The following is a 55,526-nucleotide window of genomic DNA, read 5'->3' on the forward strand; positions in this document are numbered from 1 at the left end:
GCCAACTCGCTGGTCCAGACGCTGGCGCAGCCGGCGGAGCGCGCCTCCATCGACCGGCTGATCGCAGAGCTGGACGTGCAACCTGTGACACGACCGGATACCGATGGCAGCCCGGTTGCCGGCAAGACCGTTGTGTTTACCGGAACGCTAGAGAAGATGACGCGCGCGGAGGCCAAGGCGCGCGCCGAGCGGTTGGGGGCCAAGGTCTCGGGCTCAGTCTCGGCCAAGACGGACATTGTTGTTGCAGGCCCGGGCGCGGGCTCAAAGGCGAAGAAGGCCGCGGACCTCGGGATCGAGACACTGGACGAAGACGGCTGGCTGTCGCTGATCGCGGGCGCATGAGCGGACGGCCTGAACAGCTTTTCCCCCTGTTCTCCGAGCTTCAGACGCTGGCGGGCGTTGGCCCCAAGACAGCCACGCATTTGGAGGGCCTGGGCATCCGGGCCCCACGGGATTTGCTCTTCACGCTGCCCTATGCCGGCATTGACCGGAGGCGTCGCGAGACGATCCAGGGTGCGGTGCTGCCGACGACGTTGACTGTCACGGTTCAGGTGGGCGCACACACGCCTGCGCGCACCAAGGGTGGTGCTTATCGCATCCATGTCGAAGATGCGCAGACCTCCTTTCAGCTCGTATTCTTCCATGCGCGCGGGGACTATTGGAAAAAGGTACTGCCCGAAGGCAGCCGCCGCGTGGTTTCGGGCAAGGTCGAGAGCTTTGATGGCATTGCACAGATGGTGCATCCCGATCATATCGTGGCTGAGGAGGAGGCCGACCGCATTCCCCCGTTCGAGCCGGTCTATCCGCTCACCGCTGGCGTGACCCAGAAGATCATGTTCAAGGCCACGCGGGGCGTGCTGGGGCGGGTGCCGAAGATGCCGGAATGGATCGATGCGGCGCAATGTGCACAGGCGGGCTGGCCCGACTTCGTGGCGGCGACGGTGACGGCGCATAGCCCGACGGCACAGGATGATCTGACACCAACGGCCCCCGCGCGAGAACGGCTGGCCTATGATGAGCTGCTTGCGCATCAACTGACCCTTGCTCTGGCGCGGGCCATGGACCGGCGCAAGCCCGGGCGTGTAACCACAGGCGACGGGCAGCTGCAAGCGATGGTCTTGGCGGCGTTGCCCTACCGCCCGACGCAGGCACAGACCCGCGCGATCAACGAGATCAACACCGATATGGCCGCGCCGACGCGGATGAATCGGCTGCTGCAGGGGGACGTCGGCGCGGGAAAGACGCTGGTGGCATTCATGGGATTGCTGCGCGCGGTCGAGGCTGGCGGGCAGGGGGTGCTGATGGCGCCCACTGAAATCCTTGCGCGGCAGCATATGGAATCGCTGCAGCCCCTCGCGGAGGACGCGGGCGTTGCCTTGGAGGTCCTGACCGGCCGTGACAAGGGAGCGGAGCGCCAGCGCAAGCTCGACGCCCTTGCACGGGGGGACATCAAGATCCTGGTCGGCACCCACGCGGTCTTTCAAGCCGACGTACAATTCAGCGACCTGCGCCTTGCGGTGATCGATGAGCAGCACCGCTTCGGCGTCCGCCAGCGGCTGGAGCTGGGTCGCAAGGGCGAGGGCGCAGATGTTCTGGTGATGACGGCGACACCGATCCCGCGTTCCCTGTCGCTGGCGCAATACGGCGACATGGACGTCTCTGTGCTGGATGAAAAACCACCCGGGCGCAAACCGATCAAGACCGCGATGATCAGCACTGCGCGCATGGATGAGGTGATTGCGCGGTTGCAATCCGTGATCGCGGAGGGGCGGCAATGCTATTGGGTGTGCCCGCTCGTGGAAGAGAGCGAGGTGGTTGATCTGACCGCGGCTGATGCGCGATTCAAGCATCTGCGGGCGGCCCTGGGCGAGGGGGTTGTCGGTCTCGTGCATGGGCAAATGCCGTCTGCTGAAAAAGACGCGGCCATGGCGCAGTTCGTGGCCGGGCAAACCAAGGTTCTCGTGGCCACCACGGTGATCGAGGTTGGCGTAAATGTGCCGAACGCAACAATCATGGTGATCGAGCGCGCCGAGACCTTCGGCCTGGCCCAGTTGCATCAGATGCGCGGACGGGTCGGGCGCGGGGAGGCGGCGTCCACCTGCCTGCTGCTCTATCAGGCGCCGCTTTCCGATGGCGGGCGCCAGCGTCTGGAGGTGCTGCGGGAGACAGAAGACGGCTTCGTGATCGCGGAGACGGACCTTAAGATGCGGGGCGCCGGAGACCTGATCGGCACGGCACAATCCGGCGTGCCAAGGTTCCGAGTTGCTGATCTGGAGCGGCAGGCGGGTTTGATGGCGATCGCACAGACCGATGCCCGCCGCTTGCTGGCCGATGATCCAAAACTTGAAAGTCCGCGCGGCCAGGCTGCACGCCTGCTTCTCTGGCTGATGCGGCAGGAGGAGGCGATCCGTTTGATCTCAGTGGGTTAGCGTGCTGGCGCAAATTTGTTCGCGAATGTTCTTATTAAGTTCTTTACACATGGTTAAAAATATGAGAACAAATAAGCAACAAACGGAGAGATGACATGCTCACACAGATCAAATCCATCGCATCACGGTCTCAGGCGACACTTTTGCAGGATATGGTTGGAGCCATGGCACTCGTCGTCATGCTTGTGGTGGGCCTGCACCTGCCGTCCTTTATCTGATTTCTGCCTGCGATCTCGCGCCGCGCATAGGCCAGTGCTTTCCCCGACTGGTTCTTGAGACGAACACTGCCTGTTCCCCGTCTCAGCAGGGTCTGCCCCCTGCGACATATGCCCGGGTCCCACGTGAGAGACGCTTAACCTGACGCCGCCGTCCTGCTCGGGACGTGCGGCGTTTTTTTCAGAACGTGTAGGCGAGGCGCAGCCCGCCCCAATGTTTGCCCTTTACGAAGATCGGGGCCGAGAGGTCTTTCATCATCGTGAACGCACCGCCACCCATGTCGCGGCGGTAGACCTGCAGCAAGAAGGGCTCGGTGTTGCGCCCGGCTTTCAGGCCAACGCGGTCATCAAAGATGCGACGGTTGCGGCAGTTCGCCATGTTCCAGACCGGGTCGTCAGTGGGCGGCTGCGAGAATTTGCGATTGTGCGTAGGCAGGTAGCCGTTGATATCGACGGCGGCGCAGAACACGACCTTGCTGTCCATGTCGAGCACCGGTTCCTGCAGAGGCGGCAACACCTCGTCCATGATGGAGGTACACTCGGCCATGACCTGCTCGGGGTCCGTACCCGGGATTGGCCGGTAGCTGCGATCAAAGAGCCGCGACATGGAGGTAGCGCCGCGATCAACGGCCGCTTCAAGCTGCTGCGAGAGCTCGCGGGCGAGGCTTTGCACCCTTTGAATGAAAGGCGTGTCGACGGAATTACCGCCAATCAGGGCCGTCGACTGCACGATGGTTTCAGAGGTGTCGATCAGGCTCAGGATCCGCTCATGCGTTTGCTCGATACCGGTGGAGGTGCTGTTGACCGAGGCATCAATGCTGCTGAGCGCTGGCGCGAAATCGGCCATGGCAGTTTCCATGCGCTCGGCCTGCTGTGCGATCCGTTGGGCCTGCTCATGTGCGGAGGAGATCGAGGTTTCCATCCGGCTCAGAGCCGTGTCGGTGCCGCCCGCGTTCTCGAGGACATCCGCGGCCTGCGTGGCGATCCCGGAGGCTTCCTGGCCCAATTCGCTGATCCATTTGGTCAGCGTCTCGATATTGTCCGAGATTTGAACCGCGGCATCGCGGGTCTTTTGCGACAGATCGTTGATCGCCTCGGCCACGACGGCAAAGCCACGCCCGGCGTCCCCTGCACGGGCGGCTTCGATCTTGGCATTGATCGCCAGCGTGTTGACTTGCGTCGCGATGCTCGCGATCTGCTGATTGTTCGTCTTCACCGCCGAGAGCGTGTCACTGACCGTTTCGGTGCGTTGTGACAAATCCTGTACCCAACTCGCGACGGTTCGCGTCTTTTCACCGGTTGTGCGCATCAGCGCGGCTGAAGACTTCACGTCCTGTGCGGTCTCATCGGTGTTCTGCGCCATGGTCTGCACGGCGTCACGCACATAGGAATTCGCCTGGCCCATCTCGTCGGCCTGGGCGCCGAGCACGGCCAGCCCCTTGCGTTGCGCGCGTGCATGTTCTTCGACCAGATCAAGGAAACCGGCAATATCGACGATCTCGTACCCCAAGGCGGCAGCAGCCTCGGTCAGCCGGTCGGTATACACACTCTCGGAAGGCTGCGGTTGAACAGTCATGGCGCCCCACGGTTAAATCCGGGGCCGATGATCGCAGCATTTTACTTAAAAACTGCTAATTCTGCTGAAGTCTCACGCGCAGTCGGCGCGCAACGCCTGTGCCATCGCTTCGCAAGCGGCTTCGATGCTGAGCAGGATCGAAGCGTGGCGGTTGCGATAGTCGCGTGCGGGCTCCAACACTTCGAAGCCGTCGAAGGGCGTAGCGGGAACCGGGCCTGCGTCCTTCAGCATCGCGCGCAATGCGTCGCGGGCGGTTTCGATCTCGTCAAGCGTGCGCCCGATGATCGCGCCCCCGGTGACGGCTGCCGCTGCTTGCCCCAAGGCGCAGGCCTTCACATCCTGGCCGAAGGCGCTGACCTGACCATTCTCGACATTCAGATCGACAGTGACGGCTGAGCCGCAGAGCGGTGAGCGTTTCTTGACCGTGGCCATGGGCGCGTCGAGCCGCTCCAGATGCGGGATATCCGAAGCCAAGGCGAGGATCTTGCCCGAATACAGCTTGATCAGATCGTTTTCACCCGACATGGCACCCTGTGGTCTTCCGTTGCTCCCGGCTTTCATACATAAGTCCTCGCGCAGCAGATGCAAAAAGGTTTTTGTCATGTCCGTCGAGCCGGTGCCTTTCGATCCCGCCACACTGCGCTTCAATGAAGCCGGGTTGATCCCAGCGATTGCGCAGGATGCGACGAGCGGCGAGGTGCTGATGATGGCCTGGATGAACCGTGCGGCCGTTGCCCGCACGCTGGAGACCGGCAAAGTGACCTACTGGAGCCGCTCGCGACAGGCGTTCTGGATCAAGGGCGAGACCAGCGGACACCACCAGGCGCTGGTGGATATGCGGGTGGACTGCGACCGGGATTGTCTGCTGTTGCAGGTGAACCAGACCGGGCCCGCCTGTCACACCGGGCGGCGCAACTGCTTTTACACCGATGTGACCGACGGCACGGAAGTCGAGCTTCTGCAGCCGATGTAGGGTCTAGGCGCGCGGCAGGCCCACCATCTCGCGGATGTCGGCGGGTGTGGCGCCCTGATCGCGGAAGAGACGGATCGCGCGCGCATCATCCCGCTTGGCCAGGCGCTTGCCCGCCTCGTCGCGGATCAGGCGGTGGTGGTGATACTCGGGGATCGGCAACCGCAGCAGATGCGCGAGCAGGACGTGAATGCGGGTTGCCTCAAAGAGGTCCTCGCCTCGAATCACATGGGTAATGTCCTGCGCATGGTCATCGACGACAACGCAGAGGTGATAGGCCGCGGCCATGCCACGTCGGGCCACGGCGACGTCACCCACGGTGGTCAGCAGATATTCGGCGGTGAGGCGATGGGTGCCCTCGAAGCGCGCACCCGTTTCGGTGAATGAGGGCAGGGGTCCGGCAGCAACGATCGCTTTGGCCATATCGAGGCGTATGGCATCGCCCTCGGCGTAGCTCGCCATACTGCCACCACGACAGGTGCCGGGATAGATGCGCCCGTCCGGCCCGTGCGTCGGCACGCCTTCCTGTGGTGCGCCGGCGGCGGCATCGATGTCAGCGCGACTGCACGCGCACGGGTAAACAAGATCGAGCGCGGTGAGTTCATCAAGGGCGGCGCGAAAGCGCGCCTCGGAGCGCGATTGTTGCATCACCGGCTCTGGCCAGCAGATGCCAAGCCAGTGCAGGTCCTCCTTGGCCTGGTCTTCATATTCCGGCTTGGAGCGGACGCGGTCGATGTCGTCCATCCGCAGCAGAAAGGTACCATCCGCCGCCTGCGCCATTTCATAGGCGGTGAGCGCCGAAAAGGCATGGCCCAGATGCAGCGGACCTGTCGGCGATGGCGCAAACCGGGTCCGGAAGGTCAATTCTTTTCAAGCACGTAGACGTTGGACTTCAAGTCAATGCCCGGCAGATGCGGCCCGCTCTCGCGAAAGAGCAGCCGAGCTGCTGCGCAATCGACCCATTCACAGATGCGCGCCTCGTTGGCGCGATCCTGCAAGGCGTGATCATTCAGGGAGAGCACCAGCAAGCCGCCCGGTTTCATGCCCGTCATCAGATCATCAAAGACCGAGATGGGCGCAGCGCCCGCACCGATGACGCCAATGGCCGCGACAGCCGCATAGTCTGCGAGATCGACGGGCAGCGGCGCGTCGGCTTCGATCACCGTTAGGCTGCGATAGAGACGTTTTGCCTTGGCCTGCGCAATCATCTCGGGCGAGAGGTCAACGCCATCGATGGTTTCAAACCCTGCCATTTTCAGCGCCAGGCCGGAGAGGCCTGTGCCGCAGCCGAAATCGAGGATGGGCTGCGCCTGATCCGAGGTGAACTTGGCGAGTGCGGCGGCGCAGCGGTCCGGCGTCACGTAGCCGTTTTTCTGGACCTCGGCCTCGTAGCTGGCGGACCAATCATCGTACAAAGTGCGCGTCTCGTCCGCGTCACGTGCGTCGTAGACTTTGTTCAAATACTCTTGCGTCATGCGAGCAGGATAGCCGCCTTGGCTAAGCGGCGTCCAGTGCGGCCCCGCCAAGCCACTCCTGCCATGCGATTTTCGCGCGATCCGTGTAGGCTTTGTAGCGGTCCTTGCGGCCGCGCCGCCCGCCTTTCAGACCTTCGACCGGCGGGAACAGCCCGAAGTTCACGTTCATCGGCTGGAAGGTCTTCGCCTCCGCACCGCCGGCGATGTGCGTGATCAGAGCGCCGGTGGCTGTGCAGTCGGGCGGTGTGTCGACCGGCTGCCCGAGGATCTCGCCCGCGGCGAGGCGACCGGCCAGAAGGCCCATGGCCGCGGATTCGACATAGCCTTCGACCCCGGTGATCTGCCCAGCGAACCGAATACTCGGACGCGAGCGCAGGCGCATCTGACCATCGAGCAGGGTGGGTGAGTTGAGAAACGTGTTACGGTGAATGCCGCCGAGGCGGGCAAAGCTGGCATTCTCCAACCCAGGGATGCGTTTGAACACCTCTGTCTGCGCGCCGTACTTCATCTTGGTCTGGAAACCGACGATGTTGTAGAGCGTGCCGAGCTTGTTGTCGCGGCGCAGCTGCACGACCGCATAGGGCTTCACGTCGGGCTGATGCGGATTGGTGAGGCCTACGGGTTTCATCGGCCCGAAGCGCAGCGTTTCGCGCCCGCGTTCGGCCATGACCTCAATGGGCAGACAGCCGTCGAAATAGCCTGCCGTCTCGCCCTCGTGGAACTCCGTCTTGTCTGCCGCCATCAGCGCGTCGATGAAACCCTCGTATTGGTGGCGGTCCATCGGGCAGTTGAGGTAAGCGGTGCGCTCTTCCTCCGTCTCGCCCTTGTCATAGCGCGACTGCATCCAGGCTTTGGACATGTCGATGCTGTCAAAATAGACGATCGGGGCGATGGCATCGAAGAAGGCCAGCGCTTCAGCGCCGGTTTCTGCCGCAATTGCCTGGCCAAGGGCCGAGGAGGTCAGAGGCCCGGTCGCAATGATCCATTGCCCATCGGCGGGCAGCTCGGTGATTTCGCCGTAGTCCACCCGTATATTCGGGTGCGTCATCAGGGCATCGGTGACTGATTGCGCGAAGGGGTCCCGATCAACCGCCAAGGCGCCGCCCGCGGGCAGGCGATGCTGATCGGCGGTCTGCATGATCAGCCCGTTTGCGGCCCGCATTTCCCAGTGAAGAAGCCCCACCGCATTCTGCTCATCATCATCCGAGCGGAAGGAGTTGGAACAGACCATTTCGCCGAGCAGGCCGGTCTGATGCGCGAAGGTGCCGACCGCAGGCCGCATCTCGTGCAGCACGACGGAAACGCCCATGTTCGCGGCCTGCCATGCGGCCTCGGACCCGGCCATGCCACCGCCGACGATATGTAACTCTTCTGCCATGGGGGTCATTTAGGGCAGGGCGCGTGGTGACGCAACCGGCCCGACCGGGGCCGGTGAACGGATGTGGGCTGTCGAGAGAGTTTTGGGGTCGCCGCTGCGGGAATGTCAGGCCAGTGAGAGAACTGGCTTGGAGGGACCTTCCGCCCACGGCGACCCAAAAGCATCTTGGCGCGCTGGCCGTGCCGCAGTCTTGCCATGTTCCTGCCTGAATTGAAATACCGCAGGTAGAAACTCTGCTGCGCGGATTTGGAAACAATGCCCTGACGCTGCGTCAAATGTTCCCGCCCTCACCACCGGCTTGCGCTCTGGGCCTGTTTCGAACACGGTCCCCGGAGGTGAAGGGGGGAGCGATAGATGGACATCAAGATGGACGCCGCGGCGCTGAACGCCTTTCTCGATCAGGTGTTTGAGCAGGTTGCGGATGACTTCATCGTCGAAGAGGTCACGTCCGAGACGCTGACCGTACGGCTCAAGGTGGGTGACAAGCACCTGCGCCCCGGTGGAACCGTGTCAGGGCCAAGCATGTTCTCTCTGGCCGATGTGGCGGCCTATCTCATCACGCTTTCACGGATCGGCCCCGAGGCGCTTACGGTCACGACGAATTGCGCAATCGACTTCATGCGCAAACCCGCCGCGCGCACCGATCTGGTGGGCAAGGTGCGTCTTCTGAAGCTGGGCAAGCAGTTTTCGGTGAGCGATGTGCTAATCTATTCCGACGGTATGGCCGAACCCGTGGCGCGCGCCAGCCTGACCTATGCCATTCCGCCGCGCTGACAAAAAAAGGCCGGGACAAGCCCGGCCTTGAGGAAGAGGTCTGGTCGCGTACCGGGGAGGTTACGCGCGCCAGAACACCTTGGCAGCCTCATAGCGAGCCTGCTCGGGTGTCAGCCCCACATCATCCAACTGCCACACCGTGAGCTGTTTCAGCGCGCGGCGCGTGCGGCGGCGTGTGGTCCACTTGGACACGCAGACAGCAAACTCTACCGCGATGATGGCCACTGTGGGCATCTCTTTGACTTCATTGAGGTAAGCCAAGGTCCGGGGTGAAGGTGTCAGTGCGTGTGCCATGGGAAACTCCTGAAATTGTATTGACACAATATAGCTGTATCGCTATGTCGTATTGATACGATACTTGATACACCCAAGCTAGGAAAACATTGTAATGGGTACAATTTGGGAGCCGGAACTCGCCACGGGGCAGGGACCCAAGTATCAGGCCGTTGTGTCAAGCATCAGACAAGGTATCGACGCCGGCGCGCTCAAGCCTGGTGACAAGCTGCCGCCCGTGCGCGATCTGGCCTGGACGCTCAGCATAACGCCCGGCACCGTTGCGCGGGCCTATACGATCCTGACGGACGAAGGCACTCTGAAGGCCGAAGTGGGCCGTGGCACCTTCATCGCGCCAGACCGCGCCCAGCAGCCAAACGACGCGCCCATCGAGATTGATGTGGTTCCCCATAGCGAGGAGGAAGATACCGATCAGTATAATGTGAACCTCTTCTCTCCACATCTGCCCTGCGTCGGGCAGGATGCGCTCGTGCGGGCGCTCATGGCGCAGGTGGCCCAACTGCCGCCGTCGGGTGTCATGCATTACCCAAGCCGCAGTGGCGCGCGCCCGGCGCGTGAGGCGGTGGTGCATTGGTTGAAAGGCACGCCTCTGGGGCCGCTGCACGAGCGCGATGTCGTTCTCTGCCATGGCGGGCAGAACGGCATCATGCTGATTTTGCAAGCCATTCTGGACGGGCGGAAGCCCGTTGTGCTGATCGAGGAACTCGCCTACCCAGGGTTTCGGCGCGCGGCAGAGCTGTTGCGTGCCGAGGTGGTGCCGGTGGCGATGGACGCAGACGGGATTATCCCCGAAGCGCTGGAGGCTGCGGCCCGAGCGCATGACGCGCAGGTTTTGTGCACATCGCCAGAGGTTCACAACCCGACCTGTGGCTTCACGCCGGTTGCGCGCCGCGAAGCGATTGCAAAGATCGCCCGCAAGCATGATTTCCAAATTGTCGAGGACGACTGCTACCGGATGGGGGTTAATCGGGCGCCCGCTTACCGGATGCTCGCGCCTGGGCGCGGCTGGTATGTCTCGTCGATTGCAAAGACCATCACGCCCGCGTTGCGGTTCGGCTATGCCATTGCACCGGAGGGGAAATCGCCGGTCCTGCGGCGGTCTGCCGAGCACGGGTTTTTCGGCCTCGCCACGCCGCTTACCGATATCTGTGCCGCACTGCTGACCCACCCGGATGTCGACCGCTTGGCTGAAGCGACTTACAAGGCGTTCAATAAATATGTGCAAAGTGCAGTGAACATACTGGGCGCCTATGATGTGGTCTGGCGCCCCGGCGTGCCGTTTCTGTGGCTTCGGCTGCCCGTGGGGTGGCGGGCCAGCGCCTTCTGCCAGGCCGCCGAGGCGCAGGGAATCCAGATCCGGACTGCAGAGGAATTCGTCTGCCGTGATGCGCGCGCGCCCCATGCCGTACGCATGGCCGTGAATGCGGGTGTATCGCTGAAGAGTTTCGAGGCCGCGATGATGCGGCTGCGTGATCTGCTCGACAGCCCGCCGGAACAGCTGGGCGTTTAATCGGGCCAGAGATAGATCTGACGCGCCCCGGAAGGTTTTCGACGCCGTGGCTGCCTTCGGGCGAAATCCTGGATGGTCGTGCAAGGCACATCTGTATGCACAGGCTGTTTGAATAAGATTTCTGTGTATCTGGATGGGGTAAAATAGTACCTATTTTACAACCCTTTGTTTTACATGAAATAATCCCGGACTTGCGTGCTTGACGCGCGTTTTCTGTCGACTATAACCCAGCAATCGAATTTAGGTCACCGCCACCGGGCGTGGGCCTTCACCTCAAACGGGGAACCGTCCATGAAAACCTTTTCTGCAACACCCGCAGATATCGACAAGAAATGGATCCTGATCGACGCTGAGGGCGTTGTTCTGGGCCGTCTTGCCTCGATCGTGGCCATGCGTCTGCGTGGCAAGCACAAGCCGTCGTTCACACCCCATATGGATATGGGCGACAACGTGATCATCATCAACGCTGACAAGGTCCAACTGACCGGCAAGAAGCGGGAAGAGAACCACTATTGGCATACCGGCCATCCGGGCGGGATCAAATCGCGCACCAAGGCGCAGATCCTCGAAGGCGCGCATCCCGAGCGCGTTGTCACACTCGCCGTCAAACGTATGCTGCCGGGCAACCGCCTGAGCCGCAAACAGATGACCAACCTGCGCGTCTATGCAGGCGGTGAACATCCTCACGAGGCGCAAAGCCCCGAAGTTCTGGACGTGAAGTCCATGAACAGCAAAAACACCCGGAGTGCATGAGCATGGCTGAAGAAATCAACACACTCGAAGAGCTGGGCCAGGCTGCTGGCCTCGAAGCCGCCCCCGAAGTGGTCGAAACACCCCGTGAGCCCGTGCGCGACGATCTGGGCCGCTCCTACGCCACCGGCAAGCGGAAAGACGCGGTGGCCCGTGTCTGGATCAAGCCCGGTTCCGGCAAGGTGACCGTGAACGGCAAGCCGCAGAATGATTATTTCGCGCGCCCCGTGCTGCAGATGATCCTGGCACAGCCCTTCTCCGTCTCCGGCACCGAAGGTCAGTTCGACGTGGTGGCGACCGTCAAGGGCGGTGGCCTCTCCGGTCAGGCCGGTGCGGTCAAGCACGGCATTTCCAAAGCGCTGCAGCTTTACGATCCGTCGCTGCGCGGCGCGCTGAAGGCGGCAGGCTTCCTGACCCGCGACAGCCGTGTGGTCGAGCGGAAGAAATACGGTAAGGCAAAGGCGCGTAAGAGCTTCCAGTTCTCCAAGCGCTAAATCGACCCCGTTTTTTGCGAAAGGCCGTCCACTCTGGGCGGCCCTTTTGCATGTTGAGGGAGAGTTTTCGCAGCTTGTTCCCGCAGCGCTCGAGATATCGCTCAAAGCGTGCTGAATTCGAAACACTCCGCGGAATTATATCGGGACGGGGTCTCATTATGCCCATATTTCCCCTTACACTGTCGATGAGCCGCAAATAGGTCCTTGTGATATGGTCATTCGAACGTTCATCGCCTTTGACAACGAAAGCCTCGTTGTGACGTCCAGCCCGTCATCGGGGATTGTGGGCAATCCGATCATCAACAACTCATCCACGCCTGATGGAACCGTGTTCGCGTACAACAACGGCGGTGCAAGCCGTATCTCCCTGGATGATCAGGGCAGCGGCGCATCCCGCTTCAACGATGACCGCCCCGGGCAGCATACGATCACGGATGGCGGTGGCCTCGTGGCCAATGGCACTGCGGTGGAATCAGAATCGATCATAAATATCCGGGCGCTGGACAGTTCCGGCAACCCGACGGGCCCCACGATCAATGTCTACGTCTTCTCGCAGAATGGTAACTTCGGCGATATCTGGGGCTTCGCGACCAGCGCACCTCTGGACGATGGCACATCGTACATCAAGGTCGGTGGCACAAACGCGGGGACCTCGCGCTACAACGATTACATCACCTGCTTCGGCGATGGCACGCGCATTGCGACACCGGATGGTGAGATCGCTGTCGAGGAGATCGAGGTCGGCCAGCCGGTGTGGACGCTGGGCGCTGGCATACAGAAGGTCCGCTGGGTGTCGAGCACGGTGGTGCCAGGGCAGGGTGCGTACGCGCCCGTCGTCTTTGACACAGGCGTGATTGGCAACAGCGCCCCGCTGGTCGTCTCGCAGCAGCACCGCATCTGGGTCGAGAACGCGATGGCGGAACTGCTCTTCGGCAAGCCCGAGGTTCTGATCGCCGCCAAGCACCTCGTGGGCGTTCCAGGTGTCCGTCTGCAGCCTCAGACGCAACTGCGTTACACGCACTTCATGTTTGACGCACACCAGATCGTGCGGACGAACGGTGCGCTGAGTGAAAGCTTTTTCTATGCAAAACAGTCGGTTGGCGCGCTCGAGACAGCGCAGCGGGCCGAACTGGAGACGCTTTTCCCGATGATCGACACCGCGTTCGAGCAGTTCGGCGTGGCCGCCACGATGACATTGACAGGCCGCGAAGCCGCGGCCTTGCGGCCCTATCTCGCTGCCTGAGCTTAGTCGTCCGGGCTGATCAGCCCCAGGCCACGCAGGTAGATCCCGATCCCTGTTTCCAGCAGATCGTCCGCCGGGAAGGGCGATGCGCGCCCCGGTGAATTCCGTGCAAAGAGTTCCACCACGCCGTGGCTCAACGCCCAGATATGGGCCGAGAACATGGACGCGGGGGGGCGCTTGTCCTCCGGGATGTGCTGGCTGAGGTCGGTCGCGGCCTTCTCCAATACATCGTTCGCACGGGTCGCCGCCGCTGCCAGTTCGGGCGTGCGGTTGACCGAGATGCCGCTTTCGAACATCGCGATGTAGTGGCCGGGATATTTGCCCGCGAAGGCGAGATAGGCGCGCCCGGTCGCCGTGAAGGCCGAAAGCGCTGAGGGCTGGCCCTTGTCATAGGCGTATTGCATGAGATCGCCGAAGATTTCATAGCCCTGCAATGCAGCTTCGGCGATGAGATCTTCGCGGCCCTCGAAGTGACGGTAGACGGCCGCCGGGGTCACGCCCGCCTGTTTGGCCGCTTCCGAGAGCGTGAACCCCATGGGGCCGCGCGCCTCGATCAACTGCAGCGCTGCATCGATCAACGCCTGCCGCAGGTTGCCGTGGTGGTAGCCGCGCTTAGGCATCCCAGACGTCCGGTCCGCCACAAATGGTGCTGTCGATCTTGCCGATGGCCTTCACGTCCTTGCGCGCATAGTCGATCCCATGCAGCACGGTGCGAATGGCCGCCAGCCGGGCGCGGCGCTTGTCGTCCGAGCGGACGATGGTCCAGGGGGCCGTGTCCGTGTGGCTGACCGTGAGCGTTTCCGAAATCGCCTGGGTATAGGCGTCCCAGCGGCGCAGCCCCTCCACATCGATCCAGCTGAGCTTCCATTGCTTGAGCGGGTCACGCTCGCGGGCCAGAAGGCGGCGCAGTTGCTCGGCGCGGCCGACGTTCAGCCAGAACTTGAAAAGATGGATACCCTCATCGACCAGCATCTCTTCAAACGGGTTCACCTGTTGGAAGAAATGCTTCCGTTGCGTCGGGGTGCAGAAGTCGAAGACGTCCTCCACTACACCACGATTGTACCAGCTGCGATCATAGAAGACGATCTCGCTCGAGGTTGGCAGCTGCCGGGCGTAGCGCTGAAAGTACCACTCACCCGCCTCCTTTTCGGTCGGTTTGGCCAGCGCGACGATGCGCGCACCACGGGGGTTAAGATTGGCGCGGAACCGCTTGATTGTTCCACCTTTTCCAGCGCCATCTCGCCCCTCAAAGACGAGCACCACCCGCGCGCCGCTCTCCCGTACCCAGGCCTGCATCTTGACCAGCTCGATCTGCAAGGCGTCGAGGTCACCCTCGTAGGGTTTGCGCGCCAGCCGGTCGCTGTGGGGATAGGTTGGCGACAGGATATCGCCACGCTCACCCCGCCGGATCGCATCGCGAATGGGCTGCGGGGCTTCGGTCTCGAAAAAGGTGCTGATTGCGCCGTCGAATGGCAGGTCCATAGGCCCTCCAGGGCAGGTGTTCTGCTGTCAATATGGGATGTTAACAGGCTTAACGCAAACCCGCGCGGGCGGCGGCCCGGTCAATCGCGGCCTCCACTTCGTCGGGAGCGACATGCTGTGGCATATGCCCCACACCCTCCAGCCGGGTCAGTACCGCCCCCGGCACTTGGCGCGACAGCGGTTCGCTGTGGATCTGCATCGGCACGATCTCATCCGCCGTGCCATGCAGAATCTCGATGGGCATGGCGAGACCCTCATATCGCTTGGACATCTCGACCACATGCGGGCGCAAGCTATTGATCTGTTGCGCATTCGCGCGGAAGGTCTGGCGCCGCAGCGCAAGGCGCGGGCCGATGTGGTCCAAGTAGCCGTCAGGCATCGTCTGTGGGGCAAAGATGCTGTCGACATTGCTGCGGATCAGGCTGTCGGGCGTGAAGGCGGACACCAGCGGCGGGATCAGCAGATCGCCCAAAGCGGTGTCCATGATCCGGTATTGCCAATCGAGCTCGCCCGGCCAGGGTTGCGAGACGCCTGCGACCATGACCACCGCTGCTGTCTCTTCGGGACGGGAGAGCGCCCAGGCCATCGCAACGGCACCGCCGAAGGAATGGCCCAGCACGATCGGGTTCTGCACATCCAACGCATCGGCGGCGGCCTGCAGCATCGCGGCCTGCTCTGCTGGCGATTCCGCGGCGCGGTTCAACAGGCCCTCGACGCGGGAGGACGCGCGATCCGTCCAGCCCAGCCCAGGGCGGTCCAACAGGATCACCCGGTACCGGTCCTTGAGCCGATCCGCGAGCGCGAAGGTAAACTCACGCAGGCTGCCCGAAGCCCCATGGATCAGGACGAGATCCGGGCCTTCACCCATCACCTTGGCGTGGACCTCGCGGGTTTCGTCGGCGATCAGTTGGCCCGACGGCGGGAAAGCCTCCGCCGTTCGCGCCTCGCGCGCCGCTGCCCGCCACTGGACAGCCACGATGGCAACGAGGCAGATCAGCGTGGCGATGAGCATGGTCCTAACGCCCGATCGCATCGATATCGTAGGGTGTATCCTGATACACCTCTGTCAGCCAATTGCCGTAGAGCAAATGCGCATGGCTGCGCCACCGGTTCAGCGGCGCCCGGCTCGGGTCGTCCTTGGGGTAATAGTTCATCGGCACATTGATCGGCGTACCGTTGGCGATGTCGCGGTCATACTCCTGTTTGAGCGTGTCGCTGTCATATTCGAAGTGGTTGAAGATATAGAGCGCGCGGTGCGTCGCATCCTCGACAAGGCAGGGGCCCACGTCATCGCTCCCCAGCAAGGTCTTGAGACCGGGTGCCGCGTCGATCTCCTCCTGCCGCATTTCGGTCCAGCGCGAGACGGGGATCACACAGTCATCGGAGAAGCCGCGCAGATATTGCGAGGCAGGAGCGAGGTTGCGGTGGCGAAAACAGCCGAACGCCTTGGCGTCGAGCATGTGTTTCTGCACCCCGTGAAAGTGGTTGATCATCGCCATGCCGCCCCAGCACACGCCGAAGGTGGACTGCACGTTGGTCTGCGTCCAATCCATGACCTCGCGCAGCTCGTCCCAATAGGTGACATCCTCGAAAGCCAGATGCTCGATCGGCGCGCCTGTGATAATGAGACCGTCGAACTTCTCCGCCTTCACCTCTTGGAACGGACGATAGAAGCTCTCCATATGTGCGGCGGCGGTGTTCTTGGTCTGGTGCTCGGACATACGGATGAGGCTCAGCTCGATCTGCAGCGGCGTGGCACCGATCAGCCGGGCGAACTGGTTCTCCGTCTGGATCTTCTTGGGCATCAGGTTCAAGAGACCAATGCGGAGAGGGCGGATGTCCTGCCGCGCGGCCTGATCCTCGTCCATCACCATCACACCCTCGCGCGTCAGCACGTCATAGGCGGGGAGGTCGGAGGGAATCTTGATGGGCATAGGTGTCTTCCGGGGTCTGAACAGAGCAGTCAGATAGCCTCTCGGGTGCGGTGTCTCAAGGGGCGTACGCTCACAGCTCGGTGACGCATCTTACAAGTGGCTCGCGATGAGGTCGGTGAAGTCGTCCGGGCTCGTGAGCGCAGAGACCTCATCCGCCGTCACGGTTATGCCCCAGCGTGACATTGCCTCATAGCGGGGTTGCCTGTGAGCCAGCGCTCGCGCGTAGGTGAAACGCACGAAAGCATCCGGATCAACATCGACCTCGGCGCACTTGTTTTCACTCAGATATTCACCCCAGACCTGCTCCAGAAAGGCGGGCTGGTAAGCCATCGGCTTCGGAGCCCGATCAAAGCGACGGATCAACTCTTGCGTATGAGCTGCGTCGCCCTTGATCCAGATGAGCAGGCAGTGCTGCGCGAGTTCCCGCAGGATCGGGTCATCGTCATCGTCGGGATCAACCCATTCGCAGATCGACCCGCCGGTGTCGCAGATGAAATGGGGATAGCCATAGAGCGCGTCCGCCCGCTTGGCGAAATGCACGGTGTCATGCAAGGCCGAGATCTCCGCCTGCCGGAACTGTTCCTGCCGCCGCTTGTAATCTGCCATGGGGAGCCCACCCTTGGCCGGATCACCGGGCTTGCCGAGGTAGGTTGCCACGGGCGCGAGATTGTCGAAGGTGATGTTCGAGCCGATGTAGATGCTGTCGCTCATCAGCAACTCGCGCAGAAACGGCACCTTCATCGCCTCAGCCTTGGCATTGTCGGCGATGTATTCGCCCATGTAGCGGGTGCCGATGCGGTAATCGATCGAATAGTGAAACCAGTCGCCCGACCCGCGGAGCAGGTTCGACATATAGGTCTTGCCGAGCCCGGACATGCCATAGACAAGCACGGATTTGCGGGGAGCAGCGCGCCAATCGGCGGCAGAGGAATAGAGCATGAGGCGCGTCCTGACGGCAGTGATGCGCACCACTCCTAGGCACGTTTTGAGGTTGGGTCAATCAATCGGCGGGCGCGGCTTGCGTCTTCCGGAGATGGCGCCAGAGACGGCCATCCAACACGATGAGCCCCACCGCCAGGATGGCAAAGCCGAGGTATGCGTTGGGGTTCAACGTCTCATCCCGCACCAACGCGCCCAGCAGGATCGCAACCGGAGCGATGAGCAGGGTGACGAGCAGGAGGTTCCCGCTGCCCGCGCGCGCCAGCACGTAGTAGTAGAGCAGGTAGGCGCCAGCCGTGGCGATCACCGCATAGTATCCGATGGCGAGCAAGGTGACGGGGGCGAGATCGAAGCGCATTGGTCCTTCGAAGAGCAGCGCAAGCGGCAGTGTGATCGCGGTCGAGCCTGTGAGCATCCCCGCTGCCGCAACCTGTGGTGACAACCCGGCGAGCGTCTTGCGGCCCCAGACCCCGGCCAGCGCATAAGATACCGTGCCCGCAAGGATCGCCAACTGCGCCAGGGAGCGCAGATCGAAGTTGCGAAAATTTTCGAGCCCGATGGCCGTGGCGACGCCCAGAAAGCCCAGGCTGACACCGATGGTCTTTCGCAGGCTCAGGCGTTCGTCTGCAAAGAAGATCGCGGCGACGATCACCCCGAAGACGGCGGTGGCTGCGTTCAGGATCGAGGTCAGGCCTGTTTCGACGTAGATTTGCCCCCAGGCCATGAGGCCGAAGGGAATGGCATTGTTGAGAAGTCCCATGATGAGGAACGCGCCCCAGGTCGCGGCATCACGCGGCACGGGCAAGCGCATGATCCAAACCACGGCCCAGAGCACCAGCATCGCCCAGAGCGTGCGGTGCGCCACCACGGTGAGCGGCCCGATCTCGTCCAGCGCCACTCGAATCGACAGGAAAGACGCGCCCCAGATGAGGGCCAGAAGGAGAAGCGCGCTCCAGGCTTTGGGAGAGAGGGACATCTGATTGGTCATGGCCGGACCTTAGGTGGGCAGCAGGCTGTGAGCCACCCGGATCATGCGCGAAAGCCCCGCAGATCATGATCCACGGGGCTTTCGTGTGTGTTCGGAAGTCTAGAGATTAGAAGGTATAGCCGATCTTCACGCCCAAAGCGATAGCGTCGTTGTCGTTGAACTCCGCTGCCGGGTTGCCCGAAACGGCTGTCGTGGTATCTCCGATCTTCAGATAGCGAAGACCGGTGGTGATTTTCATATTTCCTTGCGTGTAGATCGCGGCAAGATTCAGGCTTTCGCCACCATCCGCCGGACCAAGGTTGGTGAACAGATTGCCTGTATTTTCCTCATAGCCGATCGAGGCTGCAACGGACCAGTTGTCTGTCAGGCGGCGCCCAATGCCGATCCTGTAGGTGATCGTATCATCGATGTAGCTCAGGAGAGGTTGATTGGTGGCGGCAACATAGCGCTCCGGCGACAGGTCAAAGTCAGACCAGTCGACCCAGCGCACGCCGCCGAACAGCAGTGTGTCTGCTGCGATCCCAGTTTGGAACTCAAGGTTGACAGATTGCGGTGTCTCAAACTCCGCAACGCTGCCTGGAAACGTCACTGCACCGTTTGCGAATGTTTCGGTGACGTCGTTGGAATGCGCAATTTCCGAACTGTAGGTAAGCGATACGCGCAAGGCGATTTCGGGTCTTTCATAGGCGATGCCCGCGACGGCGCCGACACCCCAATCGCCGTCTGCTACAACGTCATAATTGCTTACAAATCCGATCCGTGCACTTGCATCTGAGTTCTGGAACCGTGGACCACCGTAGATAGAGAACCCATTCGGCATATTGTACTGCAAAAGTGCCGTTACGGCGTAGGAATCAAACTGCGCGTTAGACCCTTGTGCGAAATAGCCGGTGCCCGCCGCATACTCGACCTCTGCCTTGAAGGGTTGGTCCAATATGACCGCATAGGACCAAGTGTCGTTCAGGTCGGCTTTATAGGCGGCACCGAAGTTGAAGTTGCTGATGCCAATGTCGCCCGAAGCTGTCCCGATGGGGCCAAGGCCAGCGTTAACATTCTCACCTCTCACGTCGGGCGAGATGTAACCAAGACTAAACTCGGCATAGCGACCCTTCTCAAAGAGCACCTCAACCGATTGCCCCGTCCGGTCCAGAGCACCTGCATGCGCGCCGCCCGCGACCAGACACATTGCCGTTACACTTGTAAGATATTTATTCATTATTATCTCCTCCCCAGAAGATGGGCCTGCGGTTGTTGACGCTTTCTTGAGCAGGCGTCGGCACCTAATCACGATTCCGCCACTGGTCAATTATTGACGCAGGGGCAAGTGTAGGTGTGACCTCACGTAAAATCAGGTTTTTGTCGGGTCTCGACCCAAATGTTCAAATAATTGCCTGCGAAAATGATCGCAGCACCGAGGAAGACAAAAACATCGAGCGGCTCGGAGTAGAGCAGCATGCCGACCACGGCGATGGCGGGCAGGCGGATAAAATCAATTGGAACGACAACGGTCGCCGGGGCGATGGCCAGGGCGTTTGTCATGCAGAAATGCGCGAGCAATCCAGCGACGCCAATCATGATCACGTAAGGAAGGCTCGCCAAATCGGGCAGCGCGATGTCGCCGTCGTATCCTGCCGCGACGAGCCCCATGACCAGTTGCATCGTCGTCAGGTAGAAGAGGATGCAGGTGATCGTCTGGCTGCGCGTGAGCCGCTTGGTGAACATGATCGTGAGTGCAAAGAAGATGGCGGACGACGCGGCGGTGATCACACCTGCGTTGATCCCGGCCATGTCCGGGCGCGCCACCACCAGGATGCCGATAAACCCCAGAATCGCTGCGAGCCCCCGTACGGCCGTGAGCCGTTCACCCAGGATGAGCGGCGACAGCACGATCACCCAGAGTGGTGAGGTGAATTCCAGCGCGAAGACCTGTGCGAGCGGGATCACGGTCACGGCGTAAAACCACAGGTTCTGGCCGGTGAAATGCGCGAGGTTGCGGACCACATGGGTCCCAAGGCTCTGGCGATTGATCTCGCGCCAGGTGCCGGTCAGCCCGGCCAGAAACACGACCACCACAACGCCGATCAGGCTGCGGTACATCATGATTTCGAAGGTGTCGAGCTGGGCCGCCGCCTCGCGGCCCGCAACGGCCATGGTGGAGAAAGACGCGATGGCACCGCTCATCCAGAGCGCGGCCTTGAGAATGGGGGACATGGGAGAAACCTTGATGCAGACGGTACACAACGGGCGAGGTCAGGGCTGGTGTTTGAGCCCCGGCAGTCGCCATAGTCGCAGACATGTCCGCATCATCGGATCATTCCCATTCAATCGTGCCCGGTGGCTTCGACGTGATGTCATAGGTGACGCGATTGATCCCCGGAACCTCGTTGATGATCCGCGTCGCCGTCTCACCGAGAAACTCGTGACTAAAGGGGTAGTAGTCTGCGGTCATCCCGTCAACCGATGTGACAGCGCGCAGGGCGCAGGCATAGTCATAGGTGCGATAGTCACCCATCACCCCCACGGTGCGCACGGGCAGGATGGCCACAAAGGCCTGCCAGATTTCATCATAGAGCCCGTGCTTGCGAATCTGGTCGATATAGACGGCGTCGGCTTCGCGAAGAATGTCGAGTTTTTCGCGGGTGATTTCGCCCGGGCAACGGATCGCGAGGCCGGGGCCGGGGAAGGGGTGCCGCCCGATGAAGCTCGGGGGTAGGCCAAGTTCGCGGCCTAACGCACGGACTTCATCCTTGAAGAGCTCGCGCAGCGGCTCGACCAGCTGCATGTTCATACGTTCGGGCAGGCCGCCCACATTGTGGTGCGATTTGATCGTGACAGACGGGCCGCCGGAGAAAGACACCGATTCGATCACATCCGGGTAGAGCGTGCCTTGGGCGAGGAAGTCCGCGCCGCCCATCTCCTTGGCGTGTTTCTCGAAGACGTCGATGAAGAGGCCGCCGATGATCTTGCGCTTGGTTTCCGGGTCGGAGACGCCTTCCAGCTTGCCGAGAAACAGCTCGGTTTCGTCGGCGTGGATCAGCGGCAGATTGTAGTGTTCGCGGAACATGCCCACGACCTGTTCGCTCTCATCTTTGCGCATCAACCCATGGTCCACATAGACGCAGGTGAGCTGGTCGCCGACGGCCTCGTGGATCAGCACAGCGGCCACCGAGCTGTCGACACCGCCCGAAAGCGCGCAAACCACCTTGCCGTCGCCCACCTGGTCGCGAATGCGCTTGATCGCTTCTTCACGGTAGGCGCCCATGGTCCAGTCGCCGGTAAAACCTGCAAGGCGGACGAAGTTTTCGTAGAGTTTCGCGCCGTTTGGCGTGTGATGCACTTCGGGGTGAAACTGCACCGCATAGAAGTCACGGTCCGTGTCGGCGGTGATGGCAAATGGTGCGTTGGGCGAGGTGCCATAGACCTCGAAGCCGGGCGCGATCTCACTCACATGATCGCCGTGGCTCATCCAAACCTGTTCGCGATCCGCCTCGAACCAGCCTTGCAGCAGCGCGAGCTTGCGTGCATCTGGCGTCACATAGGCGCGCCCGAATTCGGCGGTGCCATGCCCGCGTTCCACCTTGCCGCCCAGGCAGTGCATCATCACCTGCTGGCCATAGCAAATGCCCAGGATCGGCACGCCGAGGGCGAAGACGGATTTCGGTGGCATCGGCGCGCCATCTGCGAAAACCGACGCGGGACCGCCCGAGAAAATCACCGCTTTGGGTGCGAACTCCGCCAGAAACGCGTCATCGACCAGGTTGAACGGATGGATCTCGCAGTAGACGTTCAACTCGCGCAACCGCCGCGCAATCAATTGCGTCACCTGGCTACCGAAATCGATGATGAGGAGGCGGTCGTGGTCGGATGTGCTCATAAAGGCTGATTAGGCGCGTGCGGCGAAAGTGGCAAGGGGCCGAATGGCGCGCCGCATCGCACAGGCCTATTATAAAGGCGGTCGCGCCCGTCATGTCGCTTTTTTCCCTGCAAGGCCGCTATACGGAAGAGAGCATGGATCGGAATCCTGTAGCACCGTCGCAAGCGAGAGATCGGGAGTATGAGAATGGCCGAAGCAGCAGAGCGCAGACGGGGTCGGGGCGGCGGTGGCGCGGCCCGCAGGGCGGCGCGCAGCGCGGTGTCCTTCGAAACGGCGCGCTACATCGAGCGCAATATTCCCAATTTCGAAGTGCTGAACGACGAAGCGCTCGAAATCATCGAGACCAATGCCGAAACGGTGCTGGAAGAAATCGGTGTGAACTTCGTGGAAAATCCGGCAGCGCTGCAACGGTGGCGTGACGCTGGCGCGGAGGTGGACGGCGAGCGTGTGCGTATCCCCCGCGGGATGGCGCGCAAGCTCTGCGAAACCGCACCCTCCAGCTATATCCAGCACGCCCGCAACCCCCAGCGCAATGTGGAGGTCGGCGGCAAGAACCTCGTGCTTGCGCCGGTCTATGGTCCGCCCTTCGTGCGCGACGCCGTGGGTGGCCGCCGCTATGCCACGATGGAGGATTTCCGCAAGTTCGTGAAGCTGGGCTATATGTCGAAATGGCTACACCATTCCGGCGGTACGGTGTGTGAGCCAACAGACGTCCCGGTGAACAAGCGCCATCTGGACATGTTGCACGCGCATATGACGCTCAGCGACAAGCCCTTCATGGGCTCCGTGACCGAGCCAAGCCGGGCGCAGGACAGTGTGGACATGTGCGAGATCCTGTTTGGCAAGGAGTTCGTGCAGGACAACACGGTGATGACCTCGCTGATCAACATCAATTCGCCGATGACCTTCGACGATGTGATGATGGGTGCGCTGGAGGTTTACGCCAAGAACAACCAGGCCTGTATCATCTCGCCCTTCATCGTGGGTGGGGCCATGGCGCCCGTGTCGGTTGCGGGCACGCTCACCCAAGTTCTGGCCGAGGTTTTGGCGGGCATTGCCTACAGCCAGCTCATTCGGCCTGGGGCACCGGTCATCATGGGGGCTTTCGTCACGTCGATCGATATGAATTCTGGCGCGCCCACTTTCGGCACCCCGGAAGCCGCGCATATCACCTATGGGGCCGGGCAGTTGGCCCGTCGTTTGGGGTTGCCCTACCGATCCGCAGGCTCGTTCTGTGGCTCGAAGCTGCCGGATGCACAGGCGGCCTATGAGACCTCGAACAGCCTCAACATGGGTCTGCTTGCGGGCGTCAATTTCATGCTGCACGCCTGCGGCTGGCTGGAAGGCGGGCTGGTGTCGTCGTTCGAGAAGTTCGTGATGGATGCCGACCAGCTTGGCACATTGCATCATCTGGCTCAGGGCGTCTCGGTGGACGAGAACGCCCAGGCGATGGACGCGATCCGCGAAGTGGGTCCGGGCGGGCACTACCTGGGGTGCGCCCATACGCAGCAGAATTTCAAATCAGCCTTCTGGAAGTCCGATCTGCTTGATTACAAGCCCTGTGAGACCTGGGAGGACGAGGGCGCACGCGACACACAAACTCTTGCCAGTCTGCGTGTCGAAAAGATGCTTGGCGACTATCAGCAGCCGTCTCTTGATCCGGCGATCAATGAGGCCCTTGCCGACTTCATTGCGCAGAAGAAGGCGGAAGAGCCCGACAGCTTTATGTAAGCGGATCAGACGGCCTGCGACGCGCGCAGCACCCGCGCTTCGCCCAGCATGGCAATCAGAACATCCACGTGACGGATCAGGCTATAGCTTGTATCCCCGCTGGTCCGTTGCGTGTTCAGGTCGGCCTCGAGCTCGATCAGCTTGAAGAGTGCGGCGCCATGGCGGGGCAGAACGCCATATCCCAGCAGACGCGGCAGGTGGACCGCACGTCGGTAATCTTCCGCCCCTATCCGCGCCGCGCGCATCAGGAGTGGTGGCCGACGGATCGCGTGCAGCATCGAGATCAGGTCTTGCATTTTCTATTCCTTTGTACCGATTTCCCCGTGAGCTTTTGTGCCCAGCTAAGGCGATACTACACGGGGAAACCGGGCGTTGCGCTGGCCGGCCGTTTCACGCTCGGGGTGGTTAGGGAGTTGTTAAGACTCAGATGACACGCGACTTTCCCGGATCGGCTCGGAATTCTCTGGCACGTGGCGATCCCCAAGATTGCCCGTTGCGCAGCGCCGTACTGTGCCGTTCGGAGGTGTAAATACTGTTTATGATTTAGAGACAATAATCCTTAAATCAGAAACTGTTAACGAACGGGTAACCAATTCATCTTTAGGTTGTGCTATAAATTGTGGCACAACTAAGGCACGTCATGACACTGGACCAGACCCCATGAAAGAGCTCGAGTTATCGCCGTCCCGAGCCTGTGATGGCGCTGAATCCGGCCTTCCAGACTGGGTGCCCGCGGCGGCGCAGATGTATCTCGCGCATACCGAAGCGGGTCTGCCCATCCGGGCGCTCGCACGCGCCGCAGGATGCCATGCGTCGACCATATTGCGTCAGATCCGGCGGGTTGAGACGCGACGTGACGATCCACTTGTTGATGCGGCGCTCAAATCGCTGGGTGCCGCGCATTTTGTTCCCCGTTCGGAGGCAGGACATGCCAACCAGAAGGACCTATCGCGCATGAGCTTCCAAGACCGTATCTCGGCTCCGACATCCGCCGCAGACCAGCCGCCCAGCGAAGCCACCTTGATGGCGGAGGGCGCGCGCGTATTGCGCCGTCTTTGTGAAACCGGGGCCGTTCTGGCCGTTGCTGCAGAGATGGAGAAGGCTGTGATCGTCCGCGATGGGGCAGGCGGGCAGGCGACACGCACGGGTGTCGTGTCGCGCCAGATCGCGGAAGCCATGGCGCTGAAAGACTGGATCTCGGCGCAGACCACTGGAAAAATCACACGCTACACTATTACGCCCGCCGGGCGCACCGCGTTGGAATCGATGCTAGACGAAGAGGGCTGCACCACTGTGGGCGGCTTTGCCGACGCTCAGGCAGACTTTGCGGGCCAGCACCGTGTTTGGGGGGAGAAAACGCTGCCCGATACGGACACGGGTCGTCCGCGCCGCATGCGATACAACCTCGCGGAGAGCCCGCTCACCGCACTGGCGCGCCGTCGTGACAAGAATGGCGAGCCCTTCCTGACCGATGAGTTGGTGACTGTCGGCGAGCGGTTGCGCGAGGACTTTGAGCTTGCGCAGATGGGCCCGCGTGTTGCGCAGAACTGGGACCGCTTCCTGACATCTGGCGGGCGCGGCAGCTTCATACCGGACAGCGGCGTGGGTGACGGCCCGTCGAACGCGCGCAAGCGGGTGGCTGATGCGCTCTCCGATCTGGGGCCCGGGCTGTCAGATGTGGCCCTGCGGTGCTGCTGCTATCTCGAAGGGCTGGAAACGGCTGAGAAAAAACTCGGCTGGTCGGCGCGCTCGGGAAAGATCGTGCTGCGAATCGCGCTGATGCGGCTCAAGAGGCACTACGACGAAACGGTGGGCCCGGGCGGTCCGCTCATTGGCTGAAGAATAACAAGGCAGGCAATCGAGACCTCGGACGGGGCGTGTCATACTGGCGCGCCCCGTTTTGGTCTTGCATATCAGGGGGATCTGCCATGCGCGGGGCGACGAGCGGGCCGGTTGAACCTTAACCGCCGGATCGTCTACAAAGAGACAACCGGCGGTGTGCATCACAACCGCCCTGTGAAGGAGCATGGTTCATGGCCCCGCGCGATCTCAAGATACCTGCACAGCGGCACCCCGAGAAGGCGCGCCGCCCCGACAATCCGCAGCCGAAAAAGCCGGACTGGATTCGCGTGAAGGCACCGGGCGGGCAGGGCTATGCGGACACCGCGCGTATCATGCGCGACAATAATCTTGTCACGGTCTGCGAAGAGGCCGGCTGCCCGAACGTTGGCGAATGCTGGAGCCAGGGCCACGCCACGATGATGATCATGGGCGAGGTTTGCACGCGGGCCTGTACTTTCTGCAACATCGCCACAGGCAAGCCGCCTGAGGCGCTCGATGCCTTTGAGCCCGGGCGCGTGGCCCATGCAGTGGAAAAGCTCGGTCTCAACCACGTGGTGATCACATCCGTGGACCGTGATGATGTGGAAGATGGCGGTGCGGATCATTTCGCACAGACCATCCGCGCTATTCGACATCGCAGCCCGGAGACCACCATCGAAATCCTGACCCCGGACTTCATCAAATGCGGCCCGGAGGCGCTCGAAGTCGTGGTCGAGGCGCGACCCGACGTCTTCAACCATAACCTCGAAACCGTGCCCGGGCTTTACCCCGAAGTGCGGCCCGGCGCGCGTTACTTCCATTCGCTGCGACTGTTGCAGCGGGTCAAGGAACTGGATCCCGGCATGTTCACGAAGTCCGGCATCATGGTGGGCCTCGGCGAAGACAAGCAGGCGGTGATGCAGGTGATGGAAGACATGCGCGCCGCCGATATCGACTTTCTGACTATCGGCCAGTACCTGCAGCCCACACCCAAGCATCACCGGGTGGACCGCTTCGTGCACCCCGATGAGTTCGCCGCCTACGAGAAGGCGGCTTACGGCAAAGGCTTCCTGATGGTCTCTGCCACACCGCTAACCCGATCATCGTATCACGCGGGGGACGACTTCGCGCGGTTGCGCGCGGCCCGGAACCAGAAGCTCGGGATCGCCTGACACAACGTGACGTTGCGTAATCGGGGGAAATTGCCCGCAGCATTCCCGTGACAATTATTGTGATAATTGGGTAGGTCGTGCGGGTAATTCAAAGCACCACACATCCTCTCTTTCTAAGGCAGATCCGATGACCGATATTCACTGGGCCATTCTTGCCCTGCGCGACATCAATTGTGCGCTGGACCGCCAGCGGTATGATGTAGCGTCTCACCACATTGATGATGCGATTTTTGCGATTATGGCGCGCGATGCGCAGGACGCTGTCGGGCGCCCGCGCAGTGTAACTGCGAGCCGCGCGAAACCCTGAGACTTGGCGCTTAGCCCGCGCTGTCAGTGAACCGCACTTTGCCGATGAAGGGCAGGTTGCGGTTGCGCTGCGCAAAGTCAATTCCATAACCCACGACGAATTCGTCCGGAATCTCAAAGCCGGTCCAATCGGCCTTGAAGTCGACCTCGCGTCGGCTGGGCTTGTCGAGCAGGGCGATGGATTTCAATCGCGCGGGCAGGCGGCTGGTGAGCAGGTGCGTCACGTGGTTCAGCGTGTGTCCAGTATCGACGATGTCTTCGACGACGAGCACATCGCGGCCCTCGATGGCGCCCCGCAAATCCTTCAGAATCCGCACTTCGCGGGTGCTCTCCATGCCGTCGCCATAGCTTGAGGCCTCGAGGAAATCGACTTCGATGGGCAGGTCGAGCTCGCGCACCAGATCGGCGATGAACACGAAGCTGCCCCGCAGCAGCCCGACAACCACCAGTTTGTCGGTGTCCTCGAACTCGTCGTGAATGTCGCGGCACAGCGCCTCGATCCGCGCAGCAATGGCTTTAGCCGAGATTAACTCATCTATGACATAAGGACGCGCGGACATGAGTTAGACCTTGATCTTGGGTTGAGGAGACAGCACATGGATGGCTAACCTTCACAACCTGACAAATCAATGCCGACCCACGCCGAAACTCGAACGCTGCCTTACAGCGCCCAACAGATGTATGACCTCGTGGCCGATGTGGACAGTTATCCGAAGTTTCTTCCCTGGTGTTCTGCGGCGCGGATCAAGTCAGTGACACCACAAGGCAACACCGAGGTGATGGAGGCCGATTTGATCATCAGCTTCAAGGTCTTCCGCGAACGCTTCACCAGCCGCGTGGTACTGATGCCGGATGACAAGAAGATCGACAGCGAGTATTTGGATGGCCCGTTTCGCTACATGAAATCGAACTGGGGCTTTCGCGACATCGATGGTGGGTGCGAAGTGAGTTTCTTCGTGGATTTCGCCTTTCGCAACATGATCCTTCAGCGGCTGATCGGCGTTGTGTTCAATGATGCAATGCTGCGGATCGTGCGGGCTTTTGAAAGCCGGGCGGAAGAGCTCTACGGCGTTCCTCAGGCCTGACTTAGAGATTGGCCTTCAGCAAACGGAGCGCGTGATCCCGCGCCGCAGCGCGGACCTTTGCGCGGCCCAACGCGCCGAACTCGACCGTTTCCGTGCTTACCTGCGCACCGGTGCTGAGGCCAAAGCACACGCGACCTTCCGGCTTGAACTCCGACCCACCGGGCCCGGCGATACCGGTCACCGACACGGCGACATCCGCTGTGGCAGCCGACAGCGCGCCGCGCACCATCTCCTCGGCAACCCGCTCCGAGACAGCACCATGCGCCTCGAGCGTCGCCGCCTGCACACCCAGCATCTCGACCTTCGCCGCGTTGGAATAAGTCACGAAACCGCGTTCAAAGATGTCAGACGATCCCGCCACATCCGTGAGGGCGGCGGTGATCATCCCGCCTGTGCAGCTTTCCGCTGCCGTGACGGTCTTGCCCGCAGCCTTCGCCAGCGCGACGATTTCTTCCGCAAGTCTCACATCAGCACCCCGTGATAGAGACCCGCGAGGAGCAGCACGCCAATGGCGGCAAAAACGCCCGCGATCACATCGTCCAGCATGACCCCGAGCGCATCGCCGCGCCGGTCAGCCCAACCGACGGGCCCGGGTTTCAGAATGTCGAACAGCCGGAACAGCACGAAGGCCGCGATCCAGCCGGGCCAGAGCGCGAGGATATCGATCCCCATCGACCACGCCGGATAAGAGAGCGGCAGGATCGCGATCCATTGGCCGACGACCTCATCGACGATGATCTCGGACGGATCATGGTCGTCGCTGTCCCTGGTCATGACGCCAGTGGCCCATAGACCCTTGATGAACCCCGCGAGGATCGCGAGCAGCAGGAGCGGAAAGCCCCCCAAGACATGCAGCAACCACCCCCAAGGCAGGGCGACAACAGAGCCCCATGTGCCAGGCGCCGGGCGGATATAGCCCACGCCAAAGACCGTCCCTATGAGCCGCGCCACAACGGTCATGGCTTGATCAACGCCGCTGTCGCGAGGCAGGCGATGCCTTCGCCGCGCCCGGTAAATCCCAGCCGTTCAGATGTGGTGGCCTTGACCGAAATACGGTCCACGTCGAGGCCGGTGATCTGCGCCACCTCCTGCCGCATCGCTGCTGCATGTGGGCCGATCTTGGGAAACTCGCAGATGATCGTGCAGTCGATGTTCGACAACGCGAACCCCATCTCGCGCGCCAGATCGACCGCATGTCTCAAAAAGACATGGCTCGCGGCTCCCTTCCACTGGGGATCGCTCGGTGGGAAGTGCTGGCCGATGTCGCCTTGGGCCAGCGCGCCGTAAATCGCGTCGGTGACGGTGTGTAGCGCCACGTCCGCATCCGAATGCCCGACGAGACCCTGCTCATGCGGGATAGTCACACCGCACAGCACAACGTGATCGCCCGGTCCAAACGCGTGTACGTCAAACCCATTGCCCAATCTAATGTCCATGACGCTCTCTCAGAATGCGGTCTGCGCGGATGAAATCCTCCGGCAGCGTGATTTTAAGATTGTCTTCGCTTCCCGGCGTGATGGCAACGCGCAAGCCCGCGCGGCGGGCCAGTTCGACGTCATCGGCAGCGCCATCAGGGTGAGCGCGGTGTGCACGCAGAATCTCTGTGAGATGAAAGCCCTGAGGCGTTTGCGCCCGGTAGAGCCCATCGCGCGAGACCAGGCCCGCAACGTGCTCCTCTTCTCCACGCCACAACGCATCGACCACAGGCACCGCTGGCGCCGCAGCAGGCCCGGTCTGCAAAGCCGCGATGACACCGTCAATCACGGCACGCGACACACAGGGCCGCGCCGCATCGTGAATGAGGACGAGATCAGCATCGCCTTCCAGCACTTCAAGACCGGCCAGCACCGAGGCGCTGCGCGTCGCGCCACCGGCGACAACATCTGCCGCGGGCTCCTGCGGCCAAAGATCCGTGCCGATATCATCGGGGTGCAGCACCAGAACAAGACGGCCAATGTCGGGATGCTCAGCAAAGGCCTGCATGGCGAAATAGGTGCTGCAGGCCCCTCTCAGCGGCTGCCATTGTTTGGGCTGATCGCCACCCGCGCGCAGACCACGACCGGCCGCGACAATGACGGCTGCAATCTTCATCTGACGTGATCCGCTCTCATGCCGTGCTATCTATGGGTTTGCGGGGGTGGAGGCAATCTGCCCTGCGATATGCTCAAAAAATGGGCATTCTCTCCGTGTCCGCAAAGCCTGAGGCCCTTGGAATATTGAGGGAAACCATCGCAATTGATAGAGCCGTTAGCAGTGCCTAAGGATTAAGCATTTGACGCCCATTGCCTTCCCGTTCGATTTGAGCCCCCCGGTGCTGCTCGCTCCCATGGCTGGAATCACCGATTTGCCGTTCCGCACCTTGGTGGCTTCCTTCGGTGCGGGGCTGGTCGTCTCCGAGATGGTCGCCAGCCACGATATGCTGAATGCGCGCCCCGGCAGCCGGGAAAAAGCCGAGCTCGGGCTCGGTCATGTGGGCACCGCCGTACAGCTCGCCGGGCGCGAGGCCGCACCCATGGCGGAGGCCGCGCGCATGGTCGAAGGGCAGGGCGCACATGTGATCGATATCAACATGGGCTGCCCCGCGAAGAAGGTCACGCAAGGCTATTCGGGATCTGCGCTCATGCGCACGCCGGATCATGCTTTGACGCTGATCGAGGCGGTGGTGCGGGCGGTCGATATCCCGGTCACGCTGAAAACACGGCTCGGCTGGGATGACCAGATGCGCAACGCGCCCGAGATCGCGCGCCGCGCCGAAGCCGCGGGTATACAGCTGATCACCATACACGGGCGTACGCGCTGTCAGTTCTACAAGGGCGCGGCCGATTGGGTGGCGATCCGCGAGGTGAAGGAGGCGGTGTCCATACCCGTGATTGCCAATGGTGATATCGTTGATGCAACGACCGCGCGACAAGCGCTCGCCCAGTCCACGGCCGATGGGCTGATGGTCGGCCGTGGTGCGCGTGGGCGGCCCTGGATCCTCGCGCAGATCGCGCATGAGCTTTTTGGCACGCCGCGCCCGGACATCCCCACAGGGCGGGGCTTTGCCGACATGGTGGCCAATCACTACGAGGCGATGATCCTATTTTACGGACGCGAGTTGGGGCTGCGGGTGGCCCGCAAACACCTTGGGTGGTTCATGGACACCTGCGCGACGCCGGACGGGCTGCGCCGCGCGGTTCTCACTGCAGGCGATGTCGAAACCACCCTGCAGCTCATCGCAGATGCCTGTCATGCTGACGATCCGGTGGCTGCATGACGTCGGATCGCGCCCTCTGGTCCAGCTTACCGGTGCCGACGCTGATCATCGGGCCGGATGACTGCATTGTCGATATCAACTCCGCCGCCGAGGGGTTTCTGAACGTCTCCTCCAAGACCGTGCGCGCCATGCCGGTCTGGGACCAGATCGCGGTGAACGACCCGCTGGAGGCGGCGTTCGAGCGGGCCCGTGAAAGCAGCACGCCACTTTTCGTGAATGACGTCGACGTCGGCAGCGGCGAACGCGCGCCCATGCAATCCGACCTGCAGGTGGCGCCGTTGGTCGGGCACCCAGGCCATATGATCCTGATGATCTCTCCGCGCGAGCTTGCAGGCCGGATGACACAGAATCACTCGGTGAAATCTGCAGCCAAATCGGCAATCGGAATGGCGGAAATGCTGGCCCATGAAATCAAGAACCCCTTGGCGGGCATCACCGGGGCGGCTCAACTTCTTAGCATGAACCTCAAGACGGAAGACCTTGAATTAACGGACCTTATTGTCGAAGAAAGCCGCCGGATCGTAAAACTTCTGGGGCAGGTCGAGCAGTTCGGCAACCTGTCCTCGCCGGATTTTCAGCCTGTCAACGTGCACGATGTGCTCGATCGGGCGCGCCGCTCGGCGCTGTTGGGCTTTGGCGCGCATATGAAGATCGTCGAGGATTATGACCCGTCCCTGCCGCTGGCCCACGGCGACCCTGATCAACTACTGCAGGTGGTGCTCAACCTTCTGAAGAACGCTGCCGAAGCGTCGGGCAAGACCAAAGGCACAATCCGGCTGCACAGCTACTACGAGCATTCGTTCCGATTACGCCGCGCCGATGGATCGGGCCAGTCGCTGCCCCTGCAGGTCGAGATCATTGATGATGGCCCCGGCCTGCCGGAGGCGATCAAGGGTGATGTGTTCGACCCCTTCGTGTCGGGGCGAGAGAATGGCACCGGCCTCGGCCTCGCCCTGGTGAGCAAGATTATTTCCGATCACAGCGGTTGGATTTCGGTGACCTCAGTCCCCGGAAAAACCGTGTTTCGTATTTCACTGCCGCGCGCACCCAAAGCCGCGCAGCAGGCATAAAGAGGAGAGCTGACAGATGGATGGCACAATACTTGTTGCTGATGACGACAGAACAATCCGCACCGTTTTGACACAGGCGCTGACCCGCGCCGGGTGCAAGGTGCATGCCACCTCCAGCCTGACCACGCTGATGCGCTGGGTCGCCGAAGGCAAAGGTGACGTGGTCATCTCTGACGTGATGATGCCCGACGGCAATGGCCTCGAAATGCTGCCCAAGATCGCCGAGGATCGGCCTGGCCTGCCGGTGATCGTGATCTCGGCACAGAATACCATCATGACGGCAATCAAGGCAGCTGAGGCAGAAGCCTATGACTATCTGCCGAAGCCCTTCGACCTGCCGGATCTGATGAAGCGTACTGCACGGGCTTTGGAGACCCGCCCGCAGAACCGGCGCGTCGAGAGTGATGTCGAAGCGCGCCCCGATGATTTGCCGCTGGTGGGACGGACGGCGGTGATGCAGGCACTCTACCGCGTTGTCGCGCGGGTGATGAACACCGATTTGCCGGTGCTCATCTGGGGTGAGTCCGGCACGGGTAAATCGCTGATTGCCCGCGCGATTCATGACTTCTCCGACCGGCGCAACCTGCCGTTCATCACCGCGTCGTCTGAAGATCTGCAAGACCTGGAAGGCCCCGCGCGGCTTTTGGCGCGCGTGAAGGGCGGCACCTTGCTTGTTGAAGAGGTCTCTGACCTGCCGGCGGAATTGCAAGCACGCCTCGTGCATATGATGGACACGCCGGGCGAGTATTCACCGCGTTTTCTCGCCACCAGTCAGACAGACCTCAACGCCGACATGGAAGCGGGGCAGATGCGCAAGGATCTCTACTATCGGCTGAGTGGTGCTACACTCAGCGTGCCTGCGCTGCGTGAGCGGGTGGACGACATCCCCATCCTCGCCGCGCATTTCCTCTCTAAGGCCGAAGCCGCCGGTGCCGCGCCACGGCAGCTTTCACGCGAGGCGAGCGACATTTTCCGCAACTATTCGTGGCCCGGTAACGTGCGTCAGCTTGAGAACGCGATCCGCCGCCTTGGCCTGACCAGCCGTGCAGCAGAGATCACCGCGAGTGAGGTCGAACAGGTATTGGGCGCGCAGCCTGACCTGGAACCCATGCGCGCAGCTGGCAACACCGAAAAGCTGGGCGCCTCCGTCGAACGCCATCTGCGGCGGTACTTCGATCTGCACGGTAACATGCTGCCGCCCGCCGGGCTCTATGCCCGCATTTTGCGGGAAGTCGAGGCGCCGCTCATCGAGATTTCACTGGAAGCGACCGGCGGAAATCAGGCGAAATGCGCCGATTTGCTCGGAATCAACCGCAATACGCTCAGAAAGAAGATCACCGACCTCGATATAGAGGTGACACGGCGCCGCAAATTGATGTAAAACTGCCACATAACGCGTGGCCATTGGGGGACACCCCCGATCAGGACCACAAGATAAGGCGGTACGGCGCTCCATGCGCCACATCATGAGTGAGGGCATCGGGTGAACCCCCGTGTAGAAAGGTCACTATGGCTGCGGCTGGGGCGTTTGCGCCGCATCCGGCGCATTCGCAATTTTGCGACGCTGGGTCTGGTGGCTCTGGGCCCGGTTCTGGCGCTGTCGACCTATCTGGTGCTTGGTCCGCTGGCGCAGGCGGGCAACACGCTGGGGTTGCGCCTCATTCTGCTCGCCGACCTGGTCTACATCCTCGTCGTAGCGGCCCTGGTGCTGGCGCAGGTTGGCCGCCTGATCGCGGCCCGGCGGGCGAAGTCCGCAGGCTCCCGACTGCACCTGCGGCTGACGGGTGTGTTCGCCTTGCTCGCGCTCATTCCAACGGTGACGGTGGCGATCTTCGCCGGGCTGACAGTGAACGTCGGCCTCGAGGGGTGGTTTTCGGACCGCGTGCAGGAAGTGGTCGGCAGTTCACTCGCCGCAGCGGAAGCCTATGAAGCCGAGCAGCGGCTTGATCTGGCAGAAGACGCGCTGGCCCTCGCGCGCAGCCTCGATGAGGCCCGCCGCTCTGGCACGACTGTCTCGGACAGCGAGCTTTTGGGAGAGCGACAACGGCAGATCCAGCGCGGGCTGCGAGAGGCCTATCTGATTGACGGCACACGCGAGATCCGCGCCCGCGGGGATCGGTCCTATCTTTTCGACTTCGAACCGCCGTCCGAGGCCGAGATGCGCCAGGCCGACGAGATGGATGTGGTCGTCATCGAAGACTGGGACAACAACGAGTTCCGCGCGCTTGTGCGCCTGTCGGCCTTCGTGGATCGGTTTCTGTACATCAGCCGCGATGTGGACGGCGAGATCCTCTCGCTGCTGGATGAAACCAAGGAAACGGTGCTGCTCTACCAGCAGCTCGAGAGCGAGCGTGGCCAACTTCTCTTCGATTTTGTGCTCCTTTATCTGGCGTTTGCGCTGATCCTGATCCTCGCCGCAATCTGGCTCGGGTTGTGGTTTGCCGAACGCCTGTCCGGACCCGTTGGACGTCTGACCGGGGCGGCCCAGCAGGTGGGCGCCGGAGATCTCGACGTGCAAGTGCGCGAAGAGGAGGGTGACGACGAGATCGCGATGCTTGGCCGGTATTTCAATCAGATGACGCGCCAGCTCAAGGCACAGCGCGAGACACTGGTTGAAAACACCGAACAGATTGAACGTCGTCGCCGCCTGTTCGACTCCGTATTGAGTTCGGTCACCTCGGGCGTCGTAGGCCTCGACCCGCGCGGGCGGGTGACCTTCGTCAACCGTGCCGCAGAGCGGTTGCTTGACTGGCAGGGCGGGCAGGAGTTTCTGGCGCTGGAAGTGGTGATCCCCGAATTTGGCCCGCTGTTCCAGACCATCGTGAAATCCCGCAACGAAGTGGCGCAGGGTGAAGTGAAGGTCTCTCGTCAACGCAGGCAGGAAAACCTTCTCGTGCGCATGGCGACCCGTCGGGCGCAGGACGGCACGCTTGAAGGTTACGTGGTGGCCTTCGACGATGTAACCGATCTGGTCAGTGCGCAGCGCATGGCCGCCTGGGGCGACGTGGCCCGGCGCATTGCCCATGAAATCAAGAACCCCCTGACGCCGATCCAGCTCTCCGCGGAACGGATCAAGCGCAAGTTCTCACCACGCGTCGGAGAGGACAGCGAAGCGCTGGACCAGATGACCGACGTGATCGTGCGCCAAACGACCGATCTGCGACGCATCGTGGACGAATTCTCGAAGTTCGCGCGCATGCCAGAACCGGAGCGCAAGCCCATCGATCTCAATGCGCTGGTGCGAGACGCCGTTTTCTTGCAGCAGACCGGCCAACCCGGCGTCAAGATCGACGTCGATCTGCCAGAGGCGGTTGTGACCGCTGATCTTGATGCGACGATGATCAGTCAAGCGCTGACAAACGTCATCAAGAACGCCGGAGAAGGCATTGAAGCGCTTTCCAAAAAAGGGGCGCCCGACGATCACCTGCCACGGATTCGCGTTGCCCTGAAGACCGAAGACGGGCGCGCGATCATTACGGTGGCTGATAACGGCACTGGCTTTCCGGAAGACCGGGCGCGGCTCTTTGAGCCTTATGTCACCACGCGCAGCGAAGGTACCGGTCTTGGCTTGCCGATCGTGAAAAAGATTGTCGAGGAACATGGCGGCAGCCTGTCTCTCGAAGACGCGCCGGTTTTTGACGGCCAGACCCATTTTGGCGCCATGGTGGTGATCACACTGCCCTGCATGGCTGGCGCCACGACTCCATCTCCCGAGCAGGAAGGACTTTGACCCATGAGCGATATTCTCATTGTTGATGACGAGCGCGATATCCGTGAATTGATCTCGGATATTCTGCAGGACGAAGGCTTTGCCACCCGGCTTGCCGGCAACTCGGACGATGCAATGGCGGCCATCAATGCCGAGGCGCCTGCGCTCATCGTGCTGGACATCTGGCTGAAGGACAGCCGCATGGATGGGATTGATATCCTCAAGACCGTCAAACGCGACAACCCGGATGTGCCTGTGGTGATCATTTCCGGTCATGGCAACATCGAGATCGCCGTCGCCGCGATCAAGCAGGGCGCTTATGATTTCATCGAGAAGCCCTTCAACATCGACCAGCTTCTGGTGGTGATCCGCCGCGCGATGGAGACCTCGCGGTTACGTCGCGAAAACCAGAGCCTGCGCCGCCGCGATGTGACCAAATCCGAAATGATCGGCAATTCCGCCGCGTTCCGGTCTCTCGTAAGCCAGCTCGACAAGGTCACCAAATCGAATGGGCGCGTGATGCTGACGGGGCCTGCAGGCTGCGGCAAGGAGGTCGCCGCGCGCTACGTTCACGCCAATTCCAACCGCGCCTCGGCCCCCTTTGTGACTGTCAACTGCGCGGGGGTCGCGCCCGAACGCATGGAAGAGGTGCTCTTTGGCCGCGAAACGCCGGAGCGCGGCGTCGAACCGGGCCTGCTCGAAGAGGCGCATGGGGGCGTGATCTATTTCGATGAGGTGGCCGACATGCCCGTTGGCACCCAGTCAAAAATCCTCCGCGTGCTGGTCGACCAGCAATTCCAGCGTGTTGGCGGCAACGACAAGGTGCGTGTTGATCTGAGGGTCATCTCCTCGACCAACCGCGATCTCCAGCAGGCGATCCTCGCGGGTACGTTCCGCGAAGAGCTCTATCACCGTCTCAATGTCGTGCCGATTGCCGTGCCCTCGCTGGAAGAGCGGCGCGAGGACATTCCCGCGCTGGCCGAGCATTTCATCGGCGAGATGAATGCGAGCCAGGGCCTGCCACAGCGCAATCTGAGTGAAGATGCCGAGGCGCTGATGCAAACAATGGTCTGGCCTGGCAACGTGCGCCAGTTGAAGAACCTTGTGGAACGGGTGCTGATCCTCGGCGACGAGACCGGGCCGATTCAAGCGCGTGAACTGCCCGGCTCCGACGACAGCGGGGGCGATGAAAACCGCGTGGTGTTGTCCGGGGCGTTAGCGACGCTGGCGCTGCGCGAGGCGCGTGAAGCCTTTGAGCGGGAGTATTTGCTGACCCAGATCAACCGGTTCGGCGGCAATATCTCGCGCACGGCAACCTTTGTCGGCATGGAACGCTCGGCCCTGCACCGCAAGCTGAAGTCGCTGGGCGTCGTCACCTCCGCCAAATCCGGCGCGCGCGTAGCGCATGTGGACGAGGTCGAAACAGACGCCGCCGAGTAGCTTAGCCCGCAATCTCCGCCAGCACATCGACCCCCTGCATCTTCAGAAAGTGCAGCATGTCGATGAACACCCAGTTCTCTGCCAGCTTGTCGCCCGCGCGCCGATAGATATCGACCACGCGCATGTCGGCCCGCGCGTCATTCACAGGCACGCCCATGAAGCCGCCCGTGTTCGTGAGCGTGAGATTCGGCCAGCCGAAGAACCCACCATAGGTGCCTTCCGCCATACGGCAGAGGTGCCCATTGAAGGCGCGTCCGGACAGACCGCGCCGGAATGGTCCCTGGTGCTGCTCGATGTAGCGGTCGATGGTATAGCTCGCGCCGATCCCAGCGGGCCCCCACCAGATCATGTCATCCGCCCAATCCTGGGCAAGCTCTTGCGGCGGCGGCAGCGGCACCGGTGAGGCATTGGCCTTTGTGATCGACCCGATCATGTGATTGATCCGTGAGAGGGTTTTGGCGCTCTCGACCGGATCCTGCGGCGCGCGCAAAAGGCCGTCGTGCGTCATGGGGCCGGGTTGCACCAGGTGCTGGCCGGTCTGCGCCGCCGGCAGCGGATTGAGCCCGGCTTGCAGCATCAGGTGCAGGAGATCGACAAACAGCGCACTCTGCGTGATCTGGCCGCCTTCGACCTTGTTGAATTCCGCATAGCGTAGAAAGGTCATCTTCTGGGTCGCGGGAATGCTTAGGAACGGCGCGTCGAAGAGCCCCATGAGATGACCCATCGAGCAGGTCCAGCGGCTCTCGAACCCATCGATTTCATTGAGGCCCGCAAAGAAGATGTCTTCGCGCCGCTGAACCCGTGTGAAGGCGGTGAGAAACGGTGCCCAGAAGGTTGCGGCAATGGCTACGGGGCCTGTCTGTTCGTGGAAAGGATGCATGCCGTACCACGAACACCCTGTCGCCATCCGCTCAGACAGGATTCCTGCGACGGTCTCGGGCGTGGCGCTGACAAGGGCGGCATAGTGATCCTGTACCAATCGCTTGGCGGGCTGCAGGTCGGGCGCGGAGAGACTCGGCATGTTCATAGGGGCAAGCAGTAGAAAGCGTGCCGCCTGACTTCCAGTCCAAATGCGACGCGTCTAGCCCGCCTGGGTCACAATTTGCCAACTGCCATCCTGATATCGGATCGCACAGCTGCGCGGGTTCAAGCGGGGCAGCACCGCAGTGCTGGCTTGTGGAACAGCGCGAAAGACGCTGTTGGGGCAATTGGGTATGGTCACGGGCGTGTAGCCTTCATTCGCCATACATTGCGTTTCGGCCCGGTCACGCAGATCGGCGTTCACATCGACGGTGTAGATGCGCCCGGCCTCGAAATAGCCACCGCGCGTGTAGCAATGCCCATCCGCGTCACAGTAGCGTCGCGCGGGGATGTAGACAGGAGGCTCCTGCCGGATCTGATTGTTCACCGGGACATCGGCCAGTGCCGAGATTTCACACGACAGCAAATCCGACTGCATGCGCGACACCGGCGCGCCCTCGCGGTGATAGATCGACAGAGGCGCGCAGGACGTCAGCACCAAGAGCGCAGCAGACAAAACAGAGCAAGAACGCACACCAAACATGAGGCCATCCTGCCGCCAAATCGGACAAAGGACAATTGAATTGACCCCTCTGAGGCCATCTGCCATTCAGAAACTCGCGAAATGGCTCGAAGGACCTCTGGCGCATGAAAGTGATTATCTGTGGCGCAGGACAGGTCGGCTGGCAGATCGCCCGCCATCTGTCGGGCGAACGCAATGATGTCACCGTCGTCGACAACAATCCCGATCTTGTGCGCCGCGCCACCGACACGCTGGATGTTCAGGGCATCGCAGGCTTTGCGAGCTACCCCGATGTGCTGGAGCGGGCAGGGGCCCGGGACGCAGAGATGGTGATTGCCGCGACCTACTCTGACGAGGTCAATATGGTCACCTGCCAGGTGGCCCATTCGGTGTTCGGGATCAACCGCAAGATCGCCCGGTTGCGCAGCCAGTCTTATCTCGATGCGATCTATTCCGACCTCTACCGCCGCGATCACATGCCGATCGACGTGGTGATCAGCCCGGAAAAGGAGGTGGCTGCCGCCGCCTTGCAACGGCTGTCGGCGCCCGCCGCCTTCGACACCGAGATTTTCATGAACGGACAGGCGCATCTGATGGGGATCACCATCGAGGAAGAATGCCCGGTTGTGAACACCCCTCTGCGCCAGCTGACTGATCTGTTTTCGACCTTGCGGGCCACGGTGGTTGGCGTGCGACGTGAGGGCAGCCTCTTTGCCCCCGAGGCCAAGGACCAGCTTTTCGTCGGCGATGACTGCTATGTCTTCACCCACGTGGATGATATTCCGCGCACCTTGGAGATTTTCGGCAAGAAGGTTGCAAAGCAGGAGCGCGTGGTCCTCGTGGGTGGTGGCAATGTGGGCCTCGCCGTCGCGCAAACCCTCGAGGCCCGCGCCAAGCGGGTGCGTGCGAAGGTGATCGAGAAGAGCCGGATCTGCGCCGAGCGCGCCGCCGAAGCGCTGGAGCGGACCATCGTGCTCAACGGCGACGGGCTCGACGCGGGGCTGCTGGCTGAGGCGGGGATCTCCCGGGCCGATGCGATGCTTGCGATCACCGATGACGACAAGACCAACATGCTGGCCTGCGTGCGCGCCAAGGCCGAAGGCTGCCCCTATACCATCGCGCTGATCAACGACCCGACGTTGGTGCCGCTGATGACCCCGCTGGGCATCGACGCATACATCAACCCGCGCGCCACCACGGTGAGCTCGATCCTGCGGCACATCCGGCATGGGCGGGTGCGCGCGGTCTACTCCATCGGCGATGCAGAGGCCGAGGTGATCGAGGCCGAGGTGATGTCAACATCGCCGCTGGCCGGAAAACGCATCAACGAGATCGATTTCCCGGAAGGCGTACTCGTGGGGGCGGTGCGGAAAGGCGATGAGGTCATTCGCCCGCTCGGCACCACGCGGATCGATGAAGGTGATGTGGTTGCGATCTTTGCGCTGGCCGGGGATGTGCCGGAGGTGGAGCGGCTGATGCAGGTCTCCATCGACTTCTTCTAGGCGATGGCGCGCGCGCCCCAGATCGTCAAGCGCCGCAGCGCGTGGGAACAGCTCATGGACTTGCCGCTGTTTCTGCTGATCTTCGGGCTGGCCTCGGTCGCGATGCTGGTGCCAGCTGTGCACGGTGGTGCGGTACGCAACATCGACACCGCCCGGATGTTCTTCTATAGCGGGATCATGGGCCTGACGCTCTTTTCGCTGATTGCCATTGCGATGGCTGGGCGGCGGCCCAAGCACGGCGCGCTTGGCACCTTGATGTCACTGTTTTCCACCTTTGTCTTTCTGCCCGCCTTCCTCGCAATTCCCTTCTTTGAAGGCCTTGGCACCACGACTTTTGTGAATGCTTACATGGAGATGGTAAGCGCCGTCACCACAACCGGTGCAACGCTTTTCGTCGATCCGGACCGGCTCGACACCAGCCTGCATCTCTGGCGCGCACAGGTCGGCTGGATGGGCGGGGCCGTCATGTGGATTGCAGCGTCGGCGATCCTGGCGCCGCTCAATCTCGGCGGGTTCGAGGTGACCGCTCAGGCCGAGCCCGGGCAGCGCGAGGCGCTCTCCAGCCTGATCGGGCGCGCCGATCCGCGCGAACGGCTGTTGCGGGTGTCGGCAGCCCTCCTGCCGATCTACATCGGGCTCACGCTGCTCCTTTGGGTTCTGCTGATGATCAGCGGCGACGCCTCGCTTGTTGCGCTCTGTCACGCGATGGCCGTGATGGCGACCTCCGGCATCTCGCCGGTCGGCGGTATTGAATTCAGCGGGTCGGGCATCACCGGGGAGGCGCTTGCGCTGCTCTTCATGTTCTTCGCCCTGTCGCGCCTTACGTTTTCCTCTGACACGATCACCGCCACGCAGGGCGGTCTGCGCACCGACCCGGAATTTCGCCTCGGGCTGGTTCTGATCATTGGCGTTCCGGTGATCCTCTTTGCCCGCCATTGGCTGGGCGCCTTCGATGTGGCTGCGGAAGACGATCTGACACAGGCCGCACATGCGCTCTGGGGGTCGGTGTTCACGGTGATGTCCTTTCTCACGACGACCGGGTTTGCCAGCGAGTACTGGGCCCAAACGCAGGCCTGGTCAGGCCTTGAGACGCCCGGGCTCATCCTGATGGGGCTCGCGTTGATCGGCGGTGGCGTGGCGACCACCGCGGGCGGGGTCAAGTTGCTCCGGGTCTTTGCCCTTTACCTCAACGGCTTGCGCGAAATGGAGCGGCTGGTACATCCCTCATCGGTCAGCGGCGCGGGTACAGACGCGCGGCGCTTGCAGCGCAACGGCGCCTTCATTGCGTGGATTTTCTTCATGCTCTTCGCGCTGACGCTGGCGGCCCTTACGATCCTGCTCGCCCTTCTCGGGGTGTCTTTTGAGAACGCCTTGGTGCTCAGCATCGCCGGTCTTTCGACCACGGGTCCGCTCATCACAATGGCCGCCGACACGCCGATCCTGCTGACCGAACTCAGCACCGGCGCCAAGGCGGTCTTCTGCGCCGCGATGGTGCTGGGCCGCCTTGAAACACTTGCCATTATTGCGCTTTTGACACCCGATTTGTGGCGAAGCTGAGGGGGCCCAATTATTAGGTCCGTAACGGACTGTTTTTTGGGGTGGAATCTCCCGGTCGGGCACTTCATAATTGCGTGACGAGGGGCGGGCTCGGTCTGCGGGCTCCGGCAAGAAAAAAGGCGAGTGCTAAAATGGCGTCGGACAGACAGAACCTTCAGGACGCGTTCCTGAACCATGTTCGCAAGACGAAAGTTCCTGTGACAATCTTCCTGATCAACGGTGTGAAGCTGCAAGGCGTTATCACCTGGTTCGACAATTTCTGTGTGCTTCTGCGTCGGGATGGTCAGTCCCAGCTTGTGTACAAGCACGCGATTTCCACCATCATGCCGAGCCAACCGATCAGCCTGTATGAGGGCGAAGACGCTTCTTGAGCAAAGCGCCGTTTCAAGTAGAGAACAACGACGCGAGCCGGGTCACCCGGGCTTGGGTCCTGCACCCCGACATCAAATCTGAACCGAACCGTCGTCTCGCCGATCATGGGTTGGCCGAGGCCATTTCACTTGCCCGCGCATTGCCTGAACTTGAGGTCGTGGGCGGCGAGGTGGTCCCGCTGAAGTCGGTGCGCGCGGGGATGCTCTTTGGCAGCGGCAAGATCGACGCGCTGCACACCGCCCTGGAAGACAATGAGATCGAGCTGGTGTTGATCGACGGCCCCGTGAGCCCCGTGCAGCAGCGCAACCTCGAAAAAGCCTGGGGCGTGAAGCTGCTCGACCGCACGGGGCTCATCCTCGAAATCTTCAGTGACCGTGCGGCGACCCGCGAAGGGGTGCTGCAGGTCGAGATGGCGGCACTCAGCTACCAGCGCACTCGCCTAGTGCGGGCCTGGACCCACCTTGAACGCCAGCGGGGCGGTCTGGGGTTCGTCGGCGGACCTGGCGAGACCCAGATCGAGGCAGACAGGCGCGCCATTGACGAACAACTCGTCCGCCTGCGCCGACAGCTCGACAAGGTGGTCAAAACCCGCGCGCTCCACCGCGCCGCGCGCGCCAAGGTCCCGTATCCGATTGTGGCGCTCGTGGGCTATACGAACGCCGGAAAATCGACGCTATTCAACCGGCTGACCGGGGCCGAGGTGATGGCGAAGGACATGCTCTTCGCCACGCTCGACCCGACGATGCGCCGCGTCGAGTTGCCGGACGGTCCGGAGGTGATCCTGTCGGATACGGTGGGCTTTATCTCTGATCTGCCGACCGAGCTGGTCGCGGCCTTCCGTGCCACGCTCGAAGAGGTTCTGGCGGCGGATGTCATCTGCCACGTGCGCGACATCTCCCATCCCGAAACGGAAGAGCAAGCGCAGGATGTGCGCGACATCATGAGTTCGCTGGGTGTCGAAGACGACCGCCCAAGTTTCGAGGTCTGGAACAAGCTCGATCTTCTGGCACAAGATGCACGTGATGCGGTGCAGGTTCGCGCGGATCGGGACGACCATGTCTTTGCCATCTCAGCGCTCACAGGCGACGGAACCGAGGCGCTGCTCGCTGCGATCACAACGCAACTGCAAGGGTCTAAACAGGAAAAGCAGCTGCACCTGGATTTTTCAGACGGGAAGAAACGTGCCTGGCTCTTTGATCACGAGCTGGTCGAGGCGGAACGGCAGACGGACAGCGGGTTTGACCTGACGGTCCGCTGGACCGCGCAACAAGAGGCCCAGTTCGAGCGGCTTTGATCCCCTGCGCACTGACAGGTGCGGTGGGCCTATGGGCCACCCTCCGTCGCGTAGCGCCAGGCGCCTGGCGTCAGATCATTCAGCGCCCAATGACCGACCTGCACCCGTATGAGCCGCAGACAGGGCAACCCCACATGCGCCGTCATGCGCCGCACTTGCCGATTGCGTCCTTCGCGGATCGTCACGCGCAGCCAGGCATCGGGCACAGTCTTGCGAAACCGAACCGGTGGATCGCGCGGCCAGAGCGGGTCTGGCGGATCAATCTGCGCCACTTCGGCGGGTCGCGTCGGTCCGTCCTTTAGCGTCACACCTCTACGCAACTGGTCAAGGGCGGCAGGTTGCGGCGTGCCCTCCACTTGTACCAGATATGTCTTGGCCATCTTGTGTCTCGGGTTGGCGATGCGCGCCTGCAGTTTGCCGTCATCGGTCAAGACAAGCAGTCCCTCACTGTCCTTGTCGAGCCGCCCTGCTGGGTAGACCCCCGGCACCTCGATATAGCGGGATAGGGTCGGGCGTGCGGAGCCCGCCGTGCCTTTATCCGTGAACTGCGACAGCACCCCAAAGGGCTTGTGAAACAGGATGACCCGCGTCATCAGCTCATGGACGCGGGCGCAGGATCGTCACACCCACGGCCGCGGCCCGGGCCAAGCCCTCATCCAGCGACATCGGAATATATTCGCCGCGCCGCCAGAGCTGTGCCAGATCGTCGTAGTGCCGCGACAGGAAATGCCCCGATTGGCCCGTCGAGGTCACGAAGACCGAACTGTCCGGGTCCGCAAAGTCATAGACGCCGCGATAGGCCGCCCCATGGGTGTTGTGGAACGGGTTGGGCCCGGTGCCCCGGGTCAGACCCCGTTGCAGCGTGTTGTCACCGCCGTTAGTCGACTGGCGAATGTTGACGAAGAACCGCAGGAGCGGCACCTCGCCCAGCACGGCGTGATCGTGCGTTGCCTGATGCGCGTCCCCCCAGCGCAGGGTTTCCAGCGCCGGTCCCCAAGTCTCCTCGATCCAGATCAGCGCATCATCGAGCGCCAGCCGTGCCATGTCGGCGCAGGTCTCGACCGGTGCGGATTGGATCACGTCACACCAGACCGACGCGCCGTCGATATCGCGGAACGCCCGCTCGATGAAGAGCGGCTCCACATGGGTCATCTCGCTCGCCAGCGGGCCCAGCTCATCACGGATCATCCGCTCCTGCAGCCGCCGCAGCCAGGCTGCATAGATCAGCGGTTCAGGCATGTGTTCGTTCATTTCACCCGACCAGCCAGCCAGCAGGGTCAGCGCGCGCTGGCGCTGGCGGAGAGGCGTGCCCTCCGGTGCCGCTTCGCCGGTGAACCAGAGCTCTGCGCCGATCAGAGGCAGCAACGAGCGCGCCGTGAAACTGACCGTGTCCAACTGCGCCTCGATGAAACTGTCCCGCGTGTGGACCTCACGCGCCTGCATCAGCCGCTGCCAACGCTGCACGCGCTGGGTGTCGCCCCAGTCGAAAGACACATGATTGGGGAAGGGGCGATCAACGGTCTTGTTGTTCGTATTGCCCAGAATGCCGCCATTGGGCGCGACGAACTCAGGGTTCGAGGCGTAGGGCAGGCGGCCCTGCCAGCGGTTGGTCTCGATCCAGCCTGGACTGGGCAGGCGGCCCTGACTTTGATGCTTGGCGTCACGCCGGGGCATCGCGCCGATCATCTTCATCGCGATCTGTTCGCGATCCACCAACATGAGGTTCATCGCGGGCGCCAGATAGTCTTCCCCCGCTGCAATCGCCTCGCCAACGGATTGAGCCCGCATCAGCCGCAAGGCCGCGCCCATCGACGTGTCATTTCGGCTCAGCACTGTCCAGGCGAGCGAAGCCACATGGCCCGGCGGGGTGATGGTCCCCAGGTTGTAATGTGTTGCGGGCAGGACGGGGCCGTTGTCCGTCCAGCGCAGGGTGATGGTGATCGGGGTCTCGTCCTTGATGTTGATGATCGAGCCGCGGGTCTCGAACGCCTTGAAGCCATCCGGCGTTCTGTATTCTTCCAGATTGTCGGGGTTCAGCTCCTCGATATAGACATCCTGATCGTCCATATAGGCGTAGGTCAGCCCCCAGCCGAGGCTGTCGCTGCGCCCGCTCAGCACCAGTGGCATGCCGGGAATGGTCCCGCCGATCACACCGCCTGACTGCAGTTCGAGTCGTGCCAGATACCAGATCGCGGGCGCCGTGAACTCCAGATGCGGGTCATTGGCCAGCAGGGTGCCCCCCGAGGCCGAGCGCGAGGGGGCGGCCGCCCAGGCGTTTGAAGCCCCCGCGAAGATGCGCCGTTTGAAGGGCGACAGGGGGTTCGGCGGCGGCATCGTGCTTTCCGCAAAACGCGGGGCGCCTGGCACCAATTGTGCGTATTCCGGTAACGCGGCGACGCCACTTCCCGGCGCATCGGGCAGAATGTCGGAGAGCCGTTGCGCATCGTCCAGCGCCAGTGACATCCGGGCGCGCAGGACCTCCTCGTCAAGATGCCCCGCCAGCTGCAACCCCATCAGTTTGATGATCGCCAGCGAATCCGCTGGACGCCAGGCCGAGACCGGTGCGTTGAAAAGGAACATTTCAGGGGCGCCTCGGCCAAGGGCGCTTTCGTTGATCTCGTCCAGCCGCGCATTCACACCCGTCGCATAGGCGCGCAGGAACTGCATCGTCTGCTCATCCTGCGCGTCGACGGAGGCGACGGCGCGCGTATAGATGTCGAGCCGCCGGATCAGCTTGTCTATGTTGACGGTCGCTGCGCCAAAGACCTCTGACAAGCGCCCCTGTGCGGTCCGCCGCAGCATCGTCATCTGCCAGAGGCGGTCCTGCGCATGGGCGTATCCCAGCGCGTAAAAGACATCTTGATCACTCTCGCCGAAGATGTGCGGAACGTTCGCATTGTCGCGCACGATCTCGACCTCGGCTGTCAGATAAGGGAGCTCCAGCGTCTTGTCATAGTCGGGCAGGGATCGCGAGGCGAGGTAGTAAACCAGGCTTACGCCCAGCACGACCAGAACCACAGCCGTGGCCGTCAACCGCATTAACCATTTGAAGACCAACGCCATACCTGCCTCTCGCTTATGCCGCGCCGCTTTGTTGACCCCTGCGCCCTGACTGTTAGGTAGGAGGGCAACGTAAAGCAACACGGAAAAAGAGAAGGACAATCATATGGCCAAGCTGGCATTTTTGGGGTTGGGCGTCATGGGAGGCCCGATGGCCGGACATCTGCAGAAAGCGGGCCATGATGTGACTGTCTACAATCGCACGGCGGCCAAGGCGGAGGATTGGGTCAGCAACAATGGCGGCGCGATGGCGACCACCCCGCGCGAGGCCTCCAAGGGTGCAGATTTCGTCATGGCCTGTGTTGGCAATGACGACGATCTGCGATCGGTTTGCCTTGGCCCCGATGGTGCCTTTGCCGGGATGGTGTCCGGTGCGGTCTTTGTTGATCACACAACCGTCTCCGCTGCTGTGACGCGCGAGCTCTATGCCGCGGCCAATGAAAAACAGGTGAGCTTTGTGGATGCGCCGATTTCAGGCGGGCAGGCGGGGGCCGAGAATGCGGCGCTCTCGATCATGTGCGGCGGCGACGAAGGCGCATATGACCGTGCGCTGCCGGTGATGGAGGTCTATTCCAAGATCTGCCGCCGTATTGGCGAAAGTGGCGCGGGCCAGATGACCAAAATGTGCAACCAGATCGCGATTGCCGGACTGGTGCAGGGGCTCAGCGAAGCGCTGCACTTTGCCGACAAGGCTGGCCTCGACGGGCGCGCGGTTGTTGAAGTCATCAGCCAGGGCGCTGCAGGCAGCTGGCAAATGAGCAACCGCTACGAGACGATGTTGGAAGATCACTTCGATCACGGGTTCGCCACCGACTGGATGCGCAAGGACCTGGGGATTTGTCTCTCAACTGCAAATGAAACCGGCGCCAGCCTGCCGGTGACCGCACTGGTCGATCAGTTCTATAAGGACGTGCAAAAGATGGGCGGCGGGCGCTGGGACACCTCGAGCCTCTTTAAGCGCCTGCAAGCGCTCTGAGCTGCACCGAACGGAAAGCCCCGCATCGCAGCGGGGCTTCTTGGCTCAAGGAATGATGCGATTGTACTTCGTGCCCTGCAAGGTGGCGCCGATCAACAGCCCGGCCCGCCCGAACACAGCGGCCTGAACCGGAGAGAGCGCCGTTGTCGTATCGGCTTTCACGCCGTCCCCCTGATCCGAGATCACGTACTCCACATCGCCGCCCACGGCCCATCCGGGCGAGCGGCGGAAGTTGGTCAAGGCCTCATCCGTCAGGAAGAACAGCACGTGAGTGTACTGCTGGGCGCCGATCTGCAAACCGCCAGACAACTGCGTGCTCGAATAGTAGTCCACGGTCGCGTCGTTGACCCGCAGCGCACCGCGCCCATAGGCGCCACCAAACCCGAACCCGGCTTCGGTGATCAACGGCATCACCAGGATTCCGCTGGATTTGTCACCAAGGTTCACTGTGTTGGGATAGCGCCTATACATCTCTTCAAGTGTCGCATCGACCCGCGCATCGATATTCGCAGCACCCCGCGATCCGATGCCATTGCCGCAGGCCGCGGTCACGGTGACACCTGCAAGCGCGCCAAGGGTGAACCCCCTGCGAGAAACTCTGGAATTTTTCATCTTATCCGCCTGTACTCTGTTGCTCATGTGCCGGTTTGCCCGACTTATGCGCGAACATACGCCGATCAGCGCGCGCTGTCACTCAAAAGCTCCGTGACTGCGCGGCTTATCGCTGTGCGTTCAGCACCCGCGCGGCAGCGGGCGCAAAGTACGTCAGGATGCCGTCACAGCCCGCGCGTTTGAACGCCATGAGGCTTTCCATCATGACCTTTTCGCCATCGATCCAACCATGTTCCGCAGCGGCCTGGATCATGCTGAACTCCCCCGAAACCTGATAGGCATAAGTGGGCGCACCAAAGGCGTCCTTCACACGGCGACAGATGTCGAGATAGGGCAGGCCGGGCTTGACCATCACCATGTCAGCCCCTTCGCTCAGATCCCGCTCGATCAGGCGCAGCGCTTCATCAGAGTTGCCGGGATCCATCTGGTAGGTCTTCTTGTCGCCGGTCAATGCGCCCGACGCGCCGACCGCATCGCGGAACGGGCCGTAAAAGGCCGAGGCATACTTGGCAGAGTAACTCAAGATCATCACGTTCTGATGGCCTGCCGCCTCCAAGGCGCTGCGCATCGCCCCGATGCGCCCATCCATCATGTCCGACGGCCCAATGATATCAGCGCCCGCATCAGCCTGTGCCAGCGTCATTTTGACCAGCGCTTCGACCGTGCGGTCATTCACGATCTCGCCGTCTTCGACAAACCCGTCGTGGCCATTGATGTTGTAGGTGTCGAGTGCCACGTCTGTCATCACGGCAATTTCCGGGACGGCCTTCTTGATCGCCCGGATCGCCCGGTTCGCATGGTTCTCGGGGTCCCAGGCGCCTGAACAGTCTTCGGTCCGCTCCTCGATGCCGGTGTAGGGGAAGATGCAGATGGCCGGAATGCCAAGGTCTGCGGCTTCACGTGCGGCGCCGACAATCTTGTCGACCGAGCGGCGGTAGACACCGGGCATGGACGGGATCGGCTCTTCAATGCCTTCCCCCGCACGCACGAAGACCGGCCAGATGAAGTCATCCACGCTCAGGCTGTTTTGCCGGGTCAACGCCCGGATTGCAGGGCTTTGCCTGGCCCGACGCAGGCGGGTGGACGGAAACGGGCTTTGAGTGGGGCGCATGAGATCTGTCCAGTTTCTGTGACACCCCTTCAGTGCCACTAATTTTTAATCAAGCCAAGGGTAGGAATTGCCGGCAAGCCTCGCTAAGAGGATCAAAACAAGCAACAAAAGCCAGCCCCCTTGGATTTCTACCAGAACGTCTTTGAACTCATCGACATGCGGTCGTTTTCGAACCTGTGGTTCTGGATCGCATTGGCCGTCTTGTGGTCAACGGCGAGCCACTGGGTGCTGGGTGTGCCTTATGACATGGTGCTGCGCGCGCGGCGACATGGCGGACAGGCCGAGCAGGACCTTGAAGACATGGTGCGGATCAACACCAACCGGTTGTTGTTCATCGCCAATGTCTCGGGACTCTGGCTTTTGGGCATTGGATGCTTCTTTCTGACGGCACTGGGAGTTCTGGGCTTTTTCTATCGCGTCGAGATAGCCCAGGCGTTGTTTCTGCTCGGGTTGCCGATGTCCATTGTCGGGCTGCTGTCGCTTTCGACGGCCCGTCTGATCCACCAGGAGGCGGCGACGGGCGAGATGCTGCAACGGCGGCTGAGCCGTCATCGCCTCTATGTGCAGATCACGGGCATGATCTCGATTTTCGTGACCGCCCTGTGGGGTATGTACCAAAACTTCACCATCGGGCCGCTGGCCGGTTGACAGCCGCCGCGTAAGGCCCAATTGAAGCAGCCCATGGCCGATCCGTCCCATATCACTGTCTCCGGCGTGCCCGAGGGGTACGACGCCCGCGTGCTGCTGAAGGAACTGGACGCGCAGGAGGCGCCGATCCTGCATGTGGCGCGGGATGACAAACGGCTGGCGGCCCTGCGGGCTGCGCTGCGGTTTTTCGCGCCGGAAATGCCTGTGATCACCTTTCCCGGCTGGGACTGTCTGCCTTACGACCGCGTGTCTCCCAACGCCGATATCTCGGCGCAGCGCATGGCGACGCTGGCAGGGCTGGTGCATGGGATGCCGCGCAAGTTCATCCTGCTGACCACGCTGAACGCCGCGACACAGCGCATTCCGGCGCGGTCCACCTTGACGGAAGCTGCCTTTTCCGCGCGGGTGGGCGACCGCGTCGACGAAGCAGCTCTGCGCAACTTCCTCGTGCGCATGGGCTTTGCACAAAGCCCGACGGTCACGGAACCGGGCGACTATGCCATTCGCGGCGGGATCATCGACATTTTCCCACCGGGTGATCTGGGGCCGATCCGGCTCGACTTTTTCGGTGATGTTCTGGACGGCGCGCGGCGCTTTGACGCCGCCACGCAGCGGACCACCGAAAAGCTCGATCTGGTTGAGCTTGCGCCCGTCTCGGAGGTCATTCTCGATGAGGCCGCGATCCGCCGGTTCCGCCAGACCTATCGGATCGAATTTGGCGCCGCAGGTACGGACGATCCGCTCTATGAGGCTGTCAGCGCCGGGCGCAAGCATCAGGGAGCCGAGCATTGGCTACCGTTCTTTCACGAGCACCTCGAGACGCTGTTTGATTATCTGCCGGGTGCCATCGTCACGCTAGACGACCAGGTCACGCCGGCCAGGCTGGCGCGGTGGGAGAGCATCGCTGATCAATACGAAACGCGCCGCCTTGCCATGGCCAGCCGCTCGAAGATGGACAGCGTCTACAAGCCCAGTGCGCCTGAGGCGCTCTATCTGGACGATGACGCCTGGAATGCTGGTGTTGCCGGGCGCCGGGTCTTGCAGCTGGCCGCTCTGCCACAGCCCACAGGCCCCTCTGTCATCGACGCAGGCGCGCGCATCGGGCGCAATTTCGCGCCCGAGCGCCAACAGGAATCACTCAGCCTTTTCGGGGCTTTGGCAGAACATGTGAAGGTAAAACTCGCAGATGGGCCCGTCCTTATTGCCAGCTATTCCGAAGGCGCACGCGAACGCCTGACCGGTCTGATCGAGGACGAGGGCTTGGCTGAGGCCATTCCGGTCCCGGATGCGACACGCATCGGCAAACGCGGCCTGCACCTTGCGGTCTGGGCGCTCGAACACGGCTTCGAGGCTCCTGGCCTGACGGTCGTCTCGGAACAGGATGTGTTGGGCGACCGGCTGATCCGACGTCCGAAGCGCAAGCGCCGCGCCGAGAATTTCCTGACTGAAACGCAATCGCTTAGTCCCGGCGATCTGATCGTGCATGTGGATCACGGCATCGGACGCTACAAGGGGCTTGAAGTGGTGACGGCCGCAGGGGCCGCCCATGAGTGCATCCTTCTGGAATACGCGGAAGGGTCCAAGCTGTATCTGCCGGTTGAGAACATCGAACTGCTGTCAAAATACGGCCATGAAGAGGGGCTGCTCGACCGTTTGGGCGGCGGTGCCTGGCAGGCCAAGAAGGCGCGGCTCAAAGAGCGCATCCGCGAGATGGCCGACAAGCTCATCCGCGTGGCCGCCGAACGCGCGCTCCGCAAAGCGCCGGTGTTGGAGCCGCCACCCGGCATGTGGGACGCTTTCGCCGCACGGTTTCCCTATCAGGAAACGGACGACCAACTGCGCGCGATTGAGGATGTCATCGGCGATCTGACCTCGGGCAACCCGATGGACAGGCTGGTCTGCGGCGACGTGGGCTTTGGCAAAACCGAAGTGGCGATGCGCGCGGCCTTTGTGGCAGCCATGTCCGGCGTGCAGGTCGCCGTGATCGCGCCGACGACATTGTTGGCGCGCCAGCACTACAAGAGCTTTGCCGAGCGGTTCCGTGGCTTTCCGATCAACGTGCGCCAACTGAGCCGGTTTGTATCGACCAAGGAGGCTAACGCCACCCGCGAGGGTATGGCGCGCGGCACGGTGGACATCGTTATCGGCACGCACGCGCTGTTGGCGAAGGGCATTCGCTTCCAGAACCTCGGGTTACTGGTGATCGACGAAGAGCAGCATTTTGGCGTGACACACAAAGAGCGGCTGAAGCAGCTGCGCAGCGACATTCACGTACTGACCCTGACGGCCACACCCATCCCCCGCACGCTGCAGCTGAGCCTCACCGGCGTGCGCGATCTCAGCATTATCGGTACGCCACCCGTCGACCGTTTGGCGATCCGTACATATGTGAGCGAGTTCGACACGGTGACGCTGCGCGAGGCCCTTCTGCGCGAACACTATCGCGGTGGGCAATCCTTCTACGTGGTGCCGCGCATCTCCGATCTGCCAGAGATCGAAGAGTTCCTGAAAGACCAATTACCGGAGATCACCTATGTGGTGGCCCATGGGCAAATGGCCGCGGGCGAGCTCGATGACCGGATGAACGCCTTCTATGATGGCAAGTATGACGTGCTCCTGGCCACTACGATTGTTGAATCCGGGCTCGATATCCCGACGGCGAATACGATGGTCGTGCACCGGGCGGATATGTTCGGGCTTGCGCAGCTCTACCAAATCCGGGGGCGGGTGGGGCGCTCCAAGACGCGCGCTTACGCCTATCTGACTACCAAACCGCGCGCCAAGCTGACCGACACCGCGGAAAAGCGCCTGCGCGTGCTCTCCAGTCTCGACACATTGGGCGCGGGGTTCACGCTGGCGAGCCAGGACCTCGACATTCGGGGCGCAGGCAACCTGCTGGGCGAAGAGCAGTCGGGCCAGATGCGCGATGTGGGGTTTGAGCTCTACCAATCGATGCTCGAAGAGGCGATTGCCAAGATCCGCGCAGGAGAAATGGAAGGGCTCAGCGAGGCAGACGACCAATGGGCGCCGCAGATCAACCTCGGGGTGCCGGTGCTGATCCCCGAAGACTATGTGCCTGATCTGGATGTGCGGCTTGGGCTCTATCGTCGGCTGAGCAGTTTGACCACCAAAGTGGAGCTTGAAGGCTTCGCCGCAGAGCTGATCGACAGGTTCGGCAAGCTGCCGAAGGAGGTAAACACCCTTATGCTGGTCGTCCGCATCAAGGCGATGTGCAAGAAGGCTGGGATCGCCAAGCTTGACGGTGGGCCGAAAGGTGCAACCATCCAGTTCCACAATGACAAATTCGCCTCGCCGCAGGGCTTGGTGGAGTTCATCCAGGATCAGCGGGGGCTTGCGAAGGTGAAGGACAACAAGATCGTCGTGCGCCGCGACTGGAAAGCCGACAATGACAAGATCAAGGGCGCCTTTGCCATTGCCCGCGATCTGGCCGAGAAGGTGGTTGCCGCTAAGAAGGCCAAGCGCGCCAAGGCGGGCTGATCACTCCGCGGGCAGGCGCGCCTCAACGCGCCCCATGTAGCGCATGACGATGAAGGCGAGGAACGCCATCACGAAGACCGCGCCCACCAAAGGCCGGATCGTCCCGTCAAAGAGCAGGCCGATGGGTGAAGCAATTGCAGCGGCCAGAACGGTGGAAACCGCACCGATCACGCTTGCCGCCATACCGGCGATATGGCCCATCGGTTCCATCGCGATGGCGTTGAGATTCCCGATGGTCAGGCCGGCCTGGAAAAACACATACGCCTGCCAGACTGCGAAAATGGCAAAGGTGGTCATCCCGTCTGTGCCATTGTGGATGAGAACGGTGAGCGACAGCACGATCTGCACCGCCAGCGCCATCGTGATCAGCCGCCGCATGCCCAACCTGACGACCAGCATCGCGTTCAGAAAGCTGGCAATGGCTGAGACCAGCGCAATGCCTCCGAACCAGAAGTGGAAGGTATCCAGCTTGTCATAGATCTGCTCGTAGACCGGCTGGATCATCATGAGGACTGTGAACAGGATCGACATGCAGAGCGTTTGCACGATGATCGACAGCCGCACGATGGGATGTGCAAACATCTCACCGACCGCGTTCATCATCAGCCGGGGCCGCAGCGGGCGCCGGTTTTCCTTTGCAAGCGTTTCTGGCAGGCGCAGCCCGAGCCAGAGGACGGAGATGAGCGAAAAGACAATGAAGGCCGCAAAGATGCCGCGCCAACCGCCAGTCGAGATAATCACGTAGCCAAGCGTTGGCGCGACACCCGGTACCAGCGTGAAGATCATCATGACAATCGAGACGATCTTGGCCATCTCGCGACCAGAGTAGAGATCACGGATCACGGCGATGGAGACCACGCGTGGGCCCGCTGCGCCAATGCCCTGCAAGATCCGCGCGGCGATGACCACTTCGAAAGAGGAACTGGCCCAGGCGATGCCGGAGGCTGTGATGTAAAGCGCGGCTCCGCAGATCATCACGGTCCGTCGTCCCAATGCGTCCGACAGCGGGCCGGTGAAGAATGTGCCGAGCCCCATGCCAAGCACAAAGGCAGTCATGATCAGCGGCGCTCGCGTGGGCTCGTTTGGGGTCAATTCGCGCGCGATATCGGGCAGCGCGGGCAGCATCGCGTCAATGGAAAAGGCGATGGTGGCAAACATCATTGCCATCAGTGCAATAAACTCAACTCGCCCCATGACAGGCTGCGATGCTGATTGCGACACGCGATATACTCCCCACCCGCAGCTCCAACTGGGGCACGCCGCGGTCTATGCTGGTGTAACCCACAGTTGTACCGCGGACAACGTCACAAATTCACACATTTAGGAGTGCGCGGCTGCAGACCGGTTCGCCGTCAATTCGCTGATCACTTTTGCCCAAAGTTCAGGCGGTTGCGCCCCGGGAACAGCGTGTTGGCCCGCAACGATGAAGGTCGGAACG

55 protein-coding genes (2 of these 55 running past the window's edge) are annotated in these 55,526 nt (G+C 61.9%); 26 read left to right on the forward strand and 29 right to left on the reverse strand.

The genetic code is table 11. The features are described 5' to 3' along the window. The 3 genes from ligA to ACVC7O_RS10865 all read left to right on the forward strand — a co-directional run. Positions 1-342, forward strand: partial view of an NAD-dependent DNA ligase LigA gene (ligA, locus tag ACVC7O_RS10855; RefSeq protein WP_458322155.1) — the final stretch only. Its footprint begins 1,797 nt before the window's first position; the window shows 342 of its 2,139 coding nt (coding positions 1,798-2,139); its start codon lies beyond the left edge, outside the window; the stop codon is at positions 340-342. Then, positions 339-2,429, forward strand: a complete 2,091-nt coding sequence (gene recG / locus ACVC7O_RS10860; RefSeq protein WP_458322156.1) for an ATP-dependent DNA helicase RecG — start codon at positions 339-341, stop codon at positions 2,427-2,429. Before ligA ends, recG begins: the two co-directional genes overlap by 4 nt. A 95-nt stretch (positions 2,430-2,524) precedes the next feature. Then, positions 2,525-2,647 carry a hypothetical protein gene (locus ACVC7O_RS10865; protein ID WP_458322157.1) on the forward strand — a complete coding sequence of 41 codons (123 nt, stop codon included), beginning with the start codon at positions 2,525-2,527 and terminating at the stop codon, positions 2,645-2,647. Between the two features lie 178 nt (positions 2,648-2,825). On the opposite strand, the gene ACVC7O_RS10870 is transcribed toward ACVC7O_RS10865, so the two are convergent. After that, positions 2,826-4,220 carry a methyl-accepting chemotaxis protein gene (locus ACVC7O_RS10870; RefSeq protein WP_458322158.1) on the reverse strand — a complete coding sequence of 465 codons (1,395 nt, stop codon included), beginning with the start codon at positions 4,218-4,220 and terminating at the stop codon, positions 2,826-2,828. A 72-nt stretch (positions 4,221-4,292) separates the two neighbouring features. Continuing rightward, a complete protein-coding gene (locus ACVC7O_RS10875; protein WP_458326076.1) occupies positions 4,293-4,745 on the reverse strand; it encodes an iron-sulfur cluster assembly scaffold protein in 453 nt (150 codons plus the stop codon). A 91-nt stretch (positions 4,746-4,836) separates the two neighbouring features. Between ACVC7O_RS10875 and hisI the strand changes: the two genes are divergently transcribed. Further along, entirely contained in the window at positions 4,837-5,193 is a 357-nt protein-coding gene (hisI, locus tag ACVC7O_RS10880) for a phosphoribosyl-AMP cyclohydrolase (protein WP_458326077.1), read from the forward strand. Between the two features lie 3 nt (positions 5,194-5,196). Here the strand turns inward: hisI and gluQRS are convergent, their stop codons facing one another. The 3 genes from gluQRS to trmFO are packed head-to-tail and all read right to left on the reverse strand — an operon-like array spanning position 5,197 to position 8,043. Beyond that, positions 5,197-6,054 (reverse strand): tRNA glutamyl-Q(34) synthetase GluQRS, encoded by an 858-nt coding sequence (gene gluQRS, locus ACVC7O_RS10885; RefSeq protein ID WP_458322159.1) that lies wholly within the window; start codon positions 6,052-6,054, stop codon positions 5,197-5,199. Next, on the reverse strand, positions 6,051-6,650 hold the full coding sequence (locus ACVC7O_RS10890; RefSeq protein WP_458322160.1) for a class I SAM-dependent DNA methyltransferase: 600 nt from the start codon (positions 6,648-6,650) through the stop codon (positions 6,051-6,053). Before ACVC7O_RS10890 ends, gluQRS begins: the two co-directional genes overlap by 4 nt. A 37-nt stretch (positions 6,651-6,687) precedes the next feature. Next, entirely contained in the window at positions 6,688-8,043 is a 1,356-nt protein-coding gene (trmFO, locus tag ACVC7O_RS10895) for a methylenetetrahydrofolate--tRNA-(uracil(54)-C(5))-methyltransferase (FADH(2)-oxidizing) TrmFO (protein WP_458322161.1), read from the reverse strand. Positions 8,044-8,397: 354 nt separating this feature from the next. On the opposite strand from trmFO, the gene ACVC7O_RS10900 reads away from it, so the two are divergent. Continuing rightward, positions 8,398-8,817, forward strand: a complete 420-nt coding sequence (locus ACVC7O_RS10900) for a PaaI family thioesterase (protein ID WP_458322162.1) — start codon at positions 8,398-8,400, stop codon at positions 8,815-8,817. Positions 8,818-8,877: 60 nt separating this feature from the next. Here the strand turns inward: ACVC7O_RS10900 and ACVC7O_RS10905 are convergent, their stop codons facing one another. Then, positions 8,878-9,111, reverse strand: a complete 234-nt coding sequence (locus ACVC7O_RS10905; protein WP_458322163.1) for a DUF1127 domain-containing protein — start codon at positions 9,109-9,111, stop codon at positions 8,878-8,880. A gap of 94 nt (positions 9,112-9,205) precedes the next feature. On the opposite strand from ACVC7O_RS10905, the gene ACVC7O_RS10910 reads away from it, so the two are divergent. The 4 genes from ACVC7O_RS10910 (at position 9,206) to ACVC7O_RS10925 (ending at position 13,108) form a co-directional block, all read left to right on the forward strand. After that, positions 9,206-10,621 (forward strand): aminotransferase-like domain-containing protein, encoded by a 1,416-nt coding sequence (locus ACVC7O_RS10910; protein WP_458322164.1) that lies wholly within the window; start codon positions 9,206-9,208, stop codon positions 10,619-10,621. A 291-nt stretch (positions 10,622-10,912) separates the two neighbouring features. Then, on the forward strand, positions 10,913-11,374 hold the full coding sequence (gene rplM / locus ACVC7O_RS10915) for a 50S ribosomal protein L13 (RefSeq protein ID WP_458322165.1): 462 nt from the start codon (positions 10,913-10,915) through the stop codon (positions 11,372-11,374). 2 nt (positions 11,375-11,376) lie between these two features. After that, a complete protein-coding gene (gene rpsI / locus ACVC7O_RS10920; protein ID WP_159976599.1) occupies positions 11,377-11,865 on the forward strand; it encodes a 30S ribosomal protein S9 in 489 nt (162 codons plus the stop codon). A 211-nt stretch (positions 11,866-12,076) separates the two neighbouring features. Beyond that, entirely contained in the window at positions 12,077-13,108 is a 1,032-nt protein-coding gene (locus ACVC7O_RS10925; RefSeq protein ID WP_458322166.1) for a Hint domain-containing protein, read from the forward strand. A 2-nt stretch (positions 13,109-13,110) separates the two neighbouring features. Here ACVC7O_RS10925 and ACVC7O_RS10930 read toward each other — a convergent pair whose 3' ends face one another. From ACVC7O_RS10930 to guaA, 9 genes are all read right to left on the reverse strand, one after another. Beyond that, the gene (locus ACVC7O_RS10930) at positions 13,111-13,728 is read right to left on the reverse strand and encodes a TetR/AcrR family transcriptional regulator (RefSeq protein ID WP_458322167.1); all 618 of its coding nucleotides are present in this window, start codon (positions 13,726-13,728) and stop codon (positions 13,111-13,113) included. After that, positions 13,721-14,590 (reverse strand): polyphosphate kinase 2, encoded by an 870-nt coding sequence (ppk2, locus tag ACVC7O_RS10935; RefSeq protein WP_458322168.1) that lies wholly within the window; start codon positions 14,588-14,590, stop codon positions 13,721-13,723. The genes ACVC7O_RS10930 and ppk2 overlap by 8 nt, the downstream gene beginning before the upstream one ends. Positions 14,591-14,639: 49 nt before the next feature. Beyond that, positions 14,640-15,602, reverse strand: coding sequence for an alpha/beta fold hydrolase (locus ACVC7O_RS10940; RefSeq protein ID WP_458322169.1), 963 nt, complete (start codon positions 15,600-15,602; stop codon positions 14,640-14,642). Positions 15,603-15,606: 4 nt separating this feature from the next. After that, positions 15,607-16,524: a homoserine O-acetyltransferase MetA gene (metA, locus tag ACVC7O_RS10945; protein ID WP_458322170.1), complete on the reverse strand. Its 918-nt coding sequence runs from the start codon at positions 16,522-16,524 to the stop codon at positions 15,607-15,609. Positions 16,525-16,614: 90 nt separating this feature from the next. After that, on the reverse strand, positions 16,615-17,463 hold the full coding sequence (locus ACVC7O_RS10950; RefSeq protein ID WP_458322171.1) for an ATPase: 849 nt from the start codon (positions 17,461-17,463) through the stop codon (positions 16,615-16,617). A 61-nt stretch (positions 17,464-17,524) separates the two neighbouring features. Next, positions 17,525-18,451: a DMT family transporter gene (locus ACVC7O_RS10955; RefSeq protein ID WP_458322172.1), complete on the reverse strand. Its 927-nt coding sequence runs from the start codon at positions 18,449-18,451 to the stop codon at positions 17,525-17,527. A 106-nt stretch (positions 18,452-18,557) separates the two neighbouring features. Beyond that, positions 18,558-19,667: an OmpP1/FadL family transporter gene (locus ACVC7O_RS10960; protein WP_458322173.1), complete on the reverse strand. Its 1,110-nt coding sequence runs from the start codon at positions 19,665-19,667 to the stop codon at positions 18,558-18,560. Positions 19,668-19,789: 122 nt separating this feature from the next. Beyond that, positions 19,790-20,662, reverse strand: a complete 873-nt coding sequence (locus tag ACVC7O_RS10965) for a DMT family transporter (protein WP_458322174.1) — start codon at positions 20,660-20,662, stop codon at positions 19,790-19,792. A 100-nt stretch (positions 20,663-20,762) separates the two neighbouring features. Then, positions 20,763-22,325, reverse strand: a complete 1,563-nt coding sequence (guaA, locus tag ACVC7O_RS10970; RefSeq protein WP_458322175.1) for a glutamine-hydrolyzing GMP synthase — start codon at positions 22,323-22,325, stop codon at positions 20,763-20,765. A gap of 186 nt (positions 22,326-22,511) precedes the next feature. Here guaA and ACVC7O_RS10975 point away from each other — a divergent pair, with 186 nt between their 5' ends. Next, a complete protein-coding gene (locus ACVC7O_RS10975; protein ID WP_458322176.1) occupies positions 22,512-24,056 on the forward strand; it encodes a trimethylamine methyltransferase family protein in 1,545 nt (514 codons plus the stop codon). A 5-nt stretch (positions 24,057-24,061) separates the two neighbouring features. Here the strand turns inward: ACVC7O_RS10975 and ACVC7O_RS10980 are convergent, their stop codons facing one another. Beyond that, positions 24,062-24,352, reverse strand: a complete 291-nt coding sequence (locus ACVC7O_RS10980; protein WP_458322177.1) for a DUF6477 family protein — start codon at positions 24,350-24,352, stop codon at positions 24,062-24,064. A gap of 364 nt (positions 24,353-24,716) precedes the next feature. Here ACVC7O_RS10980 and ACVC7O_RS10985 point away from each other — a divergent pair, with 364 nt between their 5' ends. The 3 genes from ACVC7O_RS10985 (at position 24,717) to ACVC7O_RS10995 (ending at position 27,356) form a co-directional block, all read left to right on the forward strand. Continuing rightward, the gene (locus tag ACVC7O_RS10985) at positions 24,717-25,895 is read left to right on the forward strand and encodes a DUF6456 domain-containing protein (RefSeq protein ID WP_458322178.1); all 1,179 of its coding nucleotides are present in this window, start codon (positions 24,717-24,719) and stop codon (positions 25,893-25,895) included. A gap of 194 nt (positions 25,896-26,089) precedes the next feature. Further along, on the forward strand, positions 26,090-27,049 hold the full coding sequence (gene lipA, locus ACVC7O_RS10990; protein ID WP_458322179.1) for a lipoyl synthase: 960 nt from the start codon (positions 26,090-26,092) through the stop codon (positions 27,047-27,049). A gap of 127 nt (positions 27,050-27,176) precedes the next feature. Continuing rightward, positions 27,177-27,356 carry a hypothetical protein gene (locus ACVC7O_RS10995; protein ID WP_458322180.1) on the forward strand — a complete coding sequence of 60 codons (180 nt, stop codon included), beginning with the start codon at positions 27,177-27,179 and terminating at the stop codon, positions 27,354-27,356. A gap of 10 nt (positions 27,357-27,366) precedes the next feature. Here the strand turns inward: ACVC7O_RS10995 and hpt are convergent, their stop codons facing one another. Then, positions 27,367-27,915, reverse strand: a complete 549-nt coding sequence (gene hpt / locus ACVC7O_RS11000) for a hypoxanthine phosphoribosyltransferase (RefSeq protein WP_458322181.1) — start codon at positions 27,913-27,915, stop codon at positions 27,367-27,369. A 69-nt stretch (positions 27,916-27,984) separates the two neighbouring features. Here hpt and ACVC7O_RS11005 point away from each other — a divergent pair, with 69 nt between their 5' ends. Continuing rightward, the gene (locus ACVC7O_RS11005) at positions 27,985-28,440 is read left to right on the forward strand and encodes a type II toxin-antitoxin system RatA family toxin (protein WP_458322182.1); all 456 of its coding nucleotides are present in this window, start codon (positions 27,985-27,987) and stop codon (positions 28,438-28,440) included. Position 28,441: 1 nt separating this feature from the next. Here the strand turns inward: ACVC7O_RS11005 and ACVC7O_RS11010 are convergent, their stop codons facing one another. From ACVC7O_RS11010 to ispD, 4 genes are read right to left on the reverse strand one after another with little or no spacing between them, the layout of a single operon-like run. Next, positions 28,442-28,906 (reverse strand): CinA family protein, encoded by a 465-nt coding sequence (locus tag ACVC7O_RS11010; protein ID WP_458322183.1) that lies wholly within the window; start codon positions 28,904-28,906, stop codon positions 28,442-28,444. Next, a complete protein-coding gene (locus tag ACVC7O_RS11015) occupies positions 28,903-29,400 on the reverse strand; it encodes a phosphatidylglycerophosphatase A family protein (protein WP_458322184.1) in 498 nt (165 codons plus the stop codon). Before ACVC7O_RS11015 ends, ACVC7O_RS11010 begins: the two co-directional genes overlap by 4 nt. Beyond that, a complete protein-coding gene (ispF, locus tag ACVC7O_RS11020) occupies positions 29,397-29,876 on the reverse strand; it encodes a 2-C-methyl-D-erythritol 2,4-cyclodiphosphate synthase (RefSeq protein WP_458322185.1) in 480 nt (159 codons plus the stop codon). The genes ACVC7O_RS11015 and ispF overlap by 4 nt, the downstream gene beginning before the upstream one ends. Further along, positions 29,866-30,531, reverse strand: a complete 666-nt coding sequence (ispD, locus tag ACVC7O_RS11025; RefSeq protein WP_458322186.1) for a 2-C-methyl-D-erythritol 4-phosphate cytidylyltransferase — start codon at positions 30,529-30,531, stop codon at positions 29,866-29,868. Before ispD ends, ispF begins: the two co-directional genes overlap by 11 nt. Positions 30,532-30,766: 235 nt before the next feature. On the opposite strand from ispD, the gene dusB reads away from it, so the two are divergent. The 5 genes from dusB (at position 30,767) to ntrX (ending at position 37,915) form a co-directional block, all read left to right on the forward strand. Next, positions 30,767-31,696, forward strand: coding sequence for a tRNA dihydrouridine synthase DusB (gene dusB / locus ACVC7O_RS11030; RefSeq protein WP_458326078.1), 930 nt, complete (start codon positions 30,767-30,769; stop codon positions 31,694-31,696). Then, on the forward strand, positions 31,693-32,766 hold the full coding sequence (locus tag ACVC7O_RS11035) for a two-component system sensor histidine kinase NtrB (RefSeq protein ID WP_458322187.1): 1,074 nt from the start codon (positions 31,693-31,695) through the stop codon (positions 32,764-32,766). The genes dusB and ACVC7O_RS11035 overlap by 4 nt, the downstream gene beginning before the upstream one ends. 16 nt (positions 32,767-32,782) lie before the next feature. Then, positions 32,783-34,147 (forward strand): response regulator, encoded by a 1,365-nt coding sequence (locus tag ACVC7O_RS11040; RefSeq protein ID WP_458322188.1) that lies wholly within the window; start codon positions 32,783-32,785, stop codon positions 34,145-34,147. A gap of 102 nt (positions 34,148-34,249) precedes the next feature. Then, positions 34,250-36,496: an ATP-binding protein gene (locus tag ACVC7O_RS11045; protein WP_458322189.1), complete on the forward strand. Its 2,247-nt coding sequence runs from the start codon at positions 34,250-34,252 to the stop codon at positions 36,494-36,496. A 3-nt stretch (positions 36,497-36,499) separates the two neighbouring features. Beyond that, a complete protein-coding gene (gene ntrX / locus ACVC7O_RS11050; RefSeq protein ID WP_458322190.1) occupies positions 36,500-37,915 on the forward strand; it encodes a nitrogen assimilation response regulator NtrX in 1,416 nt (471 codons plus the stop codon). Position 37,916: 1 nt separating this feature from the next. Here ntrX and ACVC7O_RS11055 read toward each other — a convergent pair whose 3' ends face one another. Both ACVC7O_RS11055 and ACVC7O_RS11060 read right to left on the reverse strand, forming a co-directional pair. Next, complete coding sequence (locus tag ACVC7O_RS11055; protein ID WP_458326079.1) at positions 37,917-38,936, reverse strand: nuclear transport factor 2 family protein; 1,020 nt, start codon at positions 38,934-38,936, stop codon at positions 37,917-37,919. A 60-nt stretch (positions 38,937-38,996) separates the two neighbouring features. After that, entirely contained in the window at positions 38,997-39,479 is a 483-nt protein-coding gene (locus tag ACVC7O_RS11060) for a hypothetical protein (protein WP_458322191.1), read from the reverse strand. 104 nt (positions 39,480-39,583) lie between these two features. On the opposite strand from ACVC7O_RS11060, the gene trkA reads away from it, so the two are divergent. The 4 genes from trkA to hflX all read left to right on the forward strand — a co-directional run bounded on the left by trkA (position 39,584) and on the right by hflX (position 44,183). Then, positions 39,584-40,960 carry a Trk system potassium transporter TrkA gene (trkA, locus tag ACVC7O_RS11065; RefSeq protein WP_458322192.1) on the forward strand — a complete coding sequence of 459 codons (1,377 nt, stop codon included), beginning with the start codon at positions 39,584-39,586 and terminating at the stop codon, positions 40,958-40,960. Positions 40,961-41,014: 54 nt separating this feature from the next. Next, the gene (locus tag ACVC7O_RS11070) at positions 41,015-42,517 is read left to right on the forward strand and encodes a TrkH family potassium uptake protein (protein WP_458322193.1); all 1,503 of its coding nucleotides are present in this window, start codon (positions 41,015-41,017) and stop codon (positions 42,515-42,517) included. A 131-nt stretch (positions 42,518-42,648) separates the two neighbouring features. Next, positions 42,649-42,888, forward strand: a complete 240-nt coding sequence (hfq, locus tag ACVC7O_RS11075; protein ID WP_007119530.1) for an RNA chaperone Hfq — start codon at positions 42,649-42,651, stop codon at positions 42,886-42,888. Continuing rightward, positions 42,885-44,183: a GTPase HflX gene (hflX, locus tag ACVC7O_RS11080; RefSeq protein WP_458322194.1), complete on the forward strand. Its 1,299-nt coding sequence runs from the start codon at positions 42,885-42,887 to the stop codon at positions 44,181-44,183. The genes hfq and hflX overlap by 4 nt, the downstream gene beginning before the upstream one ends. Positions 44,184-44,212: 29 nt before the next feature. On the opposite strand, the gene ACVC7O_RS11085 is transcribed toward hflX, so the two are convergent. Together ACVC7O_RS11085 and ACVC7O_RS11090 are read right to left on the reverse strand one after the other, a co-directional pair. Then, positions 44,213-44,776 (reverse strand): pseudouridine synthase, encoded by a 564-nt coding sequence (locus tag ACVC7O_RS11085; RefSeq protein ID WP_458322195.1) that lies wholly within the window; start codon positions 44,774-44,776, stop codon positions 44,213-44,215. A gap of 4 nt (positions 44,777-44,780) precedes the next feature. Continuing rightward, positions 44,781-47,246: a penicillin acylase family protein gene (locus ACVC7O_RS11090; protein WP_458322196.1), complete on the reverse strand. Its 2,466-nt coding sequence runs from the start codon at positions 47,244-47,246 to the stop codon at positions 44,781-44,783. Between the two features lie 103 nt (positions 47,247-47,349). On the opposite strand from ACVC7O_RS11090, the gene ACVC7O_RS11095 reads away from it, so the two are divergent. After that, the gene (locus ACVC7O_RS11095) at positions 47,350-48,219 is read left to right on the forward strand and encodes an NAD(P)-dependent oxidoreductase (RefSeq protein ID WP_458322197.1); all 870 of its coding nucleotides are present in this window, start codon (positions 47,350-47,352) and stop codon (positions 48,217-48,219) included. A gap of 45 nt (positions 48,220-48,264) precedes the next feature. On the opposite strand, the gene ACVC7O_RS11100 is transcribed toward ACVC7O_RS11095, so the two are convergent. Both ACVC7O_RS11100 and hemB read right to left on the reverse strand, forming a co-directional pair. Next, entirely contained in the window at positions 48,265-48,831 is a 567-nt protein-coding gene (locus ACVC7O_RS11100) for a lipid-binding SYLF domain-containing protein (RefSeq protein ID WP_458322198.1), read from the reverse strand. A gap of 106 nt (positions 48,832-48,937) precedes the next feature. Then, positions 48,938-49,942 carry a porphobilinogen synthase gene (gene hemB / locus ACVC7O_RS11105; protein WP_458322199.1) on the reverse strand — a complete coding sequence of 335 codons (1,005 nt, stop codon included), beginning with the start codon at positions 49,940-49,942 and terminating at the stop codon, positions 48,938-48,940. Positions 49,943-50,062: 120 nt separating this feature from the next. Here hemB and ACVC7O_RS11110 point away from each other — a divergent pair, with 120 nt between their 5' ends. Together ACVC7O_RS11110 and mfd are read left to right on the forward strand one after the other, a co-directional pair. Further along, positions 50,063-50,590, forward strand: a complete 528-nt coding sequence (locus ACVC7O_RS11110) for a component of SufBCD complex (RefSeq protein WP_458322200.1) — start codon at positions 50,063-50,065, stop codon at positions 50,588-50,590. Positions 50,591-50,623: 33 nt separating this feature from the next. After that, the gene (gene mfd / locus ACVC7O_RS11115; RefSeq protein WP_458322201.1) at positions 50,624-54,088 is read left to right on the forward strand and encodes a transcription-repair coupling factor; all 3,465 of its coding nucleotides are present in this window, start codon (positions 50,624-50,626) and stop codon (positions 54,086-54,088) included. Here the strand turns inward: mfd and ACVC7O_RS11120 are convergent, their stop codons facing one another. Continuing rightward, positions 54,089-55,249: a multidrug effflux MFS transporter gene (locus tag ACVC7O_RS11120; RefSeq protein ID WP_458326080.1), complete on the reverse strand. Its 1,161-nt coding sequence runs from the start codon at positions 55,247-55,249 to the stop codon at positions 54,089-54,091. It abuts the gene before it with no gap. A gap of 159 nt (positions 55,250-55,408) precedes the next feature. After that, a protein-coding gene (locus ACVC7O_RS11125; RefSeq protein WP_458322202.1) for a DsbA family oxidoreductase crosses the window boundary here: on the reverse strand, positions 55,409-55,526 show its final stretch. 542 nt of this gene lie beyond the right edge of the window; 118 of the gene's 660 nt are visible here — the last part of the coding sequence; its start codon lies off the right edge, out of view; the stop codon is at positions 55,409-55,411.

Source organism: Roseobacter cerffii, assembly GCF_054226325.1.

What these genes read in the sequence shown, in the direction of transcription:
- hemB (WP_458322199.1), bottom strand. Translation starts at nt 49,942, where the DNA reads ATGCGCCCCACTCAAAGCCCGTTTCCGTCCACCCGCCTGCGTCGGGCC.
- ACVC7O_RS10870 (WP_458322158.1), bottom strand. Translation starts at nt 4,220, where the DNA reads ATGACTGTTCAACCGCAGCCTTCCGAGAGTGTGTATACCGACCGGCTG.
- ntrX (WP_458322190.1), top strand. Translation starts at nt 36,500, where the DNA reads ATGAGCGATATTCTCATTGTTGATGACGAGCGCGATATCCGTGAATTG.
- ACVC7O_RS10930 (WP_458322167.1), bottom strand. Translation starts at nt 13,728, where the DNA reads ATGCCTAAGCGCGGCTACCACCACGGCAACCTGCGGCAGGCGTTGATC.
- ACVC7O_RS11095 (WP_458322197.1), top strand. Translation starts at nt 47,350, where the DNA reads ATGGCCAAGCTGGCATTTTTGGGGTTGGGCGTCATGGGAGGCCCGATG.
- guaA (WP_458322175.1), bottom strand. Translation starts at nt 22,325, where the DNA reads ATGAGCACATCCGACCACGACCGCCTCCTCATCATCGATTTCGGTAGC.
- dusB (WP_458326078.1), top strand. Translation starts at nt 30,767, where the DNA reads ATGGCTGGAATCACCGATTTGCCGTTCCGCACCTTGGTGGCTTCCTTC.
- ppk2 (WP_458322168.1), bottom strand. Translation starts at nt 14,590, where the DNA reads ATGGACCTGCCATTCGACGGCGCAATCAGCACCTTTTTCGAGACCGAA.
- ACVC7O_RS11015 (WP_458322184.1), bottom strand. Translation starts at nt 29,400, where the DNA reads ATGACCGTTGTGGCGCGGCTCATAGGGACGGTCTTTGGCGTGGGCTAT.
- ACVC7O_RS10955 (WP_458322172.1), bottom strand. Translation starts at nt 18,451, where the DNA reads ATGACCAATCAGATGTCCCTCTCTCCCAAAGCCTGGAGCGCGCTTCTC.
- recG (WP_458322156.1), top strand. Translation starts at nt 339, where the DNA reads ATGAGCGGACGGCCTGAACAGCTTTTCCCCCTGTTCTCCGAGCTTCAG.
- ACVC7O_RS10925 (WP_458322166.1), top strand. Translation starts at nt 12,077, where the DNA reads ATGGTCATTCGAACGTTCATCGCCTTTGACAACGAAAGCCTCGTTGTG.
- metA (WP_458322170.1), bottom strand. Translation starts at nt 16,524, where the DNA reads ATGCCCATCAAGATTCCCTCCGACCTCCCCGCCTATGACGTGCTGACG.
- ACVC7O_RS10975 (WP_458322176.1), top strand. Translation starts at nt 22,512, where the DNA reads ATGGCCGAAGCAGCAGAGCGCAGACGGGGTCGGGGCGGCGGTGGCGCG.
- lipA (WP_458322179.1), top strand. Translation starts at nt 26,090, where the DNA reads ATGGCCCCGCGCGATCTCAAGATACCTGCACAGCGGCACCCCGAGAAG.
- ACVC7O_RS11090 (WP_458322196.1), bottom strand. Translation starts at nt 47,246, where the DNA reads ATGGCGTTGGTCTTCAAATGGTTAATGCGGTTGACGGCCACGGCTGTG.
- ACVC7O_RS10965 (WP_458322174.1), bottom strand. Translation starts at nt 20,662, where the DNA reads ATGTCCCCCATTCTCAAGGCCGCGCTCTGGATGAGCGGTGCCATCGCG.
- ACVC7O_RS10985 (WP_458322178.1), top strand. Translation starts at nt 24,717, where the DNA reads ATGAAAGAGCTCGAGTTATCGCCGTCCCGAGCCTGTGATGGCGCTGAA.
- ACVC7O_RS10960 (WP_458322173.1), bottom strand. Translation starts at nt 19,667, where the DNA reads ATGAATAAATATCTTACAAGTGTAACGGCAATGTGTCTGGTCGCGGGC.
- ACVC7O_RS10910 (WP_458322164.1), top strand. Translation starts at nt 9,206, where the DNA reads ATGGGTACAATTTGGGAGCCGGAACTCGCCACGGGGCAGGGACCCAAG.
- ACVC7O_RS11070 (WP_458322193.1), top strand. Translation starts at nt 41,015, where the DNA reads ATGGACTTGCCGCTGTTTCTGCTGATCTTCGGGCTGGCCTCGGTCGCG.
- ACVC7O_RS11120 (WP_458326080.1), bottom strand. Translation starts at nt 55,249, where the DNA reads ATGATGTTTGCCACCATCGCCTTTTCCATTGACGCGATGCTGCCCGCG.
- ACVC7O_RS10995 (WP_458322180.1), top strand. Translation starts at nt 27,177, where the DNA reads ATGACCGATATTCACTGGGCCATTCTTGCCCTGCGCGACATCAATTGT.
- ACVC7O_RS10905 (WP_458322163.1), bottom strand. Translation starts at nt 9,111, where the DNA reads ATGGCACACGCACTGACACCTTCACCCCGGACCTTGGCTTACCTCAAT.
- ACVC7O_RS10980 (WP_458322177.1), bottom strand. Translation starts at nt 24,352, where the DNA reads ATGCAAGACCTGATCTCGATGCTGCACGCGATCCGTCGGCCACCACTC.
- hfq (WP_007119530.1), top strand. Translation starts at nt 42,649, where the DNA reads ATGGCGTCGGACAGACAGAACCTTCAGGACGCGTTCCTGAACCATGTT.
- ACVC7O_RS11055 (WP_458326079.1), bottom strand. Translation starts at nt 38,936, where the DNA reads ATGCCGAGTCTCTCCGCGCCCGACCTGCAGCCCGCCAAGCGATTGGTA.
- ACVC7O_RS10950 (WP_458322171.1), bottom strand. Translation starts at nt 17,463, where the DNA reads ATGCTCTATTCCTCTGCCGCCGATTGGCGCGCTGCTCCCCGCAAATCC.
- ACVC7O_RS11035 (WP_458322187.1), top strand. Translation starts at nt 31,693, where the DNA reads ATGACGTCGGATCGCGCCCTCTGGTCCAGCTTACCGGTGCCGACGCTG.
- ACVC7O_RS10865 (WP_458322157.1), top strand. Translation starts at nt 2,525, where the DNA reads ATGCTCACACAGATCAAATCCATCGCATCACGGTCTCAGGCGACACTT.
- ACVC7O_RS10940 (WP_458322169.1), bottom strand. Translation starts at nt 15,602, where the DNA reads ATGCTCATCGCCACGCTGATCTGCCTCGTTGCCATCGTGGCTGTCCAG.
- ACVC7O_RS10875 (WP_458326076.1), bottom strand. Translation starts at nt 4,745, where the DNA reads ATGTCGGGTGAAAACGATCTGATCAAGCTGTATTCGGGCAAGATCCTC.
- mfd (WP_458322201.1), top strand. Translation starts at nt 50,624, where the DNA reads ATGGCCGATCCGTCCCATATCACTGTCTCCGGCGTGCCCGAGGGGTAC.
- ACVC7O_RS10900 (WP_458322162.1), top strand. Translation starts at nt 8,398, where the DNA reads ATGGACATCAAGATGGACGCCGCGGCGCTGAACGCCTTTCTCGATCAG.
- ACVC7O_RS11040 (WP_458322188.1), top strand. Translation starts at nt 32,783, where the DNA reads ATGGATGGCACAATACTTGTTGCTGATGACGACAGAACAATCCGCACC.
- ACVC7O_RS11005 (WP_458322182.1), top strand. Translation starts at nt 27,985, where the DNA reads ATGCCGACCCACGCCGAAACTCGAACGCTGCCTTACAGCGCCCAACAG.
- ACVC7O_RS11100 (WP_458322198.1), bottom strand. Translation starts at nt 48,831, where the DNA reads ATGAAAAATTCCAGAGTTTCTCGCAGGGGGTTCACCCTTGGCGCGCTT.
- trmFO (WP_458322161.1), bottom strand. Translation starts at nt 8,043, where the DNA reads ATGGCAGAAGAGTTACATATCGTCGGCGGTGGCATGGCCGGGTCCGAG.
- ACVC7O_RS11060 (WP_458322191.1), bottom strand. Translation starts at nt 39,479, where the DNA reads ATGTTTGGTGTGCGTTCTTGCTCTGTTTTGTCTGCTGCGCTCTTGGTG.
- ACVC7O_RS11085 (WP_458322195.1), bottom strand. Translation starts at nt 44,776, where the DNA reads ATGACGCGGGTCATCCTGTTTCACAAGCCCTTTGGGGTGCTGTCGCAG.
- hpt (WP_458322181.1), bottom strand. Translation starts at nt 27,915, where the DNA reads ATGTCCGCGCGTCCTTATGTCATAGATGAGTTAATCTCGGCTAAAGCC.
- trkA (WP_458322192.1), top strand. Translation starts at nt 39,584, where the DNA reads ATGAAAGTGATTATCTGTGGCGCAGGACAGGTCGGCTGGCAGATCGCC.
- rpsI (WP_159976599.1), top strand. Translation starts at nt 11,377, where the DNA reads ATGGCTGAAGAAATCAACACACTCGAAGAGCTGGGCCAGGCTGCTGGC.
- rplM (WP_458322165.1), top strand. Translation starts at nt 10,913, where the DNA reads ATGAAAACCTTTTCTGCAACACCCGCAGATATCGACAAGAAATGGATC.
- ispD (WP_458322186.1), bottom strand. Translation starts at nt 30,531, where the DNA reads ATGAAGATTGCAGCCGTCATTGTCGCGGCCGGTCGTGGTCTGCGCGCG.
- ispF (WP_458322185.1), bottom strand. Translation starts at nt 29,876, where the DNA reads ATGGACATTAGATTGGGCAATGGGTTTGACGTACACGCGTTTGGACCG.